Here is a 56,102-nt window from a genome sequence, read left to right on the forward strand (position 1 = left end):
GATCCCATCCCTATAACAACGGAGACAACGACGATGACCGCGACGATGACCGCTTCCCTTCCCGCTGATGCCCCTACGCCCAAACGCCGCGCGGCGCTCGCGCAAGGCCTGACCCTCGCCGCGGCCACGGCCGCTGTGATGCTCGCCGGCTCGGCCTTCGCGCAGGGTGCCGCGTCCGGCGCGGCGGCCGCCGCCACAGCCACCGACTGGCCGACCAAGCCGGTGCGCATCATCACGCCCTTCCCGGCCGGCGCCGGCCCCGAGACCGTCGCCCGCGTGGTCGCCGAGAAGCTGTCCAAGAAGTGGGGCAAGCCGGTGATCGTCGAGAACAAGCCCGGCGCGAATGGCTTCCTGGCGATCGACGCCTTCAAGCGCGGTGCCACCGACGGCCACGACCTGATCCAGCTGGACAACGTCCACCTGGTCGTCTACCCCAGTCTGTTCAAGAAGCTGCCCTATGACCCGGTGAAGGACTTCGACCCGATCGCACCGCTGTTCAAGACCTATTTCTTCGTCGCCGTCGCGACCAACAGCAAGTACAAGACCGTCGGCGACATCGTGGCCGACGCCAAGGCCCATCCCGGCGCGCTGAACTACGGGTCCTGGTCGGTGGGCAATCCGGTACACCTGGGCGCGGCCCAACTCGAGGCCATGACCAGGACGCAGATGCAGCACGTGGTCTACAAGGAGACCTCGATGCTCTACACCGCCGTGTCCAACGGCGAGCTCAATTTCGCGCTGGGCTCGGTGGCCACCGCCGGCGCGCTGCAGCGGGCCGGCCGCCTGAAGTTCATCGCGGTGACCGCGCCCAAGCGCCATCCCGGCTTCCCCGACATTCCGACCGTCACCGAATCGGGCGGGCCCGCCGGCTACGAGGTCACCGGCTGGACCACCATCGCCGCGCCGCGCGGCCTGCCCAAGGCCGTCCAGGAAAAGATCCAGCGCGACATCGAAGCCGCCCTGGCCGAGCCCGACATCCGCGAGCGCTACGCCACCTTTGGCTACGACGTGTTCCCGACGACCAAGGAGCAGTACCAGGCCTTCATCGCCAGCGAGTCGGCCAAGTACACCGAGCTGATCAAGCGGCTGAACATCTCGCTGGACTGACCATGAGCGACGCCCTGCGCATCGGCCTGATCGGCTACGGCGAGGTCGGCCGCATCCTGGCCGAGGACCTGCGGGCCGCCGGTCACACGGTGCTCGCGTACGACCTGAAACTGGAGTCGCCCAGCACCGACGCCGACGTGATGCGCGAGCACGCTGTCCGCTTCGGCGTGACGCTGACGGCCTCGGGCACGCTGGTGGCCTCGCCGTCGGACCTGGTCGTCATCGCGGTCACCGCCAGCCAGACGCTGGACGCGGCGCGCGCCTGCGCGGCCGGGCTGAAGCCGGGCACCTTCGTGCTCGACTTCAATTCGGCCTCGCCCGCGATGAAGCGCCAGGCCGCCGAGGCGATCCACGCCCATCGTGGCCGCTATGTCGAGGGCGCGGTGATGACCAGCGTCCCGCCCTATCGGATCCGCGTGCCGCTGCTGCTCGGCGGCCCGCATGCGGAGGCGGTGGCACCGCTGCTGGAGCGGCTCGGATTCGCGGCGCGCGTGGGCAGCGCCGAGCTGGGCGTCGTCAGCGCGACCAAGATGTGCCGCAGCGTGATGATCAAGGGCCTGGAGGCCATGGTCATCGAGAGCCTCACCGCCGCGCGCCATTACGGCGTCGAGGACGCGGTGCTGGCCTCGCTGCAGGAGACCTTCCCCGGCATCGACTGGCAGAAGCAGGCGAGCTACTTCTTCCAGCGCGTGATCCAGCACGGCCGCCGACGCAGCGAAGAGGTCCGCGAGGTCGCCGAGACCGTTCGCGACGCCGGCCTCACGCCCTGGAGCGCCGAGGGGACCGCCGAGCGCCAGGCCTGGATGGCCGATCTGGCCGAGGACGGGCTCTTCGGCGCGCGCGGCGATCCGGACTTCGGTCGCAGCGCGGACTGGCGCATCGAGGCCGATCGGCTGCTGGCCCACCTCGCCGCCCGCAAGGCCTGACCCCGGGCCCTCCCATGAACCTCTACCTCGACTTCGACTTCGGCTCCAGCTCCGGCTCCGGCTCCGGCTCCGGCCGCACGCTCGCCGCGGAATGCCCCGCGCCCCGATTCCCCTCATCGCAGAAGGACCCACGATGACGCTCTCCACCACCGGCGGTTTCGAGAAGACCCCGGGCTGGCTCGACTGGTACCAGGGGCCGTCGCGGCCGCGTTTCCAGTTGCCCGACGGCGCGGTCGACGCGCACTGCCATGTCTTCGGCCCCGGCGCCGAGTTCCCCTACGCCCCCGAGCGCAAGTACACGCCCTGCGACGCCAGCAGGACGCAGCTCTTCGCGCTGCGGGATCGCCTCGGTTTCACGCGCAATGTCGTGGTGCAGGCGACCTGCCATGGCGACGACAACCGCGCCATGGTCGATGCCTGCCGGGCGTCCGGCGGTCTGGCGCGCGGCGTGGCCACGGTGCGCCGCAGCGTCACCGACACGCAGCTGGAGGATCTGCATGCGGCCGGCGTGCGCGGCGTGCGCTTCAACTTCGTCAAGCGGCTGGTCGACTTCACGCCCCGCGACGAGCTGCTGGAGATCGCCCATCGCGTGAAGGCGCTGGGCTGGCATGTCGTCGTCTACTTCGAGGCGCCCGACCTGCCGGAGCTCTGGGACTTCTTCTCGACGCTGCCCACCACCGTCGTCGTGGACCACATGGGCCGGCCCGACGTGAGCCAGGCCGTGGATGGGCCGGAGTTCGCGCTCTTCCTGCGCTTCCTGCGCGAGCATCCCTTCGTCTGGAGCAAGGTCACCTGCCCCGAGCGGCTGTCCGTCAGCGGCCCGCCCGCGCTGGACGGCGAGCCCGAGCCCTACCGCGACGTCATCCCCTTCGCGCGCCGCGTGGTCGAGGCGTTCCCCGATCGCGTGCTCTGGGGCACGGACTGGCCCCATCCCAACCTGAAGGGCCACATGCCGGACGACGGGTTGCTGGTCGACGTGATCCCGCGCATCGCGCCGACGGCGGACCTCCAACGCCGCCTGCTGGTCGACAACCCGCTGCGGCTCTACTGGCCCGAGCTCGTCGGCGTCGGCACGGGCCGGGCGGCCGGAGCCGGCACCGCGGCGGATGGGGCCCCGTCGGCGCCGTCGGCCGCATCGCCCTCGTCGATCTGAGGAGCCTGCCATGCCACTCGACAAGCCGTACCGGGACATCCCCGGCACCACCATCTTCGACGCCGACCAGGCGCGCAAGGGCTACTGGCTCAACCAGTTCTGCATGTCGCTGATGAAGGCAGAGAACCGCGCCCGCTTCAAGGCCGATGAACGCGCCTATCTGGACGAATGGGCCATGACCGAGGCGCAGAAGCTGGCCGTGCTGGCGCGCGATCTGAACGCCTGCATCCGCGAAGGCGGGAACATCTATTTCCTGGCCAAGATCGGCGCCGCCGACGGGCGCACCTATCAACAGATGGCGGCCGGCATGACCGGCATGACCGAGGCCGACTACCGCGACATGATGCTGGCCGGCGGCCGCCACCCCGACGGCACGCCGCGCAACGCCGCCCGGCATCAGGCGGCCAAGCCGGACGCCGTCAGCGAGGCCCAGGCCTTGGGCGGACCCGATCGCACCGACGACCACCAGGACAAGGGGAGCGCCTGATGAGCACGCATGCGCGGATCACCGCGTCCGTCTACACCTCGCATGTGCCGGCCATCGGTGTCGCCATGGACCAGGGCCGCACGGCGGACCCGTACTGGGCACCGCTGTTCGCGGGCTATGAGCCCTCGCGCCAATGGATGCGCGACAACAAACCCGATGCGATCGTGCTGGTCTACAACGACCATGCCAACGCCTTCAGCCTGGACATGATCCCGACCTTCGCGCTGGGCACCGGCGACCGCTACGAGCCCGCCGACGAGGGCTGGGGCCCGCGCGCGGTGCCCCCCGTCATCGGCCACGGCGCGCTGGCGGCGCACATCGCGCAGAGCGTGATCCAGCAGGATTTCGACCTCACGCTGATCAACCGCATGACCGTGGACCACGGCCTGACGGTGCCGCTGTCGCTGCTCTTCGGCCCACAGGACGCGGACGCGCCCGGCTGGCCCTGCCCCGTCATTCCGCTGGCGGTCAACGTGGTGCAGTACCCGGTGCCGTCCGGCCGACGCTGCTTCCAGCTGGGCCAGGCGATCCGCCGCGCGGTCGAGAGCTTCGACGAGCCGCTGAACGTCCAGATCTGGGGGACCGGCGGCATGAGCCATCAGTTGCAGGGGCCGCGCGCCGGCCTGATCAACCGCGAGTGGGACAACGCGTGGATGGACCGTCTGATCGCCGATCCCGCCGGTCTGGCCGAGATGCCGCATCTGGACTACGTCCGCGAGGCCGGCTCCGAAGGCATCGAGCTGGTCATGTGGCTGATCGCCCGCGGCGCGATGGGGGACCTGGCCGGCGGCCCGCCGCCGCGTGTCGCGCACCGCTTCTATCACGTGCCCGCGTCCAACACGGCCGTCGGTCACCTCATTCTGGAAAACATCCCCAAGGAGTCCCACCGATGACCGCTCCCCTGCGCATCGCCCTCGCCGGCGCCGGCGCCTTCGGCCAGAAGCACCTGGACGCGCTGAAGCTGATCCACGGCGTGGAGGTCGTCTCGCTGATCGGGCGTGAGCTCGACAAGACCCGCGAGACCGCCGCCAAGTACGGCGTCGGCCATGTCACCACCTCGCTGGAGGAATCCCTCGCGCGGCCCGACGTCGACGCGGTGATCCTGTGCACGCCGACGCAGATGCATGCGGGCCAGGCGCTCGCGTGCCTGAACGCGGGCAAGCATGTGCAGGTGGAGATTCCGCTGTGCGACATCCTGGCCGAAGGTCGCGAGGTCGTGCGGCGTCAGCGCGAGACGGGATTGGTCGCGATGTGCGGCCACACGCGGCGCTTCAATCCCAGCCATCAATGGGTCCATCGCCGGGTGCAGGCCGGGGAGCTGCGCATCCAGCAGATGGATGTCCAGACCTACTTCTTCCGCCGCACCAACACCAATGCGCTGGGGCAGGCGCGCAGTTGGACGGATCACCTGCTGTGGCATCACGCGGCGCATACGGTGGACCTGTTCGCGCATCAGTGCGGCAGTCCGGTGGTCCAGGCGCATGCGATGCAGGGGCCGATTCATCCGCAGCTGGGCATCGCGATGGACATGAGCCTCCAGCTCAAGGCCGCGAGCGGCGCGATCTGCACGCTGTCGCTGTCGTTCAACAACGACGGGCCGCTGGGGACCTTCTTCCGCTACATCGGGGATACGGGGACCTACATCGCGCGCTATGACGATCTGGTCGACGGGAAGGATCAGAGGATCGACGTGTCCGGCGTGGATGTCTCGATGAACGGGATCGAGCTGCAGGATCGGGAGTTCGTGGCGGCGATTCGCGAGGGGCGGGAGCCGCAGGCGAGCGTGGCGCAGGTGCTGCCGTGCTACGAGGTGCTGGATGGGTTGGAGAGGCAGCTGATCGCGGATGCGCGATAGAGCTCGAAGACCCTCTCCCCACCCTCTCCCGCAAGCGGGCGAGGGAAAGAGGCTCTGGTGTGCAACGGCCCTCTCCCCAACCCCTCTCCCACTTCATGGGAGAGGGGCTCTCTGGCCCATTGCGCCGAGCCGTGTGGAGCCCCTCTCCCGCTGCGCGGGAGAGGGGTTGGGGTGAGGGCCGTCGCCTGTCAGCGAGCCCTCAGCTCCCCGAGTGAACGCTCAGTGCGCCCCGCCCGCATCCACCGGCGCGCCCATCTTCGGCGGCCGCTTCGTCAGCCAGACGAAGGCGATCAGGATGATGAACAGCGCGGCCGAGGCCAGAAAGATGTCGTCCGCCGCCCGCGTGAACGCCTGCTGATCCACCAGCCGATTCAGATACGCCAGCGCCTGGTCGGGGCTGAAGCCGGTGCGCTGCAGCGTGTCGATGGCCGCCGTCTCCGCCGGGTCGCCCAGCGACAGCCGCTCCGCCAGGTGATGGTGGTGCAGCGCCGCGCGGTTCTCCCACAGCGTCGTCGAGATCGAGGTCCCCATCGCGCCCGCCGTGATCCGGACGAAGTTGGACAGGCCCGCCGCGGCGGCGATCCGGTCCGGCGTGATGCCCGACAGCGTCAGCGTCGTCAGCGGGATGAAGAAGAAGGCCAGCGCCCCGCCCTGCAGGATGGTCGGGATCATGATGATCCCCAGGCTGGTGTCCGTGGTGAACATCGCCCGCATCCCCAGCACGATCGCGAACATCACGAAGGCGAAGCTCGCCATCATCCGCGGATCCCAGACCGAGACCTTCTTCCCCACCACCGGGGACAGCAGGATCGCCAGCACGCCGACCGGCGCCAAGGCGAAGCCCGCCGCCGTGGCGGTGTAGCCCATGTGCTGCTGCAGCCACAGCGGCAGCAGCACCACGTTGCCGAAGAACAGCCCGTAGGCGATCGACAGCACCGCCGCCCCGAACAGGAAGTTGCGCCGCGCGAAGAGCCGCAGGTCCACGACCGGGTGGTCGTCGGTCAGCTCCCACACGATGAACACGGCCAGGCCGACCACCGCGATCACCGCCAGCGCGATGATCTGGTTGGACGCGAACCAGTCCAGCTCCTTGCCCTTGTCCAGCATCACCTGCAGCGAGCCGACCCACAGCACGAGCAGCGCCAGGCCGATGCCGTCGATGGGCAGCTTCTTCACCGGCGTCTCGCGGGTGCGATAGATGCTCCACGTCAGACCGGCCGCGAACAGGCCCACCGGCACGTTGATGTAGAAGATCCACGGCCAGGTCACGTTGTCGGTGATCCAGCCGCCGAGCAGCGGCCCGACCACCGGCGCGACCAGCGTCGTCATCCCCCATAACGCGAGCGCCGTGCCCGCCTTGTGCTTGGGATAGCTGGCCAGCAGCAGCGTCTGCGACAGCGGGATCATCGGACCCGCGACCAGGCCCTGGAACACGCGCGCCGCCACCAGCATCTCCAGCGAGTGGGCGAAGCCGCAGAGCCAGGACGCCAGCACGAACAGCAGCACGCTCATCGTGAACAGGCGCACCGCGCCGAAGCGCTGCGTGAGCCAGCCCGTCAGCGGGACCGAGATCGCGTTGGCGACGCCGAAGCTGGTGATGACCCAGGTGCCCTGCACCGGGCTGACGCCCAGATCGCCGGCGATGGCGGGCAGCGACACGTTCGCGATGGACGAGTCCAGCACGTTCATGAAGGTCGCCAGCGACAGCGAGATGGTGCCCAGCACCAGCGCCGTGCCGGTCAGTGGCGCCGGCCCGGCCTGAGGCGGCGCGGCGACCGGCGCCGGCGCCGGGGCCGGGGCCGGGGCCGGGGCCGGGGCCGGGGCCGCATCCGAGGTGATGGTGTTGCTCATTGCACGCGCGTGGACGTCGAGGTCTTGGCGGCCGCCTTGCCCAGGTTGGCCGCGATGATCTTGCTCACCTGGTCATCGGCCGCCTTCTCCTGGGCGTCGAAGATCGTGGTCTGCAGGCGCGGCGCGCTGGCGCCGGTCGCGGCGGCCAGCATCTGGCCGTCCTGATCGCGGATGTCGACTTGAACGTCCATCGACAGACCGACGCGCAGCGGGTGCTCCTGCACTTCCTTCGGATCGAGCTTGATGCGCACCGGCACACGCTGGACCACCTTGATCCAGTTGCCGGTGGCGTTCTGCGCCGGCAGCAGCGCGAAGGCCGCGCCCGTGCCCGCGCCCAGGCCCTCGACGGTGCCGTGGTACTCGGTCTTCTTGCCGTAGACGTCGGCTTCCAGCGTCGCCTTCTGGCCGATGCGCAGCTTGGCCAGCTGACTCTCCTTGAAGTTGGCGTCGACCCAGACCTGCTGCAGGCCGACCACGGCCATCAGCGGCGCGCCGGCGGCCACGCGCTGGCCCAGCTGCACCGAGCGGCGCGCGACCCAGCCGTCGACCGGAGCGATCAGCTCGGCGCGTTGCAGGGCCAGGTAGGCCTGGCGCAGGTTGGCGGCGGCGCGCAGCACGTTGGGGTGCTCCTCGACCTTCACGCCGTCCGTCAGGACCTGGTTGGACGACAGCTGGTCCTTGGCGGCCTGCAGCGCGGATTGCGCGGCGGCGGACTGCGCGCGGGCGGCCGTCAGCTGGGCCTGCGCATGCTCGAGCTCTTCCTTGCCGACGGCGCCGGTCGCGACCAGCGGCTGGCGACGGGCGACGTCGGCCTGCAGACGGGTGGCCTCGGTCAGGCTGCGCTGCAGGTCGGCCTCGCGGACCTTCACTTGCGCTTCCAGGCCGCTGTTGTTGGCGTACAGGGTGCGGACCTCGCGGACCGTCTGCGCCAGCTGGGCCTGCGCCTGCTCCAGCGCGACGCGGGCGTCGACCGGGTCCAGGCTGACCAGCTTCTGGCCGGCCTTCACGAAGTCGGTGTCGTCGGCGTAGACCGCGCGCACCGTGCCGCCGACCAGCGGCGTGATCTGCACGACGTTGGCCTGCACGTAGGCGTTGTCGGTGGTCTCGTAGCGGCTGCCGACGATCCACTCGTAACCGCCGTAGGCCAGGCCGGCGATGATCACCGCCGCGGCGATCAGCGTCAGGCCGCGCTTGCGGTTGCCGTTCTTGGGAGCTTGCGTGTTGTTCTCGGGCGTTGCGCTCATGGTGGGCTCTGCGAAATGTTGGGGTGCGAAGGTCGCGTGATTCGGGGTCGTGCCGGCCGCGTCGCGGGCCGGCCCTGAGGAGGTGGGTTCGATGCCTGTCGGAGGGACCGGCCTCGCGGGGTCAGGTCTTGTCGGCCTTGGCGTCGGACTGCGCGGCGGCGCGGCCCGGCTCGGCGTAGCCGCCGCCCAGCGCGCGCATCAGGTTGACCTGCGCGTCCACGGTCTGGGCGTGCAGGTCGATCTGGGCGCGCTGCTGCAGCAGCTGGCTCTGATGCGCGTTGAGCACCGCGATGCGGCCGGTCAGGCCGGCTCGATGGCGCTGATCGGCCAGCGCGAACTGGCTGTCGGCGTTCGCGGCCAGCGCGTCCTGCTGCTGCTGTTGCTGACGCAGCGACTGCAGCGTCGCGACCTGGTCGCTGGCGTCGCGCACCGCGTCGAGCACGGCGGCGTTGTAGCTGGCGATGGCGGCGTCCTGCTCGGCGGCGCTGCCGCGCAGGTTGGCGCGCAGGCGGCCGCTGTCGAAGATCGGCAGATGCAGCGCGGGACCGGCGCCGTACTGGCGGCTGCCGCTCTTGAACAGCTCATCCAGCCCGATCGAGTTCAGACCGACGAAGGCCGTCAGGCTGACGCTCGGATAGAACTGGGTGCGGGCGACGCGCACGTCCTGGGCGCTGGCCTCGACGCGGGCGCGGGCGGCGGCCAGGTCGGGTCGACGGCCCAGCAGGTCCAGATGCGGCTCCTGCTGCCAATCGAGCACGCGCGGCAGCGCGGCGTTCAGGCCGGCCGTGGCGCTGGGGCCCTGGCCGGTCAGCGCGGCGATCTGGTGGCGCAGCAGGGTCTGCTGCTCGCCCAGCACGACCTGCTGGCGCTGGATGTCGGGCAGCGGGGCCTCGGCGGTGCGCAGGTCCTGGCCGTTGTCCAGGCCGGCGGCACTGCGCTGGCGCACCAGGGCCAGGCTCTCGTCGCGCAGGGACTTCTGCTGCTCCAGCAGGCGGCTCTGCGCCTGGCTGCGGGCCAGCGCGACGTAGGCCTTGGTCACGGCGTTGGAGACGCTCAGGCGCGCGGCGGCGGCGTCGGCCTCGGCGGCGCGGCGCTGGCCCAGCGCGGCTTGCAGCGCGGCCTCATGCTTGCCGAAGAAATCGAACTCGTAGCTCAGACCGGCCTGGATGTTGGCCAGGGTCTGCACGCTGCCGGCCAGCGGCGGCGGGTAGATGCCGTGCTCGGTGATGCGCTGGCGCGTCGCGTCGGCCTCAAGCTCGGCGTTGGGGCGCTTGGCGGCCTCGGCGTTCTCGGTCAGAGCCGCGGCGCGGGCGATGCGGGCCCGTGCCAGCGCCAGGCTGGGCGAGTTGGCGATGGCCTGGTCGACCAGCGCGTCCAGTTGCGCGTCGCCGAAGCCCTTCCACCATTGCGGATCCAGGGCCTGGCCGTCGCCGGCCGTCAGGCCCAGGCGCGCGGCGGCCTCGGGGCCGTCGATGGGGGCGGCCGGGTCGGCCAGCTTCGGGATGGGCGCGCAGGCGGCGAGCACCATCAACAGCGCCGCGCCCATCGCCAGGGCGAGCGTCGTGCGGTGAAGGGATCGGGAGCTCATGGGACGTTCCTCGGAAATGTTGTTCTTGTGCACGGAGGGGAAGAAGGAAGGTGTGGGATTCGGTGGGCAGGCGGGCGATGGCTCGCGGCGTCAGCCGTCGCGGTCGACCAGCGACGAGGTCTCGGAGGTCAGCCCGGCGTCGCGGATCGCGTGACCGTTGGCGACGAGCCGTTGCAGCAGGTCGACCAGGGTGCGGAACTCGGCCTCGCTGAAACCGGCCAGGTGGTCGTTGTAGACCTGGGACAGCACGCCCGGCGCGGCGGCCATGGCGGCCACGCCGTTCTCGCTGAGCGAGACCATGACCACGCGGCGGTCCTCCGACGAGCGCTCGCGGCGGACCAGGGTCTTGGCCTCGAGGCGGTCCAGCAGGCGGGTCATCGCGCCGCCGTCCATGGCGAGCTCGCGGGCCAGCGCGGCGCTGGACATGGGGCCGTTGAAGCGCAGGCGCAGCATCGGCGCCCACTGGGCGTGGGTGAGGTCGTGCTCGCCCAGCAGCTTGTCGGCCTGGCAGACCATGGACTGCTTGATCTGGCGCAGCAGCCAGCCCAGCGAGGGCTCGCAGGTGAAGTTGTCGGCGCTGTAGAAGTCGGCGGGAGGCGGCAGCTGGGCAGTCATGGCGGTTTTCCGGTTTCCGGGGCGGAGCTTCTGGAAAAAGCTGATGACAATTATTGCTTAGGCAATGATTGCCTTGCCAACAACCGCAGAGGATGAGCTTTGCCGGCGTGGGGGCATTCATTCAGGCCGCGTTAAGGCGTCATCAAGACGCGATCCACGTCGGCCCGACTCTCGTGCCCGGGCCCCGAAACGGGCGCTGAACGCCCCGTGCGAACTGTCGCCGGACCTTGATCGGCGCGGGCCTGACGTCATCTTTCCGCCCTGGATCAGCCCCCTACACTGCCGCGATGTCCGCCACACCGACCACCCCGCCCCCTCCGTCCGGGGCGACCGCCTCGCCCGCCGCTCCGGCCCTGCCGGGGAACGGCTCGGCCCGTTCCGGCGTGGCAAGCGCCGTGCGCGAGGGCGCCAGCCCGCCTCCCCTGCGGGCGATGTGGCCGGCACTGTGGCCATTCCTTCGGCCCTACCGGGCGCGGATCGGCGCGGCCATCGTCTTCCTGATCCTGGCGGCCGGCGCGACGCTGGTCTTCCCGATCGCGCTGCGGCAGCTGATCGACCAGGGCATCGTGGCGTCCGACCCGGGCGATCGGCTGATGGCGCTGCGGGACCACTTCTTCTGGCTTTTCGCGACCGGCGCGGCGCTGGGCGTGTTCTCGGCGGCGCGCTTCTACGCGGTGACCTGGCTGGGCGAGCGCGTCAGCGCGGACCTGCGGACGGCGGTCTACTCGCATGTGCTGCGACAGAGCCCCGAGTTCTTCGAGACCACCCAGACCGGCGAGGTCATCAGCCGCATCACCACGGACACCACGGTGATCCAGAGCATCGTGGGCTCCAGCCTGTCGATGGGGCTGCGCAACCTGATCATGGGCCTGGGCGCCGTGGTGCTGCTGATCGCGACCAACCCCTGGGTCATGACGCAGGTGATGGGCATCCTGGTGCTGGTGGTGGCGCCGGCGATGTTCTTCGGCCGCCGCGTGCGGCGCCTGTCCCGGGCGAGCCAGGACCGCGTCGCCGACACCAGCGCCATCGCGGCGGAGATGCTGAACGCGATCACCGTCGTGCAGTCGCATGCGCAGGAGGCCCGCGAGGCCAAGCGCTTCGACGCCGCCAGCGAGGCCGCCTTCGACACCGCGCGCAAGCGGACCAAGGTGCGCTCCTTCCTCGTGGCCTTCATCATCACCGCGACCTTCGGCGCGCTGCTGTGGGGCCTCTATCAAGGCACGCAGGCCGTGATGGCGGGCCGCATCAGCGCCGGTCACCTGGGCCAGACGGTGGTCTACGTGGTGCTGCTGGTGTCGTCGGTGGCGGTGCTGGCCGAGGTCTGGGGCGACCTGCTGCGCGCCGCGGGCGCGACCGAGCGCCTGATGGAGCTGCTCGCCGCGCAGTCGCCGGTCGCGGATCCCGCCGCGCCGGTGGCCATGCCGGCCTCGACCGGCCCGGCCCGCGTCGCCTTCCAGCATGTGCGCTTCCATTACCCGTCGCGTCCGGACCGCGCCGCGCTGGAGGACTTCAGCCTGGAGATCGCCCCCGGCGAGACCGTGGCCCTGGTCGGCCCCAGCGGCGCCGGCAAGAGCACGGTGCTGCAGGTGCTGCAGCGCTTCTACGACGTGCAGTCGGGCGCGCTGCTGGTGGACGGGACGCCGGTCGACCGCGTCCGCCTGGCCGAGCTGCGCGGCCGCATGGCGCTGGTGCCGCAGCAGAGCGTGATCTTCTCGGCGAGCGCGCTGGACAACATCCGCTACGGCCGCCCGGACGCCTCGCGCGAGGACGTCATCGCCGCCGCCCGCGCGGCGCACGCCGACGAGTTCATCCGGCAGCTGCCCCAGGGCTACGACAGCTTCCTGGGCGAGCGCGGCGTGCGCCTGTCCGGTGGTCAGCGCCAGCGCATCGCGATCGCGCGGGCGATGCTGCAGGACGCGCCGCTGCTGCTGCTCGACGAGGCCACCAGCGCGCTGGACGCGGAGAGCGAGCGCCTCGTGCAGCAGGCGCTGGACGAGGCGATGCGGGACCGCACGACGCTGGTCATCGCGCACCGTCTGGCGACCGTGCAACGCGCCGACCGCATCGTCGTCATGGAGCACGGTCGCATCGTCGAGCAAGGCACGCATGCCGAGCTGGTGGCGCGAGGCGGGCTCTATGCCCGCCTGGCCGAGTTGCAGTTCAACGCCTGACGCTCGCCTCTGCCCCTCTCCCATGAAGTGGGAGAGGGGTCGGGGTGAGGGCCGTCGCACACAGCGAGCCCCAAGCCCCCCTACTCCAGCACCTCCACCGCCACGCTGAACACATACCCCGCGCCGCGCTCCGTGCAGATGTAGGCGGGCTCCGCCGGATTGCGCTCGATCTTCCGCCGCAGCCGCAGGATCTGCACGTCGATCGACCGGTCATACACCTCCGCCCCATGCAGGCGCGACAGGTCCAGCAACTGGTCCCTGGACAACACCCGCTGCGGCGCCGAGCACAGCGCCTGGAGCAGATTGAACTCCCCGTTCGACAGATCGACCCGCCCGCCATCCGGCGCCGTCAACCGGCGGCTACGCAGATTCAGTTCCCACCCGTCGAAGCGATACCCCCGTCGTTCGGCCTCGCGCGCCGGGGCCGCCTCGCGCATCAACTGATAACGCCTCAACACCGCGCGAATTCGCGCCAGCAGCTCCCGCGAGCTGAACGGCTTGTTGATGTAATCGTCGGCCGCGAGCTCCAGCCCCATCACGCGGTCCGCCTCGTCCATCCGGCCGGTGACGATGATCACCGGCACCTGGCTGGCCTCGCGCAGCGAGCGCGCCAGCTGCATCCCGTCCTCGCGTCCCAGCCGCAGGTCCAGCAGCACCAGGTCCACCAGCTGCGACTGCAGCACCCGCTGCATCTCCGCGCCCGACTCGACCGCGGTCACCCGCAGACCATGCTCGGTCAGGTAGTCGACGAGCAACTCGCGGATGGCCGGATCGTCGTCGACGGCAAGGATGTGGGCAGGCGTCTGGGCGTTCATCGGGCAACGGGCGGAGCGGAAGACTGGAGGCGGCGCAAAGCTATCACGTGAAGCGCGCGTTAAAAAGCCGCGTCCGGGGTGGCCCGCATTACAGCTGTAATCCAGGAAATCCGGCGGTAATGATGACGGAACACCGAGACGCCCCAATACGGTCAGCCCCTTCTCCGACACCACGCCCTTCCGACCCGCCCGCGACGCGCGGCCTGACACGGCCCGCGATCGTCGGTCCGGAAGGCGCGTCCGGGTATCCCCCGGACGGGAGAGCCGACAACGACTTCCCCGCCGATGCTCACCGCCGTAGTTCTTGACGACAATCCCGCGATCCGCGAACTGATCTCCGAGTGGCTCGCCGCCGCCGGTCACCACGTGATGGACGCTCGACCCACCGCCGCCGCCGCGGTTCATCTGGTGCTGCTGGACCTGCCCATGCTGCGCGACGGCGTGCGCACGCTGGTGGACCGGGTTCGCGCCACCTATCCCGACGCTGCCCTGCTGGGCCTGTCCACGCAGGTCGCGCAAGCCCTCCCCGCCTCGTCCCCCACCGCCCGCGAGCTCGGCCTGATCGGCCTGCTGCCCAAGCCCTGCGTGCGCGAGGAGCTGCTCGCCGCCATCTCCCAGTTGCCGCGCCGCTCATGAAGCTCAGCCGGCCCTTGAGCGAGACCCGGGCGCTGCGCCGCTGGATCGCGGGCGTGGGCAGCGGCGTGATCGTCGCGTTCGCGGCGTCCTCGGCCTACGACGCCTGGCGGTTGCATCAGCAGGTCTCGCAGTCGACCGCGCGGGAGCTGAGCAACCTGGCCCGCGCCCTGTCCGAGGAGGCCGAGCGCAGTCTGCAGGCGGTGGACCTGTTGCTGACCGACACCTCGATCTGGTACCGCGACACCGGCGCCAAGCTCGGTCCGTCCGACATCGAGACGGCGCTGCGCACCCGCGTCTCCGCCACGCCGCAGGTCAGCGTGCTGACGGTGACCGACGCCGCCGGCCTGCAGCGCTTCCGCTCCCGCCCGACCGGCGAGCCGCTGGCCGACGTGTCGGACCGGCCCTACTTCCAGGCGCAGCGCGACTCGTGCACCGCCGGCATGTTCATCAACCCGCCCATCGTGACGCGCTCCGAAGGCCGGCCTGCCCTGGTCGTGTCGCGCCGGCTGGAGACGCCGGCGGGCCACTTCGCCGGCGTGGTCACCGCCATCGTCACGCTGGACGAGCTGCGCGAGGTCTACGACGCCATCGACCTGGGCGCCGCCAGCGCGCTGCTGCTGACCTTCGACGATGGCCGCCTCGTGGTGCGCCAGCCGCCGGATCCACGCGCGGATGGGCGCGTCTTCCACGACCTGACCTCCGCCCAGACCACCGAGGCCCGCGTCGAGCTCAGCCCGGTCGACGGGCGCAGGAAGTACATCGTGTCGCTGCCGGTGTCGGACCGGCCGCTGGTGATGTCGGTCACCAAGGATTTCGAGGACGCGATGGCCCCCTGGCGGGCCGAGATGTGGGGGCTGGTCGGCCGCACCCTGGTGCTGGTGCTGGTGGGCCTGTTGACCATCAGCCTGCTGCTGCGCCAGCTGCGCCGCGTCGAGCGCGACCAGGCCGCGCGCGAGCAATTGGAAGCGCAGCTGCGCCAGGCGCAGCACATGGAGTCGCTGGGCACGCTGGCCGGTGGCATCGCGCACGACTTCAACAACATCCTCGGCGCCATCCTCGGCCACGGCGAGATGGCCCAGCGCCGCGCCGGCCCCGACGCCGATCTGAACCGGCACCTCGACCGGATCATGCAGGCCGGCGCCCGCGCCAAGCTGCTGGTGCGGCGCATCCTGGACTTCAGCCGCAGCGGCGTGCACGACCGCAGCCTGCTCAATGTCGATCAGGCCGTGGAGGAGGCGCTGCAGCTCGTCGCGCCGACGCTGCCGGCGGCGGTGACGCTGGCGCTCGCCGCGCGCGCCGGTTCGGCGGGCATCCTGGGCGACGTGCTGCAGATGCAGCAGCTGGTGAGCAACCTGTGCAGCAACGCGGTCGGCGCGATGCCCGAGGGCGGCCGGCTCGCCATCGAGGTCGACGCCCGCCTGGTCGAGCGCCGCGTGCTGCTGAGCCACGGCGCGCTGGCGCCTGGCCGCTACGTGGAGCTGCGCGTCACCGACACCGGCACCGGCATGCCCGAGGTGGTCTATGCCCGCATGTTCGATCCCTTCTTCAGCACGAAGGCGGTCGGCGAAGGGACGGGGCTGGGCCTGTCGGTGGTGCACAGCATCGTCAGCGACATGGGCGGCGTCATCGATGTGCGTACCGAGCCCGGCCGGGGCAGCAGCTTCGCGCTCTGGTTCCCGGTGGCGGGCGAAGCGCCGCGCCAGTCCCGCGACCGCGAGGCCGAGGCCCCGCCGCGCGGCGAGGGTCAGACCTTGCTCCTCGTGGACGACGAGGCGCCGCTGGTGGAGTTCGCCGAGGAGCTGCTGGCCGAGCTGGGCTACGAGCCGGTGGGCTTCACCGACAGCGCCGCGGCGCTGGAGGCCTTCGAGCGCGCGCCGGCGCGCTTCGACGCCGTGCTCACCGACGAGACCATGCCGGGGCTGAGCGGCGTCGAGCTGACGCGGCGACTGCTGGCGCTGCGGCCCGGGCTGCCGGTGCTGGTGATGAGCGGCTATGGCGGCGAGGAGCTCGAGGCCAAGGTCGCCGCGGCCGGCGCGCGGGCGCTGGTGCGCAAGCCGCTGAACGCGACCGAGCTGGCGCAGGCGGTGGCGGCGGTCGTGACCCCGAGCGCGGCGGCAGCGGCAGCGGCAGGATCGGACGATCCGCCTGCATGGCCCCCCTCGTCCGCCCCGTCCGCCTCGTCCACGAGGGCGGTGGACCGCTGATCCCGCGGTTTCATCTGAAATACAAGGCGGGCGCGGAGTAACTCGGCGGTAGCGATGGGCGCGGACAGTGCGATTCATGGACACGACGCTGCACACCCCGACGCCGCTGGCCCCGCCCTCCCCGGCGAGCCTGGCCCGCGAACTGCATGACGACCTGGGCCAGCGCCTGACGGTGCTGCACTGGGAGCTGCACACCTTGCAGGACCGTCACGTGCAGGGCACGGCGCTCAGCAACGCGCTCAAGCGGCTGCGCGGCGAGGTCGAAGGCGCGCAGGCGGTGCTGCGGGACGTGCTCAACGGCCTGCGGGCCGAGGCCGTCGGCGGCCGTCTGCCGCATGCGCTGCACGCGATGATCGAGCGCATGGGCCGGCACTGCGCCGCGGTGATCCCACCCGCGCCCAAGCCGGTGCTGCATCTGAATGTCGAGGCGGTCTCGCTGGACGACGACCGCGCGCAGGAGCTGCTGCGGCTGGTGCAGGAGGCGGTGATGAATGCGATCCGACATGCGCAGGCGCGGCACATCCAGGTCAGCGTCAACGCCTCGCCGCGATTGCTGGCGATCACGATCGCCGATGACGGCTGCGGCTTCGATCCGCTGGGCTCGCGCCGCGTGGACGCCTACGGGCTCGTCGGCATGCGCGAGCGCGCCGAGCTGCTGCGCGCCAGCCTGACGCTGGAATCGGAGATCGATCGCGGCACGCGCATCCGCATCGCCCTGCCGCTGATGCCGCGGGAGTCGGCGCAATGACGCGGCTGCTCATCGTCGACGACCACGTGCTGGTGCGCGAGGGCTTGCGGCGGCTGCTCGAGCACCATCCGACGCTGAGCGTCGTGGCCGACGCGGCCGACGGCAACGCGGCGCTGGCGCTGCTGCGCACGACGGGCGTGGACCTGGTCGTGGTCGACATGGCGATGCCGGGGCTGTCGGACGTCAACCTGATCACGCGCATCCGGGCCTATCACCCGGGCGTGCGCATCGCCGTGCTGACGCTGAATCACCGGCTCGCGATGGCGCAGCGCGCACTGAACGCCGGGGCGGACGGCTATCTGACCAAGGACATGGGGGCCGAGGAGCTGACCGCCTCGCTGGTGCGGGTCGCCTCGGGCGAGCGCGTCATCAGTCACCTGGTGGCCGAGGCGCTGGCGCTGCAGGCGCTGTCGCCCAAGGCCACGCACGAAGCGCTGAGCGCGCGCGAGCAGGAGGTGCTGGAGCTGCTGGCGACCGGCGAGTCGGTCGGCGCGATCGCGACGCGGCTTGGCATCAGTCACAAGACGGTCAGCAGCCACAAGGCGAATCTGATGTTCAAGATGGGATTCCACTCGGTGGCGGACCTGGTCTGCTACGCCCTCGAGCGCGGACTGCGCGACACCTGCCCCAGCGTGTAGCGCTCCTCTTGCGCAGCGCGCGAACGCGGGTAGGACGCTCTCGTCCCCCTCTCCCGCGGGGCGGGAGAGGGCTGGGGAGAGGGTGGGTGCGCGGCAGTCCCCCCAGCCACGAGGCCGACGCAGACTGCCCCCGAGCCGGCCGCCGCCCAGACCTGACCAGCCCCTGCCGAGCCGCAAATCCGCGCCCCCCGATGGTCACGACGGCGCCGTCACGGGATGCTGACGCCGTCTCCCGCCCCTTGGTCCGCTGCCGGAGCGCTCCTCAGCGCGTCACGCCATGCCCGTCCTGTCCGCCCTGCCCGCCATGCCTCCGCCGCTCGAACCGCCGCCCGAGTCCGAGACGGCTTTCCCATTCGCGCCGGCCAGTCCGCGCTGGGCGCATCGCGCCGCGATCGGCCTGCTGGCCATCCTGACCCTGACCACGCTTGTCGCCTTCCGCGTCGACCGTGACCCACCCGGAGCGGAACCCCTGCCCGCCTCACGCCGCGCGACGCTGCTGCTGAGCATCAGCGACGGCCTGCTCACCGCGCCGCTGCGCATCATCGACGAGCGCGTCGAGGGCAAGCTCACCGGCCCTCAAGCCGCCAACGCGCTGCAGGCGAGCGCCGAGCGCGCCCGCGCCGCGTTCCGGCAGTTGAGCCTGCCGGCCGCCACGCCTCGCCCGTCGCCCTCCTCGCCCGCAATCCCCGTGGCGCCGATGTCCCCCGCGATGGCCGCCGCCAGCGCCTCCACCGCGGCGCAGTTGCACTCGTTGTCGATGGTGCTGGAGCGGCTCTCCAACAGCCTGCGCATCGACGACCTGGACGGCGCCCGGCGCGTGGCCGCGACGCAGCTGGCGCCGGCCTCGGTCGACCTGGAGCGGGCGCTGTCCACCTTGGCCGCCGCGCCCGCGGAAGCCGAGCAACGGCATCGCCTGTGGGCCGAGGATCACGAGGAGGCGGATCGAATGCTGATCGACGGCGCGCTCACGGCGGGCTGGGTGTTGGCGCTCAGCCTGCTGTGGGTCTCGGCGCGGCTGCGACGCCAGACCGAGCGACTGGCCATGCCGCGACCGGCGCTGGATGACGCCGCGTGGCGCGACTGCCTGCGCCTGGGGACCGGCGACGCGGCGCTCGAAGGCGTCGCCAATGCGCTGGTGCGGGCGGACATCGGGGACCTGGTCTGCATCGCGCGCGCCGTCGTGTCGGATGAGCGAAGTCCCGATCTGGTCATCCGGCAACTCGCGGCGGGTCCCGCCGTCGCCGCGCCGCCGTGGCCGGGCGACCCGCTGCTGCTGCCGGGTCGATGGCACCTCATTGACGCGCTGCGCAGCGGGGAGGCGGTGATGCTCGGCGAGCACCTCGCCGACCTGGGTACGACCTTTGCGTGGGCGGGCTGCCCCGCTTGCGCGCGGGCGCTGTTGCTGCCGTTGTGGCGCGGCCCGGTCTGGTCCGGCTGCCTGGCGGTGTTCACGCAATCGGCCGACGTCCTGACGCCCGAGACTGTCGCGCGCCTGCGCGGCGTGGCGGATGCGATCAGCACGGCTCTGGGCCGGGCGGGGGCGCAGCTTGCGGCCGTCGCGCCGGAACGCGACTCCAACGACCAGGACCTCACACCATGACTGCGATCGCTTTCGACATCTTTTCGTTGCGCGCGCCGGGGCTCGGGCTGTTGGCGGCCGGGTTCGTGCTTGGGATCGGCATTGCGAGCTTCGGGGATGGGGGCGGCGACGTTGATCGAGTCATCGATGAGGACTTGCTGGCGGTGCATCGGCTTGAGCGGCTCGACAGTCTGATGGACGAAGCCGGCGAGCAGCTGATGCGGGCGCGGGTGGCGCGTCGGCTGGAGGCGGAGGCCGGGCCGCGGGGGGCGTTCCATCGCGTGACCGCGCTGGGGTACCAGGCGGAGCAGACGCGCGCGGACATGCTGGTCGGCGCGCGAGGCACGCCGGATTTCGAGGCGGTGGCGACGATGGTGTCGGCGGATCGTCGGGCCTGGGCGCTGGTGGCGGAAGAGAACGAGCTGTTGCGGGATGGGGCGCCGCTGTTGGCGTCGCGGCTGCATGAGAGCGGCGCGGATCAGGCGTTGGATGGCGCGCTCGTGGCGCGGCGGGGGCTGAGGGCGCGGGCGTTGATGAATATGGCGGATGCGGCGAGGGGGGCGTCGCTTCGGGCGGCGATTGCGGCGGTGGGTGGCGTCGTTGCGGCGGGCTTGCTGCTGGTCGGGGTGATGAGGATGGCGGGGGGACGCGGGCGGGGTTGAATGGTCGGTGGGGTGAAGGGTCTCGCTGCCTGCGACGGCCCTCACCCCAACCCCTCTCCCGCAAGCGGGCGAGGGGCGGCTCGCTGTCTGCATGGGCCCTCACCCCAACCCCTCTCCCACTTTATGGGAGAGGGGCAATGCAAGCCGAGCGCCGTGGGAGCCCCTCTCCCGCTGCGCGGGAGAGGGGTTGGGGTGAGGGCCGGGCCACACAGCGAGCCCCCCTCCGCCCATCCCTCAAGCCGCCATCGACGCAAACACCAACCCCATCGCCGGCGCGATCTGCCCGGCCGGCGCCGCCGCCGGACTCGCCACGCCCGCCGGCAACTGCTGCCTGGCCAGGAACTCCCTGGCCTGCTCCGCCGTCAGCGGCCTCCCATAGAAGAACCCCTGAATCTCATCGCACCCCATTTCCACCAGCCGAGCCCGCTGCTCCGGCGTCTCCACGCCCTCCGCCAGCACCGTCAACCGCATGTTGTGAGCCAGGCTCACCACCGCCTGCACGATGCACGACTCGTTCATCCTTGGATCCAGGCTCATCCCCTTCACGAAGGCCTGATCGATCTTGAGCTTGTTCAGCGGAAACCGCTTCAGATACGCCAGGCTCGAGTACCCCGTCCCGAAGTCGTCGATCGCCAGTGCCAGTCCCAGCCCGCGGAGCTCATGCAGCACCGCCAGCACCTTGTCCGGATCCTGCATGGCCGTGCTCTCGGTGAGCTCGATCTCCATGTGCCTCGGATCCACCCCGGACTCCGCCAGCCCCTGCCGGATCTGATCCACGAAGCCCGGCTGCTGGAACTGGCGCATCGACACGTTCACCGCGACCACCACCGGCTCGCCCTCACGACCCTCGTTCCACTCGCGCGCCTGACGGCAAGCCCGCTCGAACACCCAGGCCCCGATGGGCACGATCAGCCCTGACTCCTCCGCCAGCGGAATGAACTCCGCCGGCGACACCAGGCGCCCCTCGTGCTGCCACCGCAGCAGCGCCTCGAAGCCCCGAAGCTCGCCGCTCGCCAGATCCTGCTGCGGCTGGTAATGCAGCGTCAGCTCTTCGCGCTCGATCGCATGCTGCAGATCGGCCTCCAGATCCAGGCGCTCCAGCGTCTGCGTCTGCAGATGCGCCGAGTACGGCACCAACTGATCCCCGCCCGCCCGCTCCGCCGATTGCAGCGCGGCATCGGCCTTGCGCAGCAGGGTCTCGGGATGGCCGCCATCCTCGCGGCTGTCGACCGCGCCCAGGCTCATCGTCAGGAAGACCTCGTGCCGTCCGAGCCGGAACGGCCGCGACAGCTCTTCACGCAGCCGCGCCACGGCACCTGCATGCGGTCCCTCGCCCTCATAGAGCACCGCGAAGGCCGCCCCGTCCAGTCGGTGCAAGGCGCCGCCGCCCGACGCGGCCGCGCCATCCAGCCGCCGGCCGACATCCAGCATCAGCTGATCCGCATGCCGATGCCCGAGGCTGGCCACCACGCGCTCGAAACGGTCCAGCTTGCCCACCACCAGTGTCAGCGCCTCGTCCTGCCGCGCGACCAGCCGCCGCTCCAGACTGCGGCGATGCGGCAGCCCGGTCAGTGGGTCGTGCTCCGCCTGATGGGCCAGCACATCCTCCGAGCGCAACCGCGCCCACACGTGATGGATCATGAACAGCGCCGTCAGCGCCGTGATCAGGTTGAAGACGTGGATCAGCGTGCCGATCTGATCCAGGCGATGCGTGGTGCGCTCGCTGGCCTGATAGACGGCGTCCTCGATGACGGCTTGCAAGGTGTCGATGTCGACGCGGACCTGATTCGTCAGCCGATTGAGGTCGAAGAGCACCGCCTCCGTGCGCTCGGCGCGCGGGCTGTCCGCGACGGCGTTGAAACGCGGCGTCAGCGCGAGGATCGCGTCCAGTCCGACCCGCATGCGGGCGATGGCCTCGGCATGCGCGGGCTGCTCCTGGAGCAGGCTGAGCGCGGCATCCATCTCGCGACGGGTCTCGCGTTCCAGCATCAGGAAGCGGTCGTGGGTGATCGACGCGGCGAAGTACTTGTTCATCGCCAGCTGATGCTGGAGCAGGGCCGACTCGAAGTCGCCCAGGTGGTGCAGCAGCGGCACCTTCTCGCGCAGCAGCGGGGCGGCGTCGCGACGGATGGAGGCGGTGATCCAGTCCATCGCGACGGACATGCCGATGCTGAGCGCCACCAGCGCGGTGAGAAGACCGAAGACGCTCCAGCGATACGCGCGGCCGACGGCGTGATTCATGGCGGGCTCCCGGCGGTCGGTTCAGGCGTGGGCGGTGCGGAAGACCGACACGGCGCGATGCAGCGCGTCGGCGCGTCCGCGCAGGTCGTCGACGGCGCTGGCGCCCTGCTCCACCAGCGAGGCGTTCTGCTGCGTCACGTCGTCCAGCTGCGCGACAGCCTGTCCGACCTGGCTGATGCCGACGGACTGCTCCGCGCTGGCATGGGCGATCTCGGCGATCAGATCGCTGACCTGCCGGACCTGGACCACGACGTGGCGCATGGTTCTGCCGGCCTCGGCGATGACGACGCCGCCAGACTCCACCGCCGCGCCCCCCTCGTCGATGAGCTGCCGGATCTCGCGGGCGGAATCGGCGCTGCGGGCGGCCAGGCCGCGCACCTCGCCGGCCACGACCGCGAAACCGCGACCCTCGTCGCCGGCGCGGGCCGCTTCGACGGCGGCGTTCAGCGCGAGCAGATGGGTCTGGAAGGCGATGCCGTCGATGACGCCGACGATCTCCGCGATGCGGCGTGAGCGCGCCGAGATGCGGTCCATCACCGCGATGGCTTCATCCATGCGCTCGCCGCCCTGGCCGGCGGCCGCGGTCGCGGCGTCGGCCAGACGGGTCGCGCGCTCCGCGACCTCGGCGTTCTGGCGCACGGTGGCCGTGAGCTGCTCCATGGTCGCGGCGGTCTGCTCCAGGCTGACCGCCTGGCGCTCGGTGCGGTGGCTCAGATCGGCGTTGCCGGCGGCGATCTGTGTCGACTGCGTGGCGATGGCCTGGGAGTTCTCGCGCACGGTGGAGACGACGGCGCTCAGACCCTCGTTCATCGCCTTGAGCGCGCCCAGCAGGCGGCCGGTCTCGGCGCCGTCGGCGTCGACGGCGATGGGCGTGGAGAGATCGCCGCGCGCGACGGTCTCCGCGATGGCCACGGCCTGATGCAGCGGCTGGACGATGGATCGGGTGATCAGCCGCGCCAGGATCAGCGCGCCGACGGTCATCGCGCCGAAGATGCCGATCAGCAGTTGGCGGGCTTGGGCATAACTGGTCTCGCCGGCCTCGGCGGCGGCGCCGACCAGCGCGGTCTGGCGGTCCTTGAGGGCGTCCAGATCCGCCATGGTGCGCAGCTGCGCCGCGCGCAGGTCGCCGACCAGCAAGGCAGCGGCGGCCTCGCGCTGATGGTCCTTGACCAGGGCGATGAAGCGCTGCTGCAGCGGCAGGTAGGCGGCGAAGGAGCGCGACAGGCGGGCGGGGTCGAGGACCGCGTCACGCAAAGCGGGATGGCGCTTGAGGGTCTCGATGCCGGTGGCGATCTCGCGGGTCTGGCGCTCGCCGTCGGCGAGAGCGGCGGCAACGCGGGTCTCGTCCTCGTAGATCAGGGCGTTTCGCAGACTGCGAGCGACGGCGTTGACCTGGTCGGTCAAGTCCACCAGTTGGCGGACCAGCGGCAGGCGCTGTTGCTCGATCTGCCGCAGGGAGGCGCTGACCGCAGCGAGCCGGGTCACGGCCACCCCGGTGGTGACCGCGGAGAGCGCGATCAGGAGCAGGAAGACACTGGTCAGCCGCGTGCCGATGCCGAGCGACTTGTAGAAGGACTGGATGGAATGCATGGGAACCCCTCGAACGCCGTGGTGATGGTGTGGTGGCGGCGTCGGGCGGATGTTCAGATCCCGTGATTGACGACCTGTTACGGCGCGGGGCGGATCGCATTACAGGCGTAATGGTGGTCGTCATCGACCGCCTAGAATCGCGCCCCATGACCGCCCCGAACGTCCCCGCCGCCGCCCCTGTCACCGACGAAGCCTCGACCGCTCGCCCCGTGCGAAGCCAGTACGAGGACTTCATGCGTCATGTGTTCGAGCACGGCGTGGCCAAGGGCGACCGGACCGGGACGGGGACGCGCAGCGTCTTCGGGCACCAGATGCGCTTCGACCTGAGCGAGGGCTTCCCGCTGGTGACGACCAAGAAGGTGCACCTGAAGTCCATCATCCTGGAGCTGCTGTGGTTCCTGCGCGGGGACTCCAACGTCAAGTGGCTGCAGGAACGCGGCTGCACGATCTGGGACGAATGGGCGCGCGAGGACGGTGACCTGGGTCCCGTGTACGGCGTGCAATGGCGCAGCTGGCCCAAGGCCGGCGGCGGTCACGTCGACCAGATCGCTGAGGTGGTCAAGCAGCTCAAGACCAATCCCGATTCGCGCCGGATCATCGTGTCGGCGTGGAACGTGGCGGAGCTGGATCAGATGGCGCTGATGCCCTGTCACGCGTTCTTCCAGTTCTACGTGGCGGACGGGAAGCTGTCCTGCCAGCTGTACCAGCGCAGCGCGGACATCTTCCTGGGCGTGCCCTTCAACATCGCGAGCTACGCGCTGCTGACGCAGATGCTGGCGCAGCAATGCGACCTGGAAGTCGGCGACTTCATCTGGACGGGGGGCGACTGCCACATCTACTCGAATCACTTCGAGCAGGTCCAGACGCAGCTGTCGCGCGAGCCCTTCCCGTATCCGACCATGCGCATCAAGCGCAAGCCCGCGTCGATCTTCGACTACGAGTACGAGGACTTCGAGCTGGTGGATTACCAGCATCACGCGGCGATCAAGGCGCCGGTGGCGGTCTAAGGGCTAGACTCCGACCTACGCATTACTGAAAGTCGACGCCATGTCCCGCCGCCCCGAAGACCTCACCGAATCCGCGATGCGCGCCGCCGAGCGTCGCTTCCCGGAGCTGGCTGCCAAGGCAGGCCACGAGGCCTACAAGGAAGCACTGGCCAAGACAGGTGCCGTGGTCGTCGCGACCAGCAAGGGCCAGCTCGTCAAGCGAATGGCCGATGGCACCACGACGGTCATCAAGAATCTGCCGCCAGGCAAGCGCGTCAAGGTCGGCCTTGTCCTGAAGCGTGTCAAACAAGCTGCCTGAATCCAGGAAGATCTCGCAGCCCCGGCTGCGCGTTCTGGCTGGTCCCAACGGTTCCGGCAAGAGCACCATCAAGCGCGAATTGAAGCCCCAATGGATCGGGGTGTTCATCAACGCCGACGAGATCGAACGCACGCTCAAGGAATTCGACGGCGTCCTTGACCTGACGACCTTGGGCATCGCCCGGCCGCCGGCCAACGTGCTTCAGAGTCTCGAGGCACACATCCGCGGCTCAGCCTTCGCCGACAAGTTGGGCCTTCACGCGCTGCTCGGACGGCTCAGCATTGACGCCTCGCTGCGACTACGTGTCCCGCCTCCCTACAACTCGTACCTGGCTTCCGTGCTCGCGGATGCGATTCGGCGCGAGCTGCTCGACGAAGGGCAAACCTTCACCTTTGAGACCGTCATGTCGTCACGCGACAAGATCGATTTCATGCGGGAAGCGCGGGCACGGGGATATCGCGTGTACCTCTACTTCGTCGCCACCAACGATCCCGGCATCAACGTCGACCGAGTCCAACGCCGTGTGAAGTTGGGCGGACATCCTGTCCCGGCCAACAAGATCCGGGAGCGCTACGCGCGCTCGATCGCGCTGCTGACCGAAGCCGCTGACGCGTCGCATCGCACCTATGTGTTTGACAACTCCGGTGCGAAGCACAGGTTGCTGGTTCAGGTCATCGACAGCGAACGCATGGAAGTGGAAACGGCCACGCTGCCTCGATGGTTCCTTCGAACAGACCTCTGGCGATCGTTCGACACCTGATCGGGTTCATCAGCCTCTCGACCAGGCCAGGCGCGTGCAACCACTTCTCGACACCAGCGCGCCACCATCACCCCCGCACTTGCACCCTCACCGCCTCCAACACCAACGCAAACGCCGGCGACATCTGTCGGCGATGCGGGAAGTACAGGTGGTACCCCGGGAAGGTCGGCCACCAGTCGGGCAGGACGGGGACCAGGCGACCGGCCTGGAGGTGGGCCTCGACGAGGTCATGGGGCAAGGTGCACAACCCGAGTCCATCCAGCGCCGCATCCAGCTTCAAGTAGGTGTTGTTCACCGTCACCTGTCCGTCCACGCGGACCTCGACAGTCTCGCCGTCCTTCTGAAGCTCCCACGCGTAGAGCCCGCCCGCCGTCGGCAATCTCAGGTTGATGCATCGGTGATGCACGAGATCCTTGGGTGAACTCGGCGCCGCCCTCCCCTCGAAGTAACTCGGCGCCGCGACGATCGCCACCCGAAGGTCCGGGCTGATGCGCACCGCGATCATGTCCTTGTTCAGGCTGTCGCCCGACCTCACGCCCGCATCGAAGCGCTCGGCCACGATGTCGGTCAGCCCGTAGTCCACGCTGAGCTCGACACGGATGTCCGGGTACTCGCGCAGCAGCGGGGCGAGCCGAGGCCACAGCACCGTCTTGATCGCATGGTCGTGCGCCGTGATCCGGACCGTGCCGGCCGGCTTGTCCCGCAGCGCGGAGAGCTGCGCCAGCTCCGCCGCGATGTCCTCGAAGCGCGGGCTCAGGACCGCCAGCAGACGCGCCCCCGCATCGGTCACGGACACGCTGCGGGTCGTCCGCGTGAGGAGCCGCATCCCCAGCCGCGCCTCCAGCCCCGTCATCGCATGGCTGAGCGCCGACCGCGACAGCCCGAGCTGCGCGGCCGCGCGAGTGAAGGATCGCGCCTGCGCCACGGCGACGAAGGCTTGCAGGTCGGCCAGGTTTTCTCTTGCCATTGGTGAACTCGGCTCACGGGTCCATGCAGTTTAGAAGGTCTAGTGCAACAAGGTCCGGCTTCCTAAAGTCCTGGCAGACCTTCCAACCCACCAGGACCTCCCATGAAACTCACCCGACCGGGCATGACGCCCACCCTGAAAGGCCCCGCGGAATGCTTCACCGGCACCGTGTGGGTCGACATGCTGAACAACCCGCCCGCGCCGGCGCGCGTCTCCTGCGTCAGCGTCACCTTCGAGCCGGGCGCGCGCAGCAACTGGCACACGCATCCACTGGGCCAGACGCTGATCGTGACCAGCGGCTGCGGATGGACCCAGTGCGAGGGCGAATCCATCGTCGAAGTCCGCGCGGGCGACGTCATCTGGTGCCCGCCCGGCCACAAGCACTGGCATGGCGCCACGAAGACGACCTCCATGACCCACATCGCGATCCAGGAAGCCCTGGACGGGAAGAACGTCCTCTGGATGGAGCCCGTCACCGACGAGCAGTACCTCGGCCGATGAACCGCCTCACCGACACCGAGCTCGCCATCGGCCCCGTCGCCACGGCGACCGCCATCGGCGACATGCCCGCGCTCTCCGCGGCGCTGGAATCGGCGCTCGACGCCGGCCTCAGCGTGAATGAACTCAAGGAGGTGCTGGTCCAGCTGTATGCCTATGCCGGCTTCCCGCGCGCCCTCAACGCGCTCGGCAACCTCATGAGGGTGCTGCAGGACCGGCAGCGGCGTGGCCTCCACGACACTGAAGGCGCAAGACCTGGCCCCGTGCCTTCGCCGCAAGCCATGCTGGAGGCGGGAACGGCCAACCAGACGGCGCTCGCGGGGGCGCCGGTGACGGGCCCGCTGTTCGACTTCGCGCCGGCCATCGACCAGTTCCTGAAGGCCCATCTGTTCGGCGACATCTTCGCGCGCGACAACCTGCCCTGGGCCTCGCGCGAGCTGGCGACCGTCGCGGCGCTGGCCGCGCTCGATGACGTGGAGCCGCAGTTGCAGGCGCACATCCGCATCTCGTTGAACGTGGGCCTCACCGTCGAGCAACTGGACCAGTTCGCCGATGAACTCGCGGCCCGCGGTGCCGGGCTGGCGGCCCGGCGAGCACGCGCCGCGCTCGGGCCACACCGGGAGTCCGTGTAGTGGGCTGCCAGCGGATCACGGGGCGCGGTATTCGCACATCACCCGCGTCCGTCTCGGGTGCAATCGCGGGTCCGACCCGACGCGACAAGACGTCGGGCAGGCTTACCGATCAGGAAGGTCCCCCATGATTCTCGAAGTCGCCCCCCTGTGCGTGCGGGCTGGCCAGGAGTCCGCGTTCGAAGCCGCGTTCCTGCAGGCCCAGTCCATCATCTCCACGATGTCCGGCTACCTCGGCCACGAGCTCCAGCGCTGCATCGAGCGCCCCGGCGAATATGTCCTCCTCGTCCGCTGGCAGACGCTCGAGGACCACGAGGTCGGCTTCCGCAAGTCGCCGCGCTACCTGGAGTGGAAGGCGCTGCTCCACCACTTCTACGAGCCCTTCCCCACGGTCCTGCATTACGCGCCGGTGTCGGGCGCCGCGGGCTGAACGGCCCCGGAGAGAAGAATGACGCCGGGCCCGCGGCACATCGGGTGGCGAGCGCCCAAAGTCTCCGTACACTCCCGGCCCTGCACTCGCCGACCACCGTCATGCCGCATCTGACCCTCATCGCCGCCCTCGACCGCGCCCGCGGCATCGGCCGCGACAACGAACTGCTTGTCCGTCTCCCCGAGGACATGGCCCGCTTCAAGGCGTTGACGATGGGCCACACGGTCATCATGGGCCGCAAGACCTGGGATTCCATCCCGGCGAGGTTCCGCCCGCTCGTGCAGCGCCGCAACCTCGTGCTCTCCCGCCAGGCCGGCCTGACGCTGGACGGCGCCGAGGTCTTCCCCACGCTGGACGCGGCCCTCGCGGCCTGCGGCGCCGACGAGGCCGTCTTCGTCATGGGCGGCGCCCAGATCTATGCCGAGACCCTGCCCCGCGCCGACGCGCTGGAGCTCACGGAGCTCGACCAGACCTTCCCCGCCGACGCCTTCTTCCCGCCCGTCGACCCCACCGTCTTCGCCGAGGTGACGCGCGAGCGCCATCACAGCCCCGCTGACCGCGGCCACGGCTGGGACTACGCCTTCGTCCGCTACGAGCGCCGCTGAGGCGCCGAGCGCCTTCCCGGCCCCGGCCTGCGCCCATTGAAGCCGCCGGCGGCCCCCTCATCTTCCCGACCTCGATCCGATCCAGGAGCCTCCCATGTCCGGCGACCATTTCCACGTCCACGGCCCGCATGACCACGAGCTGGAGCACGCCGCCCAGCACGAGCCCCGAGGCGGCCTGGCCGGCCAGCTCGCGGTGATCACCGCCATCCTGGCCACGCTCGGCGCCTGCTTCTCCTACATGGGCGGCGCCACGCAGGCCAACGCGGGGCTCTACAAGAACAACGCCGCCATCACCAAGACCGAGGCGGCCAACCGCTGGAACTACTACCAGGCCAAGAGCAGCCGCCAGAACCTGTCCGAGCTCGCCCTGGACCTGACCGCCGACGAGCAGCAGAAGGCCAAGTACCGCGACAAGATCGCGCGCTACGAGTCCGAGAAGGCCCAGATCAAGACCGAGGCCGAGAAGCTCGAGGCCCTGTCCGCCGACTGGGACCACAAGAGCGAGGAACAGCTGCACCTCCACCACCGCTGGGCCCAGGCCACGACCGTGCTGCAGGTGGGCATCGCCCTGGCCGCCATCGCGCTGCTGACCCGCCGCCGCTGGATGGAGTACGCCACGCTGGGCGCCGGCGTGCTGGGCATCGGCCTGGGCATCGCCGCCTGGCTGCACGTCTGACGGCCCCGTCGCCCCCTGACGCCCGCTGTCCGGCGGACCGGGCGAATCGGGCGACGCGGCCGACGCGGGCCGCCCCTCGCCCACCGCCGACGACGGGACAACGCCTCCCCTACAGTTTCTTGACGCGCGGCCGATAAGCCGGAGAGAAACAACCTTCCGCGCGCCCAGGCCGTCAGAGCCGCGCCGGATTCCGCCGCCAGGGAGGCGCGTCATGACCCTCATTCCTTCGGGAGGCTTCAACCTCCTCGATCGCGTCACCGCCGCCAAGGCGGCGCACAGCCGCGCCGCCAGCGCGAGCGCCGCCGGCTACGCGGGCAGCGCGTCCGCGCCGACCCGCGTCACGCTGGGCGGCTCCGCGGCCAACAACGCCGTCTACGGCAAGCCTGGCGCGGTGCGCAACGACGTCTCCAGCCAGATGGCGCTCAACCTCAACGGGAGCGGCCTGGCGAATCGCTGGCGCGGCCTGGGCGGCGCCCTGCTGAACCAGCTCTCCGAGACCGGCGTCGACTTCAAGCAGTCCCTGTCGGACGCCCGGCCCGCCGTCGCCTCGGGCGACGCGGCCTCGGGCGCCGCCTCCGCGCAGGCCGCCTCCGGCACCGACGAGGCCACCGGCGTCCTGACCGGCGCGGCCACCGTCAACCTGAAGATCCAGACCCGCACCGGCCAGACGGTGGAGCTCAAGATCGCCTCCAATGAAGGCGGCCAGGGCACCCGCGGCCTGGAGGTCTCGATCACCAGCTCCGGCAAGCTCAGCAGCACCGAGAAGGACGCCCTCGCCGACCTGGCCGACGGCCTCGACAGCGCCTTGAACGGTCTCGGCCAGGGCGCGCCGACCCTGGACCTGTCCAAGCTGATGAATTACGACAGCAGCGTCATCTCGGGCCTGGACCTCCAGGTCGAGGATCCGAAGGGGCTGGCGGGACTGGGACAGCCGGGGGCGCTGGGCTCGTTCGCGCTGCACCTGGGCGCGGACAGGAAGAGCATCGACATGAAGGGCCCCGGCGGCGACCTGTCCATCAGCGTCGACGCCACGTCCGCGCTGGGCAGCGGCGGCAGCGCGCAGCGGCTGTCGGCGATCGACAAGATGCTTCAGCAGATCGACGCGGCCGCCAAGCGCGGCCATGCCGACGAGCAACTGGTCGCCACCTTCAAGGCGGGCTTCCAGCAGCTGCAGGCGCCCTCCGCCGAGCAGAGCCGCCAGGACGGCAACGGCAGCGGCAAGGGCGACAACGCGCGCCACTTCGCCGCCACCCTGCTGGTCGACGACGAGGCCAATCCGGCCATGTCGCCCAACCTGCGCGATCAGGTCGACCAGCTGCGCAGCGGCCTGGCGGACTTCGATGCCAGCTTCTCCGGCGACAGCCAGAAGACCAACAAGTACGGCGGCGTCAAGGAACAGGGCCACGCCGAGTACGTCATCAACCAGCACACCAGCGCCAAGCCCGGCGTCGACAGCACCGGCCAGTCCATCACCGAGACGCAGAACGAGAAGCTGACGGCCAACTACCTGCGCTCGCGCACGACCATGCTGGACACCTCCAGCGGCAACTACGACTCGACCCGGATCAAGGACGAGAAGACGATCACCACGCTGATCGAGACGGGCAAGAACGGCATCGCGCGCGCGCTGCGCAAGACAGACGAGCAGCAGCTGCTGGTCTTCGACTCCTTCGAGAAGGGCCGGCCGCCCGTGCATCGCGAGACGCCGATGAACCGGAGCTACGTCGAGCGCCTGCGCTGAGCCCACGGCGCGCCTCGCCGCCCTCACCGGCCGATCACGCAGCGATCACGCGCCGCTCACGGGCCTCCTCCTACAGTCGATCCACCAATCGCCTGTCGAACGAGGCCCCTCATGCACAAGTCTCTCCTGATCCTCTGCCTGGGCACCGCCCTCGCGGGAACCGCCTTCGCGCAAATGCCTGCCGCCAGCGCACCCGCCGCCGCGGGCGGGGTGTCCGCGGTCTGCAAGGACGGCACGCCCTTCAGCGGCGACACGTTCAAGGGGGCCTGCAAGGGCCACGGCGGCGTCGACAAGAAGGCCTCCGCGGCGGCCGCCAAGCCGGCCACGGCCCCGATGGCCGCCGCGCCCAAGGCGAGCGCGGCAGCGATGGCCCAGGCGCCCGGTGGCGGCGCCGGCAAGGTCTGGGCCAACGCCTCGAGCAAGGTCTATCACTGCGAGGGCGACCGCTACTACGGCAAGACCAAGCAGGGCGAGTACATGTCCGAGGCCGACGCCAAGGCCAAGGGCTTCCACGGCGACCACGGCAAGTCCTGCGCCAAGTGACCCGCGCTCGCGCGCCCGCACTCCGACCCGAAAGGAATCCGACATGGGACTTCTCGATGCGCTGAGCCAGATGGTGTCCAGCGGCAGCCTCGGCGAGACCGACGTCGATCACGTCACCCGCAACGCCCCGGCCGATGCGCTGGGATCGGCGCTCGCCGGCGCTTTCCGCTCGGACGGCACGCCGCCGATCGGGGAACTCGTCGGCCAGCTGTTCGGCAACTCGAACGACCAGCAGCGTGCCGGTCTGCTCAACCAGATCATCGCCAGCATGGGCCCGGTCGCCGCGTCGGCCCTGGGCGGCGGCGTGCTGGGCCGCATCCTGGCGCCCGGCGCAGCGCAGGTGACGCCGGGCCAGGCCTCGCAGCTGTCTCCCGAGGACGTCCAGGCCGTGGTGAACCACGCGCACGAGACCAACCCCGACCTCGCAGACGCGCTGGGCAGCTTCTACGCGCAGCACTCGGGTCTGATCAAGACGCTGGGCGGTGCCGCGCTGATGATGGTGGTGACGCACCTCAAGGGCCGCTCGTCGGAGTGACTCGGCGAGACGCCCCGCCGACGCGCTGACGGTCCGACGCGTCAGGCGTCGCCGGCACCGAGTCCGCGGTCCCGGCCAGAAACGACAAAGCCCCGCGGCGCGAGCCGCGGGGCTTTGTTCATGGAAGCCGGTCGATCAGGCCGACTTGCGACGACGCGTGGCCGCCAGACCCACCAGCGCCAGGCCGGCCAGGCCCAGCGAGGCCGGCTCGGGGATCTCGACGGCGGAAGCCTGGAAGAAGACCTTCTGGTAGGCGGTGCTGTCGTTCAGACCGGCGATGTCGTTGATGCGATAGCCGCCGGCGCCATTGACGGTGTGCAGGCACATCGACAGCGGGCTGTCGGACGTGTCGCACTGGTTCTCGGAGAGATCGTCACCCAGCGTGGTGAAGCCCCAGGACCAGTTCGGCGAGAAGTACCACTGGGCGCCATTGGCCACGTGGGAACCGGTGCTCGACATGCCGGTGTTGACGATGGTGTCGGCGCGCAGCGCGGCGGCCAGCGCCAGGAAGGTGTCCGAACCCGTCGCGCGGCCGGCCATCATCAGGTAATCGCCGGTGCAGGCGTTGAGCACGTTCTCGGCGTTGTTGCCGATGAACTGGGCCATGGTGCCCACGTAGCACTCGGTCCAGCCACCGTTGAGGATGGTGCTCAGGCCGACGTTGGCCTGCGCGCCGACCGGCAGGTAGGTCGGGGCGGCCTGGGCGGCGCCAGCGAACGCGAGGGTGGCGAGCAGAGCGGCAATCTTCGTCTTCATGGTGGGAGTCGAGCTGATGTCGTTGGGATTGTTGATACCCATGCAATAGCAATGCTTGTGCCAGCGTCTCAACCCATTGATTTACATGCTGTTTTTCAGTTCATCCCTAAAATTAGGGAGAAGAACGTCAACAAATCCGACATGTCGGGCACGCCAATTGCCGTGAAGGACTTCACGCTTGATTCGCCCCTCGGAATCCTCGGAGGGGGTCAGCGCGGACCCGAATCCGTCGATCCGTCGCCCCGCTAGCGGCCGAACCTCGACGGCGAGAACGCCGCGTCATCGACGTAGGGGGGCGCTCCCTCGATCAGGTCGGCCAGCAGGCGCGCGCTGGCGGGCCCCAGCGAGAAGCCGTGGTGCCCATGACCGCAGTTGATCCAGAGCCCACGGTGCCGGGGCGCGGCGCCGATGATCGGCTTCATGTCCGCGCAGCAAGGCCTGCCCCCCATCCAGGGCTCGGCTTCCACCGGCTGTCCCAGGTCCAGCAGGCCGCGCGCCTCGGCCGTGGCGCCGTCGAGCTGCCGAGGCGTCAGGGGCGCGCCGAGGCAGGCGATCTCCGCGCCGCTGGTGATCCGCAGCCCCCGCCGCTGCGGTGACATCACGTAGCCGCGCTCCGCATCCAGCGTCGTGTGATGGAGCGAGGCCCCGCCCGTGAAGTGGCGGTGGTAGCCGCGCTTCACGAAGAGCGGCCAGCGATACCCCAGCCGTCGCGCGAACGGTCCCATCCACGGGCCCAGCGCGAGCACCACCTGCTCCGCCTGCACGGGCCCCTCCTCCGTGTCGACGGTCCACCCGGCGCCGCTGGACGTGCGATTGGAGGCACCGATGGGAGTGCCGATGGAAGTGCCGCGGGGAGCGCTGCGGGAACTGCTGTGGGCAGCGGCGCCGGGACTGCCACCGGCGGTGACGCCGGACTTGCCGTTGGCGCGCAGGCTGTCCGCGTCACCGATGAGCACCCGCCCGCCGCGCTGCGTGAACGCGCTCGCGTACCGCTCGACGAGGCTGCCGGGATCGCTCACGCGCCAGGAATCCCGCCAATGGAGAGCGCCTGCCAGGGGCGTCCGGAAGGCGGGTTCGAGCGCCGCGATGCCGGCGGCATCCAACGCCGAGAACGAGGTGCCGTAGTCGGCCGACAGCCGCTGCGAATGCCGCAGTGCGGCGTCCAGCGCGCGCTCGCTCCGGTAGATCATCAGCAGGCCATCGCGCCGCACCAGGTCGTGCGCGCCGGCGAGCGTCATCAGGCGCTCGTGCTCCGGCGTGCAGTGCGCGATGAGGGTCGCGTACTGCCGGCCGATCCGCCGGTGCGCCTCCGGCGCCGAGGCTTGCCAGTAGCGCAGCAGCTGCGGCCACGCGGCGAGCAGTCCACGCAGGTGGTAGTTCACGTCCAACCCACGCTTGAGGACCACGGACAGCAGCGACCGCCAGTCCCGCGGCATGGCGTAGGGCTCGACCGCCTCGCGCTGGATCGCACCGGCATTCCCGTAGGACGTCTCCTGCCCCGGCGCGCGGCGATCCACCAGCGTGACGCGATGCCCCCGCGACTGCAGCTCCAGCGCGGTGGCGGTGCCGACCATGCCCGCGCCGAGCACCACGATCTCTTGACCCATCTCGTCCGTCCTTCGTCAGCGTGCCGAGGACGCGTCCGCCACGACGGTGATCTCGACGTCGGCCGGCGCCAGCGCCAGCGCGGCGACGACCGTCGTGCGGGTGGGGAATGGCGCCGCGAAGTGGCCCGCGTAGGCGGCGTTGAACGCCGCGAAGTCTTCCGCGTGTCGCAAGTACACGGTCGCCTGCACGACGTGGGACAGGCCGAGCCCCTCGCCCGCCAAGGTGGCAGCGATGCGGGCCAGCGTCAGATCGGTCTGAGGACCGATGCCGGCGGGGATCTCACCCGTGGGGCCGATCGGCAACTCCCCCGAGAGGAACACCAGATCGCCGACGCGGCGGACCTTGGAAAAAGGCAGATTGGCAGGAATGGACATGGGGACTCCCAGAATGGATTGAGGAACGGAAACGATCGCAGGACCGAGCACGAGCACGAGCACGAGCACGAGCACGAGCACGAGCACGAGCACGAGCACGAGCACGAGCTCGGAGACGGTGGCGTCCTTGGGTTGGAGTTCGGGGGGTGTTCGGGACCGGCACCGGGTCACACGGTCAGAGCAACGATCGCAGCTCGTCGAGGAGACGCCGGATGTCGGCGTCGGTGTGGTCGGCGAAGACCGCGATGCGAAGCACGCCCTCGGGGCCCGCGCCGACGTAGGTGGAGTAGGCGATGAAGACGCCGCGGTCCATCAAGGTCCGCTGTATCCGGACCATGTCGGCCGCCCGGCCGTGCTCGAAGGTCGCCAGCGGGCCCTCGTTCTCCTCGGGCCGCAGCCCGAGTTCGCGCAGCCCCAGCCGGACGGCCCGCACATTGCGTCGCAGCCGCTCGATCAGCTCGGGATGCGCATCGACATGGCGCAGACCCGCCGCGGTCATCGCGGCGCCCGCGGAGCAGCCCAGCACCGCGCCGCGCGCGGCGGGCGTCCGCCACAGCGGCTCGATCAGCGCGGCCGGGCCGATCGCGATCCCGCCATGCGCGCCGATGGCCTTGCCCATCGATCCGCCCGCGAGCACCCGGTCCCGTGGCAGGCCCGCCAACTCGACCGCGCCCCGCCCTCGCGGGCCCACGCAGCCGAACGCGTGCGACTCGTCCACGACCAGCCAGCCCTCGCGCGGCGCCAGCAAGGCCGCATACGCCCGCAAGGGCGCGATGCTGCCGCGCGTCGGGAACATCCCGTCGGTGGCCACCAAGGGCCGCTCGCCCGGGCCGAGCGTCGCGGCCATGACGCGCGCCAGGTCCTCCGCGTCGCCATGCGCGAAGACATGCATCGGACGACCGCAGGCCATCGCGGCATCGCGCAGGCTGTAGTGCGCGTGCTCATCGACGAACACCGCGTCGCACCGCGCCGCCAGGCCGGACAGCGCGATCAGGCCGAACAGGTAGCCCGTCCCGAAATACATCGCGCGCTCCGTCTCGAAGAACGCGCGCGCGGCCGCTTCGGCCTCGAGATTCGCGGACAGACCGAAGCCGTAATGGCGCGAGAGCTGCGCGCTGGCGCCCAGGTGGCGCAGCGCGTTCACGCCGGCCTCGATGAGGCCCGGATGACCGCCCAGCCCCAGGTAGCTCGAGCCCCCGAAGCTGAGCATCGGCCGACCGTCGACGACCATCCGGGCCGTGCTGGCCGATTCGACCCGGCGCAGCTGCTGATCCGCGCTCACGACAGATGCGGCGCGGGATCGTCCACGGCCGGGAAGAAGTTCAGACCCCGCTTGCGATACGGCAGACGGGCGAAGTCCATGGACAGGGCCGCGCCGGTCTCGATGACCCGGCAGTCGCCGGAGAGCTTCGAGAACTCCGCGTGATAGTGGTGGCTCGACTTCACGCCGATGACCCTCGCCTCGTGCAGCGGCACGCCCAGATTCGTGAACGCGCTCGGCGACAGCGTCTGCTGACGTCGACTGATCAGCACGATGTCCACCGGCCCCGAGCGCACCCAGGCCGCGGCGCCCAAGGGGTCGACGATCCGTCCCACCTCCTGCGTGTGGTGCTCGGACAGCCCCCGCACCGTCACGTCCAGGTCCAGGGGCTGGCCGGAGGTCGGCCCCGCCTTGCCGCCCACCCGCAGGCGCAGCGACGCGCCGATGCCCGCGCGCAGGCAGGCCTGCACGGTCTCCGGGTCCCAGACCATGCCGAACGCGCTGCGCAGCGTCGACCGCGCCAGGAGCGCCGACAGCATCACCGTGTGGTCGCAGGGGGCGCCGCCGCCCGGGTTGTCGCCCGCGTCGGCGAGGATCCTCGGCGGACCGTCCGCGGGCAGGTCCCCCAGCGCGTCGTCCATGATCTCCAGCCTGGGGATCAGATCGACGCGCAGGCGATAGAAGGCGCGCGCCAGCTCCTCGGCCGTCCGCATGGCCAGGGCCGGATCGCCGTCGGCGATCACGAGCACCTTGCTGCCGGCATCGGCCACGTCTCCCCAGGGGAAGCCGTGCACCAGGCTCGCCGAGAGGACGCCCGGCCGGCCCTCCACCTCCGCGAGCCGGTCGACCAGCCCGCGCATCGGCGGCGAGGTCGTCGGAAAGAAGCCCACCAGATGGCAGTCCACCACCGCCATCACCGGATGGGTCGCGCCCGTCGCGGCATCGCGGCACAGCCGGAAGAGCTCGGCGGCACGTTCCGCGTAGTCGATGTGCGGGTACTCGCGCATGAGCACGATCGCATCCGCGCCCTGCGTCATCGCGTGGCTCAAGTGGCAATGCGGGTCGAGCTCGACACCGATCCGGCAGCGCGGGCCGACGATGGCGCGCACGGCCTGGATCAGGTCGCCCTCGCAGTCGTCCTCGCCTTGCGCCACCATCGCGCCGTGCAGGTAGAGCAGCACGACATCGAGCGCGCCCGCGGCCTGGACGCCCGCCAGCAGTTCGGCGCGCAGATGCGCGTAGTCCGCGGCCAGCACGGGTCCGGCGGGTTGGGCGATCGCATAGAGGCCCTCGACGAGCTCGTCGCCATGGCGCGCGGCCAGCGTGCGCCATTGCTCGACCACCTGTCCCACCGAGCCGAGCGCGCCCGCGTCGATCGGTCCGCGCAGGATGCCCGTCTCCTCGAAGGACGCGACGGTGGTCTCGAAGTGCGAGAAGGTGTTGGTCTCCGTCAGCAGACCGGCAGTGAAGATCTTCATGAACGAGTCCTGTCAGGCAGGTTGCACCCGGAGGCGCGAGGTCAGCGGCAGCAGCAGCACCAGGGCCGCGACGAGGGTGATCGCCGGCGTGCCGATCCACAGGGCTTCCAGGCGCGAGAGCGACAGCGCCGACGCCTCGCCCTGCAGCGGCCCGACCCAGTCCAGCCCCAGGCCCAGCACGAGCCCGCCCAGCGACTGGCCGAGCTTCTCGGCGGAGAACAGGATCCCCAGGTAGAGCCCCAGGCTCTCGCCCTGGGCGGAGAACTGGGTGGCGGACTCGATGGCCAGCGTGGAGATCATCACCGTCAGCACCCCGGAGGCCAGGCCGAACAGCGCGCAGCCGCTGGCGATGGACGCGTTGCTGCGCGGGCCCAGGCCCAGCCAGGCGATGCCGGTCAGGGCGAGCAGCAGCGCGCCGCACAGGATCGCCGGCGCCGGCGCCCGCCGCGCGATCCACGGGGCCGAGGACACGCCCAGCAGCACCGTCAGGAACAGCGGCGTGAGCAGCAGCGACAGGTTGTCCGGGCCGACATGCAGCAGATGCTTGTTGACGTAGGGCAGCGCGCTCAGCAGCGCGGTCGAGCTGAGCCCCATCAGCACGAGGATGCAGGCGATGCAGTAGAAGGCCTTGTTCCTCAGCGTGCCGCCCAGCGCGCGCAGCAGATGGTCGGGCTTGCCCGTCTCGACGCCCGCGCAGATCCGCACGCGGCGGACGCTGAGCCAGCACAGCGCCAGCGCCGCCAGCGAGACCAGCGCCAGCACGGCGGCCATGCCGAGATAGCCGGACTGGTTCGCGCCGAAGGCCGCGACCAGCTGCGGCGCGGCCACCGACACCGTCAGCCCGGCCAGCGTCTGGCCGATGGCGCGCGCGGCCATCAGCGCGCTGCGCCCCTCGATGCCGTCGGCGATGTCGCCCGCGATCGCCGTGTGGGCCACGGTGCAGACCGTCAGCAGCAGCGACTGGACCACCAGCAGCACGCCCAGCAGGCCGATGCGCGCCGGCAGCGGCAAGGCCTGCATGGGGAGGAACAGCAGCACCAGGGTGAGGGGCAGCGCCGCCGTGCCCAGGGCCAGCAGCGTGCCCCGGCTGCCCAGGCGCCGGGCGACCGCATCGCTGCGGCGCCCGATCCAGGGATCGAGCACCATGTCGGCCAGCTTGGGGATGGCCAGCAGCACGCCGGCGACGGCCGGCGGCACCTGCGCGAACTCCGTCAGGTAGAACAGGAACAGCAGCGGCACCGCGCCGAAGGCGAGCGACATCCCCAGCGCGCCCGCGCCGAAACCCACCGGCATCAGCCGCGGGATCTTCATGGATTTAGACACCGGACGTGACCTCCCGCAAGGTCAGGCCGCGGGTGCGCGAGGTGTCGAGCACGAGCTCGCGTCGACGGTCGGCACCGATGCGCAGGCGCAGCGTGCCGTTCAGCGGCAGCGAAGGGTCCGTGCTCTGCAGGAGGCAGGTCCCGGGCAGCAGGGCCTGGAGCTTGAAGCGGTTGCGCCCGTACTGGCCGATCACCTTCACCGCGTCGGCCTCGGCGTCGAGGCCGGCGGCGGTGTCGCCGCCCTCCCCGCCGATGCGCAGGTCCGCGCCCAGCTCGTCGCTGTGCCAGAGTCCGGCGAACGGCGCCACGGTCTGGTCCGCCTTGAAGCCCGGATCGATGCGCTCGCATCGGTGGGTGATCCCCTGCTCGATGACGTCGATCGCGACGACCTGTCCTTGCGCCCCGCGGACGGGGACCACCTGCATGGCGATCACCGACAGCACGTTCACGCGCAGCTCGCCTCCCTCGGACTGTTGGAGCGGCAGCGGCATGCCGAAGCTCTTGAGGAAGAGCTTGTCGTCCATCCGGTCGATGACGAAGTGACGACCGCTGCCGGCGCAGTGATAGTCGCCCCCCAGCACATCCACGAGCGCGGGATCCGCCGGTTGCGGGGCGGCCGACATCGTGTCGCCGACCAGAACCGTCAGCAGCTTCTCCGCCAGCTCGGCCGCGTTGCCGTCGCTGCGGTTGGTCATCACGATGATCTGGATGTCGTGGTCCGGCGCGGCCAGCATCTGGCAGCTTCCCCCCACCACGCCGCCCGCGTGATGGAAGACCCGCACGCCGCGCCAGCTCTCCGCGACCACGCCCAGGCCGTACGGGTGCGTGAAGCCGTTGTTCAGGGTCGTGGGCGCCATCAGCTCGTCGGACAGCGCGCGCGGCCACAGCGTCGGCGCCGCGAGATGGGCAAGCCAGCGCTGCATGTTGTCCACCGTGGAGGCGATGCCGCCCTCGCCCAGGATCACCGCCGGGAAAACGCCCTTGCCGAACTTGCCGCCGGGCAGCGCCAGGTGGGCCTGCGCCACGCCGGGCAGCGGGTCGAGGTCGCTCGCCCACAGCGAGGTCTCGTGCATGCCCAGCGGCTCGAACAGCCGTTCGCGCAGGGCCTGCGCCAGGGGCATGCCCATCACCCGCTCGATGACCAGCGACAGCATGCGGTAGCCGCCGTTGTTGTAGATGAACTGCTCGCCCGGCGCGAAGTTCTCGCCGTGCTGACGGCACTGGTAGGCGTAGGCGCCCTCGGCGGGCACGATGCCCAGGCCGTTGGAGATCAACGAGAGGTCGAGGTAGTCACGCGTGCCGCCGGTGTGATTCATGAACTGGCGCAGCGTGCGGCGACCCTGGCTGACCGGCAGCTCGGGCAGCCATCGCACGACCGGATCGTCGATCGAGAGGTGGCCCTCGTCGTGCAGCATCAGCGCCAGGATCGAGGCGAAATGCTTGGACGTCGAGCCGATGCGCATCTTGGTCGCGGGCGTGTTGACCAGACCGGATTCCAGGCTGGACAGCCCGTAGCCCTTGCGGAGCAGCAACTGCCCCCGGCGTTGGACGCTCACGACCGCGCCGGGCGCGTCGGCGCGGGAGAGACTGGCGAAGACCGCCTCCAGCTGCTCGTGGAGGTTCTCGGGTTCATTCGACTTCATGCGGGTGTCTTTCGTCATAAGATTAGTGAATATTCATTCGTTTTAAAGGGAAGCATGCCCAAGCGAGACGAGAGCCACATGGCTGCCGTGCGTCAACAGATCCTGGATGCGGCGCGCGCGGTCTTCGACCGGAAGGGCGTGGCCGACGCGGTCATGAGCGACATCGCGGCGGAGGCCGGGTTGTCGGTGGGGTCGATCTACGTGCACTTCCGCTCCAAGGAGGACGTGCTGACGCGCCTCATCGAGCAGGCGGACACCAACGTCGGCCCCTTCGAGGCCTGCGAGACGGCGAGCGAGCTGCTCGGCCTGATCGAGACCATCGTGAAGGCCCAGGACGCCGCGAGCGCCGCGAGCCTGACCGCGCTGGAAGTCGCGACCATCGCGCGTCGAAACCCGCAGATCCAGGGCTTCGTCGCGGCGAACTTCGACCGCCTGCGCACGGCGCTGTTCGATGCCGTCGCCCGCGCGGGCGCGAACAACGACCAGCTCGACAAGACCGCGCTGAAGGCCATCGGCGAGGGCCTGCTGTCGCTGCTGGTGGCGGCGCAGGTCAAGGCGTTGCTGGGCGTGCCGCCACAGACGGAGGCCAAGATCAAGACGGCGCGCTGGTTGGTGGCGATCCTGCATGGCGCCCCCGTCAGAGCCAGGCGCTGACCGGCGACCGCCGCGCCGGCGCCGCCACGTCGAGTGCGTCGACGTCGAAGCTCACCTGCCCCTGCGCATAGCGGGCGGCCGGCGCGGTGTCCCCGGCCATGAACAGCGGCGCGTCCAGGTCGACCAGATCGGCCGTCTGCGCCGCGATGAAGGCCGGCAGGATGGCCAGGGACCGTCCCCCCATGCAGCCGATCATCACGCGCATTCCCCGCTGCCGGGCCTCGTTCGCCAAGGTGAGCGCGGCGCTGAGCCCGCCGCACTTGTCCAGCTTGATGTTGGCCACCTGGTAGCGCGTCGCCACCTGATCGAGATCGTCCAGCGTCTGCAGCGACTCGTCCGCCGCGAGCGGAATGGGCGAGCGATAGCCGGCCAGTTCGTCGTCGCGTGACGCCGGCAAGGGCTGCTCGATCAGCTCGACGCCCTGCGCCAGCAAGGTCGCGGTCATGCGCTCGAGGTGGCCCAGCGTCCAGCCCTCGTTGGCATCGATGCCCAGCCGCACATCGGGCCGCGCCTGGCGCACCGCCGTGACGCGCTCGGCGTCCGCCTCCGTCCCCTCGAGCTTGAGCTTGAGCATCCGCGCCTCCGGCAACGCGAGCGCCGCCTGGGCCATTTGCGACGCGCTCGCGAGACCGAGCGTGACCATGGTCGCCAGCGGTCGCAGACGAGACAGGAAGGCGAGCTCATGGACCGGCCGTCCGCTCGCGCCCGCCGCCAGTTGCCACATCACCCAGTCCAGCGCGTTGCGCGCGCCGCCCGGCCGCATGGCCCTCACCGCGCGCCAGGCCATGGGCAGGTCCTCGCCGAGACGCGGCAGGACCTCCTGCACCTGCGCTCGCATGCGGTGCCCGTCGTCCCCGTGATAGAAGACGCCCGCCGCCTCCGCCTCGGCCACGAGGCCCGCGTGCCGGCCCGTCACCCGAAGCACGGACTGCCCGACCAGCGTGCGTCCCGCGATGGCCAACGGCGCCTTGAAGGGAATCTCTTCCACCCAGCTGTCGATCTGCATGTCAGGTCTCCTCAGAACTCGGCGCTCAGCTGCAGGCCGATCGTGCGGGGCGCCAGCACGCTCACGCGCGCCGGCCCGCCGGCCAGGCTGAGCGAGGTGTCCGCCCCCAGCTGCGCATGCCGGTTGGTCAGGTTCCGGATGAAGAAGTCCAGGTTCATGCGACCGAACCCCAGCCCGCCTCGCAGGTCCAGCGCCGAGTAGGCCGGCAGGCGGTACTGCGGGTTGCCGGGCGCGGCCTTGAAGGCATTGAACCGGTCGCCGGTATAGCGCCAGGTGAATCCGAGATGGGCGGGACGTCCGAGCCACTCGAAGTCCCGATCGGCCTGGAGCGCCGCGGAGGTCCGCGCGGTGTCGGGCATGCGCTCCCCGGCCACGCCGCCCAGGTCGGGGCTGTCCTCCAGCAGCTTGGCGTCGATCAGGCTGAGCGCGGTCGACACCCGCAGCCCCTGCATCGGCATGGCGCGCAAGCTCCATTCCACGCCGCGGGAACGCGCGCGCTTGGCGTTGCCGATGCCCGAGAAGCCGGCGCTCGCGGTGAAGACCTGGATGTCGTTCCAGTCGATCTGGTACAGCGCGAGCTCGGAGCTCAGGCGGTTCGGGATCAGCGTCCCCTTCCAGCCCACCTCGTAGCTCCACAGGCTGTCGGACTTGAAGAAAGGCTTGTTCAGCGGCTGGCCCGTCACCGGATCCTGGATCACCGGCAGCGGCCCGCCCGGTCGATAGCCGCTGGCGGCGCGCACATACAGCGCCTGGTCGGCGGCGGGACGCCAGCGTGCGGTGGCCAGCCAGGTCGTGACGTTCTCGGTCGAACTCGCGGCCGGTTGCGGTGGCGGCGCGAACAGGCCGCTGAAGCTCTGGTCGAGATGCTGCGAGTTGCGGCTCTGACGCACGCCGAGGGTCAGGTCGGTGCTCGCTGTCAGGTAGTAGGTCGCCGTTCCGAAGGCCGCGATCTCGCGATAAGTGGAGGGGAAGCGCGCGTCGACCAGCAGCGGCTGCACGGGATGCAGCTGCGCGTCCAGCGGTGTCATGTGCTGCGTCTTGTCGCCCCGCTCGTCCGCGTAGAAGGCGCCCACCAGCCATTCGAGCGCGCGGCTGCGCGCGGAGGTCAGACGGAACTCCTGCGAGAGCTTGCGGTTGTCGAATCCGTAGTCCAGCGCGTAGCCCGGATTGACGATCCCGATCTGGCCCAGGAACGGGCCATAGAACGCCGTGGGATCCGCGCGCCCGTCGTTGGTCGAGCGCTGCCAGCCGGTGATGGACTCGAGCGTCGCCCACTTCAGATCCGCCTTGACCACCGCGGTGAGCAGATGGTTGCGCACGGTCACGGGCTCGCTCACGAACAGGCGCTTGGTGTAGCGCGCGTCGACGGGCTGCCCCGTCGCCACCACGTCATCCTCCTGCGCGGAGCCGTCGCGCGACTGCCGCTGCGTCATGGCCGTGAGCCGCAGGCTCAGGTCCTTGCTGGGCTGGAGCGACAGGGCCACGCGGCCGCCGTCCGTGCGCGCGCCGTCGACGACACGACCCTCGTGATCGAGATCCCGGGTGAATCCGCCCTCGCGCCGTTGGTAGAGGGTGACCCGCAGCGCCGCCGTGTCCTGCATCACCGGCACGTTGATCAGCCCGCGCAGCACATGACCGACACGACCGCCCTTCACGCTGGAGAGCTCGGCCGTCGCCTGCCCGCCGAGGTAGCCCGACTCCGGCTCCGCCGAGACGTACTTGATGAGGCCGCCCATGGCGCTCGCACCATAGAGCGTGCCCTGCGGACCGCGCAGCACCTCCACGTTCGACAGATCGAAGAGGCCCAGGTCCAGCGCGCCGGCCCCGCCGCCGGCGTAGGCGGAGCTCGATCCGAAGGGCACGTCATCCACGTACATGCCGACCGTGGCGCCGACCTGGCTGCCGGTGGTCACGCCCCGCATGGTGATCTGGCTCTGTCCCGTCGAGGCGGTGGCCTGGGTGAAGTTCACCCCGGGCAGGAGCGCGGCGATGTCGCGCAGCGACTGATAGCCGCCGCGGGCCAGCGCCTCGCCCTTCAGCACGTCCGCGGTGAGCGGAACTTCCCGCGCCGGCTCGCGCCGCCGCTGCGCGGTGACCGTGACGAGCTCGAGCGCCTGCACGTCGCGTGCCTCCGCGGCGGGCGGCTCGGTCGCGGCCTGCGTCTGCGCCTGGCCCGAGAAATGCACGCCCCCACACAGCCCCAACACCGCCAGGCGCATCGGGGTCAGCCCCAGACGCTCATTCCATCCACCACCACAGGACCTCATCGCAAGCTCCATTAATGAATGACGATTCATTTTTTATTGATTATGGGCAGCGCGCATCGGCGTTTCAAGCCTTCGGCCACGCGCCAGGCGCTAGGACAAACCATGACCGTGCTTTCCCCGAGACCGGGACGGACGAAGGCGTGCATACGCGCGCGGCGGCGCGCGCGGACCTCGCGCGGGTCGGCGATCGGTGGAAATGCATCGGAAGGACCGGCATCGCATCCCGCGATGCAGGTCCTCGTGGCGCGGATCCGCGTGGTGCTCGCCGTCCAGGCGAACAGCGGATCTCGCGTCGGCGGATCGATCTCCCGATCGACCCGCCGCGCAGGCGCCGCTAGCGGCGCGCGTTGGCCTCACCCGGAGGTGAGGATGCCGTCACTCGGCGGCCGGCGTCTCGCTCTCGCCCTCGCTCTCGGTGTGCCGTTCCGGCTCCGTGGTGCGCAGGATCTCGTGCAGCACGGAGGTGGCGTAGTTCCCCGCGGGCAGCGAGAACGTGAGCACCAGTTGATCGGCCTGCGGCCATTCCCAGCTCATGTCGAGCGGACTCGCCACCAAGGCGCGGCGCTCCTGATCCAGACCGGCGTGTTCCATGCCGTCGCACAGCGCGGCGTGACGCGCGGCCACGCCGTTCTCCAGCGCCTGCGCGTCCTCCGTGGTGCTCACGCGGCCTCGTCCCCAGAGCGGTCCCGTCGGCCGGCCCGCCTCGTCCATCACGTCGCCGGACAGGGTCCGGCCCCAGAGTCCTTGCTGGATGCGCAGCGCCAGCACCTCGTTGAAGACGAACGAGCGCACCGCCGACAGGTAGATGCCCTTCTTCTTCGGGTTGCGCACGCGGATCTCGCGCGCCAGCATGGCCCGGCCCTGCTCGACATTGCCGCCGTCATGGCCGAAACGCTGAGCGCCGAAGTAGTTGGGCACGCCCTGCGACGCCACGGCCTGGAGGTTGGCCTCGAGGGCGTCGCGGTCGCCGGTCAGGTCGCGCAGCACGATGCGGAACCGGTTGCCCTGCAGATCGCCGGGGCGCAGCTTCTTCACATGGCGGCTCTGGCTCAGCACCTTGAACTCGGGATGCTGGAGCTGGGTCAGGTCGGGCGTCTCGCCCTTGGGCAGATAGATGCTGAACCACTGGCGCGTGATGGCGTAGCGGTCCTTCAGGCCGGCATAGCCCACGTCCCGGTCCGGCACGCCGGCGGCCTCGGCGAGTTGCTGGGCCACGAAGGCGGTGTTGGCGCCGTTCTTCTCGACGTCCAGCCAGACATGTTCGCCCGCGCCGGAGGGCAGTTGCAGCGGCAGTTCGGTGACGAGGAAGTCCTCGTTGAGCAGCTTCAGCGTGGCATGGGCGCCGCTGGCCGGATAGGCGTTGGGCCAGTGCGGCAAGGTCGTGTATTGAGCGTCGGTCATTCGGGAGTCTGACGGCGCCAGCTGTGGACAGGGACAGGCTGTCGGTCCGACCAGGGGCCGTCGAACTCGCGATTCTCTCCCGGACCTCCCCGCATTGACGCCGCACCATCCGATGTGCGTAAATGCGAATAGTTTTTATTTCCAAATTTGTCGCCAGCGTGAGCCGCCACTATGCGTGACACCCAGACCCTCAACCTCACCACCATCGGCCACCTGTACCAAGGTCATCACCAGTGGCTGGTCGGTTGGCTTCGTCGGCGCCTGGGCTGCCCGCATCACGCCGCGGACCTGGCGCATGACACCTTCGCGCGCGTCCTGGTGCGCCGGGACGCCCTCACCTGCCACGACGACCTGGGCGGCGGCAAGGCGCTGCTCAGCACCATCGCCCATGGCCTGATGGTCGACCACCTGCGCCGGGCATCGCTCGAGCGCGCCTTCCTCGAGGCGCTCTCCTTTCTCTCCGAGGACCAGGTGCCGTCCATCGAGGATCAGCAGGTCATGCTGGAGACCTTGCTGGAGGTCGACGCGGTCCTGCGCGACCTGCCGGCCAAGGTGCAGCAGGCCTTCCTGCTGTCCCAGATCGACGGCCTGCCCTACAGCCAGATCGCCACCGAGCTCGGCGTGTCGCTCAGCTCCGTCCAGCAATACATGACGCGGGCCTTCAGCGCCTGCCACCGGGCTCGGCAAGGCATGCCGCTGCAATGACGGGCACCCGTCGAGCGCCGGAGGAACTGCCCCCGGCCGTCGTCGAGGCCGCCGTGGCCTGGATGGTCAAGCTGCAGTCGGGCTGGGCGACACCGCAGGAGCACCAGGCCTGCGACCACTGGCAACGCGAGCGACCCGAGCACGCGCGCGCCTGGGCCGACCTGCAGGCCTTCAGCCAGCGGGTCAAGACCCTGCCGCCCGCGCTCGCCCGCGGCACGCTGGCGGCGGCGCGGCAATCGGAACGCGCGCCTCGGCGCCGGGCCGTCCTGAAGGGCGTCGTGCTGCTGGCCGGCACTGCGGGCATCGGCTTCGCCGCCGCGCCGGACGGGGGATGGCCGGCCCTGATGGCCTCCCACCGCACGGGCATCGGCGAACGCCGCCGCGTCGTCCTGGCCGATGGCAGCGTGCTGCAACTGAACACCGCCACCGCGCTGGATGCCCGCGTCGACGCGCACCGTCGCTGCGTGGATCTGTTCTCCGGTGAAGTCCTGATTGAGTGCGTCCGGGACCGCGCAACCCCGTCGACCCCCTTCGTGGTCCGGACCGCGCAAGGCCGCCTGCAGACGGCTGCGGGCCGATTCATCGTGAGGCAGCTCGACGGGCGGACCTCCGTCCAGGCGCTGGAGGGCTGGATCGATGCGCAGCCGAGCCGCGAGGCCACGACCGCCACGCGCCATCGCCTGGGTCCGGGACAGCAATGGTCGTTCGACGCCCTGGGCGCCGGTCCCGCCGGCACGATCGACGGATCCGCCGGCGCCTGGGTCAACGGCCTGCTCGTCGCGCGCGACATGCCCTTGGCCGAGCTCGTCGCGGAGCTCGCGCGCTACCGCAAGGGCTGGCTGCGCTGCGACCCGGCGGTGGCGCGGCTGCGCATCTCGGGGGTGTTCCCGCTCGACAACCTGGACCGCGTGGTGGCCGCGCTCCAGCGCACGCTGCCAGTGCGCGCGCGCGCGATCACCGCCTGGTGGGTGACGCTGGAGCCGCGCTGAATTTTTTTCTGGCGAGGACTGCAGGTTTCGGCGCTTCGTTCGGTTCACAGGAAAGACCTCCACTTTCCGAGAAAGGTGTTCCATGACCGCCCGACGCCTCCGCGCCGCCTCCCGTCCCGCCCAGCCCCTGTTCCGACGCTCGCCCCTCGCCGCCGGCAGCCTCGCGACCTGCCTCGCGCTGTCGCTCGCGCCCGCCACCCTCCTGGCCCAGCCGCAGGGCGGCAGGCCCGCCGCGCAGGCGCCGCGCGCCTTCAACATTCCGCCGGGGCCGCTCGACCTGGCGCTGACCACCCTGGCCCGCTCCGCCGGCGTCCTGCTGTCCTTCGACCCCCAACTGGTCCAGGGGCGCCACAGCGCGGGCCTCGAGGGCGCCTACACCGTCGAGTCGGGACTGCGCCACCTGCTCGCCGGCGCGCCGCTGAAGGCGGTCGCCCAGGCCGACGGCAGCTTCGTGATCGAGCGCGTCGCCGCCGACGAGGTCGCCGCGCTGCCGGTCGGTTACCTGCCCGCCGTGCAGGTGCAGGCCCGCAACGCCCCGCTGCAGACCGAGAAGAGCGATCGCTACGGCGTCATCGCCACGAGCACCGCCACCCGGCTGGCGCTCTCGCCTCGCGAGACGCCGCAGTCCATCACCGTCGTGACCCGCGCCCGCATGGACGACTTCGGCCTGCTCAACGCCAACGACGTGCTCGCGAACACCACGGGGGTCTCGGTCGACGTCGTCGAGAGCGACCGGACCTACTTCAACGCACGCGGTTTCGACATCTCCAACTTCCAGGTGGACGGCGTCGGCATGCCCTTCACCAACGGCGACCAGCTCGGCGACATCGACACCGCGCTCTTCGATCGCGTCGAGGTGCTGCGCGGCGCCAACGGCCTGCTGACCTCCACCGGCAATCCCGCCGCCACAGTGAACTACGTGCGCAAGCGGCCCACAGCCAGCTTCCAGGGATCGGTCGGTCTCACGCTGGGCTCCTGGAACAAGCGCCGCGCCGAGGGGGATGTCTCGGGCCCGCTCAACGAGTCCGGCACCCTGCGCGGCCGCGCGATCGTCATGGCCCAGCGCAACGAGTCCTTCATGGACCACTACGCCCTCACCAAGAACCTCGTGGCCGGGCTGATCGAGGCCTCGATCGGGCCGCGCACCACGCTCACGCTGGGCCTGTCGCGGCAGGCGAATCGCCCCGAGGGCACGGCCTGGGGCGGCCTGCCGCTGAACAACGCCGATGGCTCGCCCACCGACTACCCCCGCTCGACGGCCGCCGCGCCGCGCTGGTCCCACTGGGACAACACGGACACCACGGGCTTCGCCGAGCTGACGCACGCGCTGGGCAACGGATGGAACGCCAAGGCGATGGCCAGCTACCGTCTGCTCAAGGCCGACGGCAAGCTGTTCAGCATCTCCGGCGCCCTGCCCGACCGCGCGACGGGCGCCGGCACGGAAAGCTGGACCTCGACGCAGCTCACCGACGAGACCCAGAAGCTCTTCGACGCCAGCGCCTCGGGCCCGGTCGAGCTGCTCGGCCGTCGCCACGATCTGGTGGTCGGCGTCAACGCCGCGCGCGTGCACAACGAGGCCTCCTACCAGCGCGGCGCCGGCAACGGCACCGCGATGATCGCCCCCGACGGCTGGGGCAACTACCCCGAGCCGGCCTGGACGGGCGGCACCGGCTCCGCCGACTTCATCAACCGGCGCGAGTCCTTCTACGCGATGGCGCGCCTGAACCTGGCCGATCCGTGGAAGCTGCTGCTGGGCCTGAACCACACGCGCATGCGCAGCGAGGGCCTGGGGTTCCGCGCCGTGCCGCGGGTCTACCAGGAGAGCAAGACCGTGCCCTATGTCGGCACCGTCGTGGACGTGGACGCGCACCACTCGCTCTACGCCAGCTACACCACGATCGTGAACCCGCAGACGCAGGTCGACGCCAGGCAGGCGCTGCTCGGGCCGATCGAGGGCCGGAACGTCGAACTGGGCGCCAAGGGCGAATGGCTGGACGGCGAGCTCAACGGCTCGTTCGCGGTCTTCCGCACCACGCAGAACAACCTGGCCGAGTACGCCGGCTTCGACACCGACGGCGGCTTCTCCTACTACCGCCGCATCGACGCCACGGCCAAGGGCTTCGAGCTGGAGATGTCCGGCCGCCTGAGCCCGGACTGGGACCTGACCGCCGGCTACACCCAGCTGAGCATCGAGGACGCGACAGGCGCCGACGCGCGCACCTTCGTCCCGCGTCGCACGGCCCGGCTGTCCGCGCGCTACCGCGTGCCCGCTCTGCCCCAGCTGAAGCTGGGCGCGACCCTGCGCTGGCAGAGCGACATCCATCGCGTGAACGGCACGCAGGCCGCGCCGGACGGGAGCGCCATCCTCGCGAGGCAGCCCGGCTATGCCGTGCTGGGCCTGATGGCGCGCTACGACTTCAGCGACCGGCTCAGCGCGCATCTGCTGCTCAACAACGTGACCGACCGCAAGTACCTGGCCAGCCTGTACTGGGACCAGAGCCTGCTCGGCGCCGGCCGCAGCGGGCAACTGACGCTGAACTGGAAGCTCTGAGATGGCGGCGCCGCTGTCGCCGTCCACGCACCCCCTCGTCGCCGACTTCATCGCCCACCGCCCGCTCCTGCGGCGCGCGGCCTGGCGATGGATGGGCGATCGCGACCTCGCCGAGGACGTGGTGCAGGAGGCCTGCATGAAGCTGATGCAGACCACGTCCCCCCACGGCGTGCAGCAGCCGGTCGCGTACTGCATGCGCGTCGTCCGGCACCTGTGCATCGACCACCTGCGCCGGCGCCAGACCGAGCAGCAGCTGCTGGGCACGGAGGACGAGGGCCTGGATCAGGAGGCCCCGACCGCCACGCCCGAGCATCAGGCCATCGGACGCGAGCTCCTGCGCTGCGTGGAGCGCTGCCTGAGCGGCCTGCCTGCGCGCACGCGCCAGGCCTTCGTGCTGCATCGCGTGCACGGCCACACGCAGCAGGAGGTGGGGCTGCGACTGGGCGTGTCCACCACGCTCGTGAACTTCATGGTGCAGGAGGCCGCCCAGGCCCTGGCGCGTTGCCCGGATCTCGGGCGACCGAGGGATGACAGGGGCAGTACCCCTGCGCGCGACAGTGCCACTGCCTGAATTTTCGAGGCCGGGATCCGTCAGAGGGAGGTAGCGCGCGGCCGGTGGCCGCGCTCCCCACACTCAGCGACTGGAAGGCGGCCACGATGCCTGGCAACGATCCCCGATCCAACGACGCCGAGGTCCACGATGTCATCGGCATCGGCCTCGGCCCCTTCAACCTCAGCCTCGCCTGCCTGATGGCACCGCTGGCGACCGCGCCCGCGCCCTGCCGCGCGCTCTTCCTCGACAGCCACGCGGAATTCAACTGGCATCCCGGCATGCTGATCGAGGACACCACGCTGCAGAACCCCTGCCTGGCCGATCTCGTCAGCCTGGCCGATCCCACCAGCGCGTACAGCTACCTCAACTACTGCAAGCACAGCGGCGAGATCTACTCGCACTACATCAACGGCCCGCACTACATCACACGCGAGAGCTTCAACCGCTACTGCCAGTGGGCCGCGCGGCGCTTGCCCAACGTGCGCTTCGGCCACGAGGTGGTGGCCATCGCCCACGACGCGCGCGACGGACACGGCGCGCATGACGAGCGCGACCCGCGCGACACCGACCGCGCGCCCTATCGCGTCCACGCCCGGCGCGCGGACGGGACGCTCGTCGAGTTCCGCGCGCGCAAGCTGGTGCTCGGCGTGGGGGCCCAGCCCAGCCTGCCGGCCTGCTGCGAGGACAGTGCCGGCGACTACCTGCACACGGCCCACTACCTGCAGCACAAGGCGCGCCTGCTCGACAAGCGCTCCGTGACCGTCGTCGGCAGCGGCCAGAGCGCCGCCGAGGTCTGCCACGACCTGCTCAAGGAAGCCGCGCGGCGCGGCACCACGGTCAACTGGATCACGCGCTCGCCCTACTTCTTCCAGATGGAGACGACCCGGCTGACGCTGGAGATGTTCTCGCCGGACTACACGGACTACTTCTACGGCCTGCCCGAGGACCGCAAGGCCGCCGTGCTGGCCCGCCAGGACAGCCTCTACAAGGGCATCAACGCGCGCTTGATGGACGACATCTATCACCTGCTCGAACGGGCCCGACAGCGCCAGACCCACCAGACGCATCTCGTCACGCAGTCGGAGCTGCGCCGTTGCCGTGTCGATCCGGCGACGGACGAGCACCTGCTGGAGTTCCATCGCACCGACACCGGCCAGGTCTTCGAGCACCGGACCGACGGCCTGATCTTCGCCACCGGCTATCGCCAGCGCGTGCCGCGCTTCCTCGGCGGCATCGAGCATCGGCTGCGCTTCGACCGCCAGGGGCGATACCAGCCCACCCGCGACTACGCCGTCGACGTCACCGGCCGCGAGGTCTACGTGCAGAACGGCGGCCTGCACAGCCACGGCCTGAGCAACCCCGAGCTGGGCCTGGCCTGCTATCGCAACTCCTGCCTGATCCGCGAGCTGACCGGCGTGGCGCACTACCCCATCGAGACCGGCATCGCGCTGCAGAGCTTCGGCGTGCCGCGCTCGCCGCTGTACCGGCCGCTCGCGTCGGGCGCCCTTCCCGCACAGGACATCGCATGCGCCTGAGACACGGACTGATCCTCATGACGCTGTTCGCGGTCATCAGCGACGCGCTGCTGATCCCGTTCTATCCGCAGTTCTTCGCGGAGCGCTACGACCATGCCAGCCCCTGGCACGTCGGTGCCTACGTGGCCTTCATCTCGATCACGGTGATGTGCGTCTTCCCGCTGTGGGTGCGCGTGGCGCGCCGCTTCGAGACCCTGCACATCCTGCAGCTCACGCAGGGCATCGCGGCGGCGCTGTGCCTGGCCAGCTACTGGGCGCCCGGGCTGGCGAGCTACTGGCTGCTCTCGATGGCGATGTTCGCGTTCAAGAGCAGCTACCTGCTCAACTTCCCCTACCTGATGCGCACCGAGACCGATGACACGCGCGCCGCCACCATCGGTCTGCTGTCGGTGACGGCGCACCTGGGCGTGGTCCTCGGCGCGGTCGCGGGCGGCGCCGTGATCGCGCACTGGGGCGTGCGCGAGTGCGTGCTGCTGATGGCGCTCGCCGACCTCGTGCAGATGCTCATCTGCACCTGGTTGATCCGCAGCCAGCGCATGGTGCCGGTGCTGGCCGAGGACGCCGAGGAGCGGGTCGCGCCACGGCGCTTCAGTCTCCGGGGTCACGCGCCCCTCCTCAGGCTGGCGATGGTGATGCTGCTGTTCGACTTCGGCGCGGCCCTGGCGCGGCCGTTCTTCTCGACGTACTGGTCCGGCGTCAGCGCCTGGGGCGGCGAGATCGCGGCCGGCGCCGCCTTCGCGGTGCCCAAGATCGTCGCCGTGTGCGCGTTGCTGATCCACCGTTGGCTGACGCTGCCGGAGCAGCACCCGACGCGCCGCACGCTCGCCAACCTCGTGCTGGGCGGACTGGGGCTGCTGCTGCAGGCCGTGCCCGACGTGGCGACGATGCTGATCGGCCGCGTGCTGCTCGGCTGGGCGCTGTATCAGCTGGTCATCAACTTCGACGTGCAGCTCTATCGCATGAGCACGCCCGACGACTTCGGCCGCGACTACGGCGTCATCAACATCTTCCAGAACTGCGGCGTGCTGCTCGCGTCGTTCACCGCCGGCTCGCTGGTGGCCACGCTCGGCCTGCGGGCCCCCTTCCTGGTCGCGGGCGCGGCCTTCCTGCTCGCGGCCGGGCTGTGGCTCTGGAGCTTCCCCCACGCGCGCCCGGCCGCCCCGTCCGCGTCCAGCGCGTCTCCCCTCACCCCCGCCCCGGAGGAATCCCCCCATGCACCCCTCGCCTGACGCCGCCATCGCGCCGCCCCTGGCCTACGTCTCGCCCGGCGGACTGGTGTTCCGTCGCCTCCTCGTCCCGGACGACATCCCGATGATCCATGGCTGGTTCCAGCAGCCGCACGCGGCGTTCTGGTGCCTGCAGGGCGCCAGCGTGGCGGAGGTGCGCGAGCTCTACGTCGCGCAGCTCGAGAGCGGCTTCCGCGACGTGCACATCGGCGCGCTGGACGGTGAACCCGTGGTGCTGGCCGAGTCCTATGACCCGCGCTTCGACCAGCTGGCCGACCACTACGCCGTGCAGCCCGGCGACCTCGGCATGCACATCTGCGTGGCGCCGGCGCGCCACGTCGTGCACGGCTTCTCGCGCCGCGTCTTCCGCGCCGTGATGGACCTGATGTTCGACGGACTGGGCGCTCGCCGCGTCGTCGTCGAGCCCGACCGCCACAACGCGCGCATCCACACCCTCAACAAGACCTTCGGCTTCGTCTACCGCGGCGACGTGCAGTTGCGCGAGAAGGTCGCCAGCCTCGCGCTGTGCACCCGCGACGACTACCGCGCCGCCTTGCTTCACCTTCAGGAGATCCCCGCATGACTTCGCCCACCACGTTCCCCGCGCGCCACACGCCGGCCGACACGCCCGCCACGATCGCCACCTCCGCCTCGGTGGTCGACCACCTCGACCCGCGGGTCTGGCGCCGGGTCAATCGCCTGCTCGTCCGCAAGGCCTTGTCCGAGTACGCGCATGAGCACATCGTCGAGCCGCGTCTCGATGCCACGCGCCCCGCGCGCCGCCCACGGCACCAGAGCTACGCGCTGGCCACGCCCGACGGCCACACCGTCTACCGCTTCGAGGCCCGTCTGATGGCGCTCGGTCACTGGGCCATCGACGCCGACTCGATCCACTGCCTGGCGGGCGGTGTCGATCGCGAGGTCGATGCCCTGCGCTTCATGACCGACTTCAAGCAGGCGCTGGGACTCAAGCCCGAGCAGCTCCCGATCTACCTCGACGAGATCTGCAGCACGCTCTACAGCAGCGCCTACAAGCAGCTCAACACCACGCACGGCAGCCGCGCGCTGATCCACGAGACCGACTTCCAGGTGATCGAGACCTCGATGACCGAGGGCCATCCCGCCTTCGTCGCCAACAACGGCCGGCTCGGCTTCGACGGCGCCGATTACCGCGCCTACGCGCCCGAGGCCGCCTCGCCCTTCCAGATCGTGTGGCTGGCGGTGCACCGCGACCAGGCGGCCTTCCACTGCGTGCCCGACCTCAGCTACGAGCAGCTGCTGCGCGAGGAGCTCGGCGAGGAGACGCTCGCGCGCCATGACGCCCAGCTCCGCGATCAAGGCCTGACCCCGGCGGACTATCTCGTCATGCCGGCGCATCCCTGGCAGTGGGCCAACAAGCTGTCGGTCGCGTTCGCGCCCTACGTCGCGCAGCGGCGCATCGTGTTCCTGGGCCTGAGCGAGGACCGCTACCTCGCGCAGCAGTCCATCCGCACGATGTTCAACATCAGCGCGCCGCGCAAGCGCTACGTGAAGACCTCGCTGTCCATCCTCAACATGGGCTTCATGCGCGGGCTGTCGCCGTACTACATGTCGGGCACGCCGGCGATCAACCAGTGGATCAAGGAGCTGCTGGACCGCGACGAGGCGCTGCGCGCCACCGGTTTCACGATGCTGCGCGAGGTCGCCTCGATGGGGTTCCGCAACCACTACTACGAGGCGGCCATCGAGACCGACACGCCCTACAAGAAGATGTTCTCGGCCCTGTGGCGCGAGAACCCGCTGCCGCTGCTCAAGGAGGGCGAGCGCCTGATGACCATGGCCAGCCTGCTGCACGTGGACCGCTACGGCGAGGCCCTGCTGCCCGCGCTGATCGAGGCGTCCGGCCTGAGCGCCAAGGCCTGGCTCCAGCGCTACCTCCGGGCCTATCTGACGCCGCTGATCCACTGCTTCTACACGCATGACCTGGTCTTCATG

General features: G+C 70.4%; 52 protein-coding genes (2 of these 52 only partly in view). 34 read left to right on the forward strand and 18 right to left on the reverse strand.

Annotation, left to right across the window (positions count from 1 at the left end; all coding sequences use genetic code 11):
• The 7 genes from ligK to MCHT01_RS09875 form a co-directional block, all read left to right on the forward strand.
• Positions 1-2: a 2-nt sliver of a 4-carboxy-4-hydroxy-2-oxoadipate aldolase/oxaloacetate decarboxylase gene (ligK, locus tag MCHT01_RS09845; protein ID WP_067065060.1), read on the forward strand. Its footprint begins 682 nt before the window's first position; only 2 of the gene's 684 nt are visible here; its start codon lies off the left edge, out of view; the stop codon is cut by the window's left edge — 2 of its three bases fall inside, at positions 1-2.
• 136 nt (positions 3-138) lie between these two features.
• Positions 139-1,107, forward strand: coding sequence for a Bug family tripartite tricarboxylate transporter substrate binding protein (locus MCHT01_RS09850; RefSeq protein ID WP_067065062.1), 969 nt, complete (start codon positions 139-141; stop codon positions 1,105-1,107).
• A gap of 2 nt (positions 1,108-1,109) precedes the next feature.
• A complete protein-coding gene (locus MCHT01_RS09855; protein ID WP_067065063.1) occupies positions 1,110-2,033 on the forward strand; it encodes an NAD(P)-dependent oxidoreductase in 924 nt (307 codons plus the stop codon).
• Positions 2,034-2,166: 133 nt separating this feature from the next.
• Positions 2,167-3,186 (forward strand): amidohydrolase family protein, encoded by a 1,020-nt coding sequence (locus MCHT01_RS09860; RefSeq protein ID WP_084452312.1) that lies wholly within the window; start codon positions 2,167-2,169, stop codon positions 3,184-3,186.
• 10 nt (positions 3,187-3,196) lie between these two features.
• On the forward strand, positions 3,197-3,673 hold the full coding sequence (ligA, locus tag MCHT01_RS09865; RefSeq protein WP_084452314.1) for a protocatechuate 4,5-dioxygenase subunit alpha: 477 nt from the start codon (positions 3,197-3,199) through the stop codon (positions 3,671-3,673).
• Positions 3,673-4,566 (forward strand): class III extradiol dioxygenase subunit beta, encoded by an 894-nt coding sequence (locus MCHT01_RS09870; RefSeq protein ID WP_067065065.1) that lies wholly within the window; start codon positions 3,673-3,675, stop codon positions 4,564-4,566. Before ligA ends, MCHT01_RS09870 begins: the two co-directional genes overlap by 1 nt.
• Entirely contained in the window at positions 4,563-5,528 is a 966-nt protein-coding gene (locus MCHT01_RS09875) for a Gfo/Idh/MocA family oxidoreductase (RefSeq protein WP_067065067.1), read from the forward strand. Before MCHT01_RS09870 ends, MCHT01_RS09875 begins: the two co-directional genes overlap by 4 nt.
• 219 nt (positions 5,529-5,747) lie before the next feature.
• Here the strand turns inward: MCHT01_RS09875 and MCHT01_RS09880 are convergent, their stop codons facing one another.
• The 4 genes from MCHT01_RS09880 to MCHT01_RS09895 all read right to left on the reverse strand — a co-directional run bounded on the left by MCHT01_RS09880 (position 5,748) and on the right by MCHT01_RS09895 (position 10,826).
• The gene (locus MCHT01_RS09880; RefSeq protein ID WP_067065068.1) at positions 5,748-7,379 is read right to left on the reverse strand and encodes a DHA2 family efflux MFS transporter permease subunit; all 1,632 of its coding nucleotides are present in this window, start codon (positions 7,377-7,379) and stop codon (positions 5,748-5,750) included.
• On the reverse strand, positions 7,376-8,623 hold the full coding sequence (locus tag MCHT01_RS09885; protein ID WP_067065070.1) for an HlyD family secretion protein: 1,248 nt from the start codon (positions 8,621-8,623) through the stop codon (positions 7,376-7,378). Before MCHT01_RS09885 ends, MCHT01_RS09880 begins: the two co-directional genes overlap by 4 nt.
• A gap of 121 nt (positions 8,624-8,744) precedes the next feature.
• A complete protein-coding gene (locus MCHT01_RS09890) occupies positions 8,745-10,211 on the reverse strand; it encodes an efflux transporter outer membrane subunit (protein WP_067065071.1) in 1,467 nt (488 codons plus the stop codon).
• A 90-nt stretch (positions 10,212-10,301) separates the two neighbouring features.
• Entirely contained in the window at positions 10,302-10,826 is a 525-nt protein-coding gene (locus tag MCHT01_RS09895) for a MarR family winged helix-turn-helix transcriptional regulator (RefSeq protein WP_067065073.1), read from the reverse strand.
• Between the two features lie 287 nt (positions 10,827-11,113).
• Between MCHT01_RS09895 and MCHT01_RS09900 the strand changes: the two genes are divergently transcribed.
• On the forward strand, positions 11,114-12,997 hold the full coding sequence (locus MCHT01_RS09900; protein WP_084452316.1) for an ABC transporter transmembrane domain-containing protein: 1,884 nt from the start codon (positions 11,114-11,116) through the stop codon (positions 12,995-12,997).
• Positions 12,998-13,077: 80 nt separating this feature from the next.
• Here the strand turns inward: MCHT01_RS09900 and MCHT01_RS09905 are convergent, their stop codons facing one another.
• Positions 13,078-13,812, reverse strand: a complete 735-nt coding sequence (locus MCHT01_RS09905) for a response regulator (protein ID WP_067065076.1) — start codon at positions 13,810-13,812, stop codon at positions 13,078-13,080.
• Between the two features lie 285 nt (positions 13,813-14,097).
• Between MCHT01_RS09905 and MCHT01_RS09910 the strand changes: the two genes are divergently transcribed.
• The 6 genes from MCHT01_RS09910 to MCHT01_RS09935 all read left to right on the forward strand — a co-directional run bounded on the left by MCHT01_RS09910 (position 14,098) and on the right by MCHT01_RS09935 (position 20,279).
• On the forward strand, positions 14,098-14,448 hold the full coding sequence (locus tag MCHT01_RS09910; RefSeq protein ID WP_067065078.1) for a DNA-binding transcriptional response regulator: 351 nt from the start codon (positions 14,098-14,100) through the stop codon (positions 14,446-14,448).
• Positions 14,445-16,652, forward strand: a complete 2,208-nt coding sequence (locus tag MCHT01_RS09915; protein ID WP_067065080.1) for an ATP-binding protein — start codon at positions 14,445-14,447, stop codon at positions 16,650-16,652. The genes MCHT01_RS09910 and MCHT01_RS09915 overlap by 4 nt, the downstream gene beginning before the upstream one ends.
• Before the next feature lie 76 nt (positions 16,653-16,728).
• Entirely contained in the window at positions 16,729-17,400 is a 672-nt protein-coding gene (locus tag MCHT01_RS09920; protein ID WP_067065081.1) for a sensor histidine kinase, read from the forward strand.
• The gene (locus MCHT01_RS09925) at positions 17,397-18,038 is read left to right on the forward strand and encodes a response regulator (protein ID WP_067065083.1); all 642 of its coding nucleotides are present in this window, start codon (positions 17,397-17,399) and stop codon (positions 18,036-18,038) included. The genes MCHT01_RS09920 and MCHT01_RS09925 overlap by 4 nt, the downstream gene beginning before the upstream one ends.
• 304 nt (positions 18,039-18,342) lie before the next feature.
• Positions 18,343-19,638: a hypothetical protein gene (locus MCHT01_RS09930; RefSeq protein WP_218017888.1), complete on the forward strand. Its 1,296-nt coding sequence runs from the start codon at positions 18,343-18,345 to the stop codon at positions 19,636-19,638.
• The gene (locus MCHT01_RS09935) at positions 19,635-20,279 is read left to right on the forward strand and encodes a hypothetical protein (RefSeq protein WP_067065086.1); all 645 of its coding nucleotides are present in this window, start codon (positions 19,635-19,637) and stop codon (positions 20,277-20,279) included. Before MCHT01_RS09930 ends, MCHT01_RS09935 begins: the two co-directional genes overlap by 4 nt.
• Positions 20,280-20,513: 234 nt before the next feature.
• Here MCHT01_RS09935 and MCHT01_RS09940 read toward each other — a convergent pair whose 3' ends face one another.
• Entirely contained in the window at positions 20,514-22,520 is a 2,007-nt protein-coding gene (locus MCHT01_RS09940; protein WP_067065087.1) for a putative bifunctional diguanylate cyclase/phosphodiesterase, read from the reverse strand.
• A gap of 21 nt (positions 22,521-22,541) precedes the next feature.
• Positions 22,542-24,110: a methyl-accepting chemotaxis protein gene (locus MCHT01_RS09945; RefSeq protein WP_067065089.1), complete on the reverse strand. Its 1,569-nt coding sequence runs from the start codon at positions 24,108-24,110 to the stop codon at positions 22,542-22,544.
• Positions 24,111-24,256: 146 nt separating this feature from the next.
• Here MCHT01_RS09945 and MCHT01_RS09950 point away from each other — a divergent pair, with 146 nt between their 5' ends.
• From MCHT01_RS09950 to MCHT01_RS09960, 3 genes are read left to right on the forward strand one after another with little or no spacing between them, the layout of a single operon-like run.
• Positions 24,257-25,117 carry a thymidylate synthase gene (locus MCHT01_RS09950; protein WP_067065090.1) on the forward strand — a complete coding sequence of 287 codons (861 nt, stop codon included), beginning with the start codon at positions 24,257-24,259 and terminating at the stop codon, positions 25,115-25,117.
• 40 nt (positions 25,118-25,157) lie between these two features.
• Entirely contained in the window at positions 25,158-25,415 is a 258-nt protein-coding gene (locus MCHT01_RS09955; protein ID WP_245643213.1) for a hypothetical protein, read from the forward strand.
• Positions 25,396-26,175: an ATPase gene (locus tag MCHT01_RS09960; protein WP_245643214.1), complete on the forward strand. Its 780-nt coding sequence runs from the start codon at positions 25,396-25,398 to the stop codon at positions 26,173-26,175. The genes MCHT01_RS09955 and MCHT01_RS09960 overlap by 20 nt, the downstream gene beginning before the upstream one ends.
• A gap of 67 nt (positions 26,176-26,242) precedes the next feature.
• On the opposite strand, the gene MCHT01_RS09965 is transcribed toward MCHT01_RS09960, so the two are convergent.
• Complete coding sequence (locus MCHT01_RS09965) at positions 26,243-27,142, reverse strand: LysR family transcriptional regulator (RefSeq protein ID WP_067065091.1); 900 nt, start codon at positions 27,140-27,142, stop codon at positions 26,243-26,245.
• Positions 27,143-27,244: 102 nt separating this feature from the next.
• On the opposite strand from MCHT01_RS09965, the gene MCHT01_RS09970 reads away from it, so the two are divergent.
• The 8 genes from MCHT01_RS09970 to MCHT01_RS10005 all read left to right on the forward strand — a co-directional run bounded on the left by MCHT01_RS09970 (position 27,245) and on the right by MCHT01_RS10005 (position 32,799).
• Complete coding sequence (locus MCHT01_RS09970) at positions 27,245-27,643, forward strand: (R)-mandelonitrile lyase (RefSeq protein ID WP_067065093.1); 399 nt, start codon at positions 27,245-27,247, stop codon at positions 27,641-27,643.
• The gene (locus tag MCHT01_RS09975; RefSeq protein WP_067065094.1) at positions 27,640-28,272 is read left to right on the forward strand and encodes a carboxymuconolactone decarboxylase family protein; all 633 of its coding nucleotides are present in this window, start codon (positions 27,640-27,642) and stop codon (positions 28,270-28,272) included. The genes MCHT01_RS09970 and MCHT01_RS09975 overlap by 4 nt, the downstream gene beginning before the upstream one ends.
• Positions 28,273-28,396: 124 nt before the next feature.
• Positions 28,397-28,699 (forward strand): antibiotic biosynthesis monooxygenase family protein, encoded by a 303-nt coding sequence (locus MCHT01_RS09980; RefSeq protein ID WP_067065096.1) that lies wholly within the window; start codon positions 28,397-28,399, stop codon positions 28,697-28,699.
• Positions 28,700-28,800: 101 nt separating this feature from the next.
• Complete coding sequence (locus tag MCHT01_RS09985; RefSeq protein ID WP_067065098.1) at positions 28,801-29,304, forward strand: dihydrofolate reductase; 504 nt, start codon at positions 28,801-28,803, stop codon at positions 29,302-29,304.
• A gap of 94 nt (positions 29,305-29,398) precedes the next feature.
• A complete protein-coding gene (locus tag MCHT01_RS09990) occupies positions 29,399-29,980 on the forward strand; it encodes a DUF4337 domain-containing protein (protein WP_067065100.1) in 582 nt (193 codons plus the stop codon).
• A gap of 211 nt (positions 29,981-30,191) precedes the next feature.
• Positions 30,192-31,721, forward strand: a complete 1,530-nt coding sequence (locus MCHT01_RS09995; protein WP_067065101.1) for a hypothetical protein — start codon at positions 30,192-30,194, stop codon at positions 31,719-31,721.
• A gap of 111 nt (positions 31,722-31,832) precedes the next feature.
• Positions 31,833-32,264 (forward strand): DUF3761 domain-containing protein, encoded by a 432-nt coding sequence (locus MCHT01_RS10000; protein ID WP_067065103.1) that lies wholly within the window; start codon positions 31,833-31,835, stop codon positions 32,262-32,264.
• A gap of 43 nt (positions 32,265-32,307) precedes the next feature.
• Complete coding sequence (locus MCHT01_RS10005; protein WP_067065105.1) at positions 32,308-32,799, forward strand: hypothetical protein; 492 nt, start codon at positions 32,308-32,310, stop codon at positions 32,797-32,799.
• Positions 32,800-32,934: 135 nt separating this feature from the next.
• On the opposite strand, the gene MCHT01_RS10010 is transcribed toward MCHT01_RS10005, so the two are convergent.
• The 7 genes from MCHT01_RS10010 to MCHT01_RS10040 form a co-directional block, all read right to left on the reverse strand.
• Positions 32,935-33,555 (reverse strand): PEP-CTERM sorting domain-containing protein, encoded by a 621-nt coding sequence (locus MCHT01_RS10010; RefSeq protein WP_169806115.1) that lies wholly within the window; start codon positions 33,553-33,555, stop codon positions 32,935-32,937.
• Positions 33,556-33,800: 245 nt separating this feature from the next.
• A complete protein-coding gene (locus MCHT01_RS10015) occupies positions 33,801-35,162 on the reverse strand; it encodes an NAD(P)/FAD-dependent oxidoreductase (RefSeq protein ID WP_067065108.1) in 1,362 nt (453 codons plus the stop codon).
• 15 nt (positions 35,163-35,177) lie between these two features.
• Positions 35,178-35,642, reverse strand: coding sequence for a RidA family protein (locus tag MCHT01_RS10020; RefSeq protein WP_245643215.1), 465 nt, complete (start codon positions 35,640-35,642; stop codon positions 35,178-35,180).
• A 70-nt stretch (positions 35,643-35,712) separates the two neighbouring features.
• On the reverse strand, positions 35,713-36,819 hold the full coding sequence (locus MCHT01_RS10025) for an aminotransferase class I/II-fold pyridoxal phosphate-dependent enzyme (RefSeq protein ID WP_067065110.1): 1,107 nt from the start codon (positions 36,817-36,819) through the stop codon (positions 35,713-35,715).
• Complete coding sequence (locus tag MCHT01_RS10030; protein WP_067065111.1) at positions 36,816-38,276, reverse strand: M81 family metallopeptidase; 1,461 nt, start codon at positions 38,274-38,276, stop codon at positions 36,816-36,818. The genes MCHT01_RS10025 and MCHT01_RS10030 overlap by 4 nt, the downstream gene beginning before the upstream one ends.
• A 12-nt stretch (positions 38,277-38,288) precedes the next feature.
• A complete protein-coding gene (locus MCHT01_RS10035; protein WP_067065113.1) occupies positions 38,289-39,587 on the reverse strand; it encodes an MFS transporter in 1,299 nt (432 codons plus the stop codon).
• A gap of 4 nt (positions 39,588-39,591) precedes the next feature.
• Positions 39,592-41,241 (reverse strand): serine hydrolase domain-containing protein, encoded by a 1,650-nt coding sequence (locus MCHT01_RS10040; RefSeq protein WP_067065114.1) that lies wholly within the window; start codon positions 41,239-41,241, stop codon positions 39,592-39,594.
• Between the two features lie 78 nt (positions 41,242-41,319).
• On the opposite strand from MCHT01_RS10040, the gene MCHT01_RS10045 reads away from it, so the two are divergent.
• Positions 41,320-41,895, forward strand: coding sequence for a TetR/AcrR family transcriptional regulator (locus tag MCHT01_RS10045; RefSeq protein WP_067065116.1), 576 nt, complete (start codon positions 41,320-41,322; stop codon positions 41,893-41,895).
• Here MCHT01_RS10045 and MCHT01_RS26180 read toward each other — a convergent pair.
• The 3 genes from MCHT01_RS26180 to truD all read right to left on the reverse strand — a co-directional run bounded on the left by MCHT01_RS26180 (position 41,879) and on the right by truD (position 46,569).
• Positions 41,879-42,901 carry an enolase C-terminal domain-like protein gene (locus MCHT01_RS26180; protein WP_067065117.1) on the reverse strand — a complete coding sequence of 341 codons (1,023 nt, stop codon included), beginning with the start codon at positions 42,899-42,901 and terminating at the stop codon, positions 41,879-41,881. The two genes, MCHT01_RS10045 and MCHT01_RS26180, sit on opposite strands and share 17 nt — an antisense overlap.
• Before the next feature lie 11 nt (positions 42,902-42,912).
• Complete coding sequence (locus MCHT01_RS10055) at positions 42,913-45,168, reverse strand: TonB-dependent receptor (RefSeq protein ID WP_169806116.1); 2,256 nt, start codon at positions 45,166-45,168, stop codon at positions 42,913-42,915.
• A gap of 375 nt (positions 45,169-45,543) precedes the next feature.
• Positions 45,544-46,569, reverse strand: coding sequence for a tRNA pseudouridine(13) synthase TruD (truD, locus tag MCHT01_RS10060; RefSeq protein ID WP_084452332.1), 1,026 nt, complete (start codon positions 46,567-46,569; stop codon positions 45,544-45,546).
• Between the two features lie 171 nt (positions 46,570-46,740).
• Between truD and MCHT01_RS10065 the strand changes: the two genes are divergently transcribed.
• The 8 genes from MCHT01_RS10065 to MCHT01_RS10100 all read left to right on the forward strand — a co-directional run.
• Positions 46,741-47,274: a sigma-70 family RNA polymerase sigma factor gene (locus tag MCHT01_RS10065; protein WP_067065122.1), complete on the forward strand. Its 534-nt coding sequence runs from the start codon at positions 46,741-46,743 to the stop codon at positions 47,272-47,274.
• Entirely contained in the window at positions 47,271-48,263 is a 993-nt protein-coding gene (locus tag MCHT01_RS10070; protein ID WP_067065123.1) for a FecR domain-containing protein, read from the forward strand. Before MCHT01_RS10065 ends, MCHT01_RS10070 begins: the two co-directional genes overlap by 4 nt.
• 82 nt (positions 48,264-48,345) lie before the next feature.
• Entirely contained in the window at positions 48,346-50,814 is a 2,469-nt protein-coding gene (locus MCHT01_RS10075) for a TonB-dependent siderophore receptor (protein ID WP_067065125.1), read from the forward strand.
• Between the two features lies 1 nt (position 50,815).
• Positions 50,816-51,385, forward strand: a complete 570-nt coding sequence (locus MCHT01_RS10080) for a sigma-70 family RNA polymerase sigma factor (protein ID WP_067065127.1) — start codon at positions 50,816-50,818, stop codon at positions 51,383-51,385.
• An 86-nt stretch (positions 51,386-51,471) separates the two neighbouring features.
• Positions 51,472-52,902 carry a lysine N(6)-hydroxylase/L-ornithine N(5)-oxygenase family protein gene (locus MCHT01_RS10085; protein ID WP_067065165.1) on the forward strand — a complete coding sequence of 477 codons (1,431 nt, stop codon included), beginning with the start codon at positions 51,472-51,474 and terminating at the stop codon, positions 52,900-52,902.
• Positions 52,893-54,131 (forward strand): MFS transporter, encoded by a 1,239-nt coding sequence (locus MCHT01_RS10090; protein WP_067065128.1) that lies wholly within the window; start codon positions 52,893-52,895, stop codon positions 54,129-54,131. The genes MCHT01_RS10085 and MCHT01_RS10090 overlap by 10 nt, the downstream gene beginning before the upstream one ends.
• A complete protein-coding gene (locus tag MCHT01_RS10095) occupies positions 54,115-54,711 on the forward strand; it encodes a GNAT family N-acetyltransferase (RefSeq protein ID WP_067065130.1) in 597 nt (198 codons plus the stop codon). The genes MCHT01_RS10090 and MCHT01_RS10095 overlap by 17 nt, the downstream gene beginning before the upstream one ends.
• Positions 54,708-56,102 carry the 5' portion of an IucA/IucC family protein gene (locus MCHT01_RS10100; protein ID WP_084452334.1) on the forward strand. It continues 528 nt past the right edge of the window, so 1,395 of the gene's 1,923 nt are visible here — the first part of the coding sequence; its start codon is at positions 54,708-54,710; the stop codon falls past the right edge of the window. Before MCHT01_RS10095 ends, MCHT01_RS10100 begins: the two co-directional genes overlap by 4 nt.

This window comes from Mitsuaria chitosanitabida ATCC BAA-476 = NBRC 102408, from assembly GCF_001598255.1.
In the GTDB taxonomy this organism is placed as follows: domain Bacteria; phylum Pseudomonadota; class Gammaproteobacteria; order Burkholderiales; family Burkholderiaceae_C; genus Roseateles; species Roseateles chitosanitabidus.

Coding starts and splice junctions, on each gene's coding strand:
- MCHT01_RS10065 (WP_067065122.1), top strand. CDS start 46,741: ATGCGTGACACCCAGACCCTCAACCTCACCACCATCGGCCACCTGTAC.
- MCHT01_RS09870 (WP_067065065.1), top strand. CDS start 3,673: ATGAGCACGCATGCGCGGATCACCGCGTCCGTCTACACCTCGCATGTG.
- MCHT01_RS09945 (WP_067065089.1), bottom strand. CDS start 24,110: ATGCATTCCATCCAGTCCTTCTACAAGTCGCTCGGCATCGGCACGCGG.
- MCHT01_RS09850 (WP_067065062.1), top strand. CDS start 139: ATGCTCGCCGGCTCGGCCTTCGCGCAGGGTGCCGCGTCCGGCGCGGCG.
- MCHT01_RS10010 (WP_169806115.1), bottom strand. CDS start 33,555: ATGAAGACGAAGATTGCCGCTCTGCTCGCCACCCTCGCGTTCGCTGGC.
- MCHT01_RS09900 (WP_084452316.1), top strand. CDS start 11,114: ATGTCCGCCACACCGACCACCCCGCCCCCTCCGTCCGGGGCGACCGCC.
- MCHT01_RS09905 (WP_067065076.1), bottom strand. CDS start 13,812: ATGAACGCCCAGACGCCTGCCCACATCCTTGCCGTCGACGACGATCCG.
- MCHT01_RS09855 (WP_067065063.1), top strand. CDS start 1,110: ATGAGCGACGCCCTGCGCATCGGCCTGATCGGCTACGGCGAGGTCGGC.
- MCHT01_RS09920 (WP_067065081.1), top strand. CDS start 16,729: ATGGACACGACGCTGCACACCCCGACGCCGCTGGCCCCGCCCTCCCCG.
- MCHT01_RS10035 (WP_067065113.1), bottom strand. CDS start 39,587: ATGAAGATCCCGCGGCTGATGCCGGTGGGTTTCGGCGCGGGCGCGCTG.
- MCHT01_RS09890 (WP_067065071.1), bottom strand. CDS start 10,211: ATGAGCTCCCGATCCCTTCACCGCACGACGCTCGCCCTGGCGATGGGC.
- MCHT01_RS10005 (WP_067065105.1), top strand. CDS start 32,308: ATGGGACTTCTCGATGCGCTGAGCCAGATGGTGTCCAGCGGCAGCCTC.
- MCHT01_RS10075 (WP_067065125.1), top strand. CDS start 48,346: ATGACCGCCCGACGCCTCCGCGCCGCCTCCCGTCCCGCCCAGCCCCTG.
- MCHT01_RS09990 (WP_067065100.1), top strand. CDS start 29,399: ATGTCCGGCGACCATTTCCACGTCCACGGCCCGCATGACCACGAGCTG.
- MCHT01_RS10090 (WP_067065128.1), top strand. CDS start 52,893: ATGCGCCTGAGACACGGACTGATCCTCATGACGCTGTTCGCGGTCATC.
- MCHT01_RS10095 (WP_067065130.1), top strand. CDS start 54,115: ATGCACCCCTCGCCTGACGCCGCCATCGCGCCGCCCCTGGCCTACGTC.
- MCHT01_RS09930 (WP_218017888.1), top strand. CDS start 18,343: ATGCCTCCGCCGCTCGAACCGCCGCCCGAGTCCGAGACGGCTTTCCCA.
- MCHT01_RS10055 (WP_169806116.1), bottom strand. CDS start 45,168: ATGAGGTCCTGTGGTGGTGGATGGAATGAGCGTCTGGGGCTGACCCCG.
- MCHT01_RS09955 (WP_245643213.1), top strand. CDS start 25,158: ATGTCCCGCCGCCCCGAAGACCTCACCGAATCCGCGATGCGCGCCGCC.
- MCHT01_RS10015 (WP_067065108.1), bottom strand. CDS start 35,162: ATGGGTCAAGAGATCGTGGTGCTCGGCGCGGGCATGGTCGGCACCGCC.
- MCHT01_RS09975 (WP_067065094.1), top strand. CDS start 27,640: ATGAACCGCCTCACCGACACCGAGCTCGCCATCGGCCCCGTCGCCACG.
- MCHT01_RS10030 (WP_067065111.1), bottom strand. CDS start 38,276: ATGAAGATCTTCACTGCCGGTCTGCTGACGGAGACCAACACCTTCTCG.
- MCHT01_RS09860 (WP_084452312.1), top strand. CDS start 2,167: ATGACGCTCTCCACCACCGGCGGTTTCGAGAAGACCCCGGGCTGGCTC.
- MCHT01_RS09995 (WP_067065101.1), top strand. CDS start 30,192: ATGACCCTCATTCCTTCGGGAGGCTTCAACCTCCTCGATCGCGTCACC.
- ligA (WP_084452314.1), top strand. CDS start 3,197: ATGCCACTCGACAAGCCGTACCGGGACATCCCCGGCACCACCATCTTC.
- MCHT01_RS09885 (WP_067065070.1), bottom strand. CDS start 8,623: ATGAGCGCAACGCCCGAGAACAACACGCAAGCTCCCAAGAACGGCAAC.
- MCHT01_RS09970 (WP_067065093.1), top strand. CDS start 27,245: ATGAAACTCACCCGACCGGGCATGACGCCCACCCTGAAAGGCCCCGCG.
- MCHT01_RS10070 (WP_067065123.1), top strand. CDS start 47,271: ATGACGGGCACCCGTCGAGCGCCGGAGGAACTGCCCCCGGCCGTCGTC.
- MCHT01_RS10080 (WP_067065127.1), top strand. CDS start 50,816: ATGGCGGCGCCGCTGTCGCCGTCCACGCACCCCCTCGTCGCCGACTTC.
- MCHT01_RS09940 (WP_067065087.1), bottom strand. CDS start 22,520: ATGAATCACGCCGTCGGCCGCGCGTATCGCTGGAGCGTCTTCGGTCTT.
- MCHT01_RS09985 (WP_067065098.1), top strand. CDS start 28,801: ATGCCGCATCTGACCCTCATCGCCGCCCTCGACCGCGCCCGCGGCATC.
- MCHT01_RS10045 (WP_067065116.1), top strand. CDS start 41,320: ATGGCTGCCGTGCGTCAACAGATCCTGGATGCGGCGCGCGCGGTCTTC.
- MCHT01_RS09965 (WP_067065091.1), bottom strand. CDS start 27,142: ATGGCAAGAGAAAACCTGGCCGACCTGCAAGCCTTCGTCGCCGTGGCG.
- MCHT01_RS09880 (WP_067065068.1), bottom strand. CDS start 7,379: ATGAGCAACACCATCACCTCGGATGCGGCCCCGGCCCCGGCCCCGGCC.
- MCHT01_RS26180 (WP_067065117.1), bottom strand. CDS start 42,901: ATGCAGATCGACAGCTGGGTGGAAGAGATTCCCTTCAAGGCGCCGTTG.
- MCHT01_RS09875 (WP_067065067.1), top strand. CDS start 4,563: ATGACCGCTCCCCTGCGCATCGCCCTCGCCGGCGCCGGCGCCTTCGGC.
- MCHT01_RS09980 (WP_067065096.1), top strand. CDS start 28,397: ATGATTCTCGAAGTCGCCCCCCTGTGCGTGCGGGCTGGCCAGGAGTCC.
- MCHT01_RS09950 (WP_067065090.1), top strand. CDS start 24,257: ATGACCGCCCCGAACGTCCCCGCCGCCGCCCCTGTCACCGACGAAGCC.
- MCHT01_RS10040 (WP_067065114.1), bottom strand. CDS start 41,241: ATGAAGTCGAATGAACCCGAGAACCTCCACGAGCAGCTGGAGGCGGTC.
- MCHT01_RS09925 (WP_067065083.1), top strand. CDS start 17,397: ATGACGCGGCTGCTCATCGTCGACGACCACGTGCTGGTGCGCGAGGGC.
- truD (WP_084452332.1), bottom strand. CDS start 46,569: ATGACCGACGCTCAATACACGACCTTGCCGCACTGGCCCAACGCCTAT.
- MCHT01_RS09935 (WP_067065086.1), top strand. CDS start 19,635: ATGACTGCGATCGCTTTCGACATCTTTTCGTTGCGCGCGCCGGGGCTC.
- MCHT01_RS09910 (WP_067065078.1), top strand. CDS start 14,098: ATGCTCACCGCCGTAGTTCTTGACGACAATCCCGCGATCCGCGAACTG.
- MCHT01_RS10000 (WP_067065103.1), top strand. CDS start 31,833: ATGCACAAGTCTCTCCTGATCCTCTGCCTGGGCACCGCCCTCGCGGGA.
- MCHT01_RS09915 (WP_067065080.1), top strand. CDS start 14,445: ATGAAGCTCAGCCGGCCCTTGAGCGAGACCCGGGCGCTGCGCCGCTGG.
- MCHT01_RS09895 (WP_067065073.1), bottom strand. CDS start 10,826: ATGACTGCCCAGCTGCCGCCTCCCGCCGACTTCTACAGCGCCGACAAC.
- MCHT01_RS10085 (WP_067065165.1), top strand. CDS start 51,472: ATGCCTGGCAACGATCCCCGATCCAACGACGCCGAGGTCCACGATGTC.